Source organism: Pseudomonas sp. NPDC087814 (assembly GCF_044742865.1).
Taxonomy (GTDB): domain Bacteria; phylum Pseudomonadota; class Gammaproteobacteria; order Pseudomonadales; family Pseudomonadaceae; genus Aquipseudomonas.
Map to the genome: position 1 here is coordinate 1 of NZ_JBIUVK010000027.1, position 56,987 is coordinate 56,987.

Sequence of the window (56,987 nt, forward strand, 5' to 3'; positions counted from 1 at the left end):
GCAGTGAAACGATGCATCGCCGATGGTAGTGTGGGGTTTCCCCATGTGAGAGTAGGTCATCGTCAAGATTAAATTCCAGAACCCCTGATTGCTTACGCAGTCAGGGGTTTTGTTTTGGGCGGTCGGAAAACGGGGAGAGAGCTGTTGGCCGTAAAAAAGATCCAGCCTGGTTAAAAGCCTTGCTCCCTGATCAACTCAATCAGTGCCCTTAACCCGGCCGGCACATGGCGCCTACCTGGGTAATAGAGGCGCAAGCAGTCAAAAGACGGCGTCCATTCTTCCAGTACGCGCACTAACGTCCCGTTCGCTAAATCGGCAGCGGCATTCCATTCCGTAAGATAGGTCAAGCCTAGTCCCGCCCTGGCAGCCTCAAGCATCAGAGTCGGATTATCCAGGGTCAAAACCCCTTGCACCTCTACAGCAAGCGCTTCGCCATGTCGCTCAAACTCCCAGTGATAGATCGCACCGCTGGGCATCCGGCTGCGAATACACTGATGGGCCCGCAGATCTATGGGACTGACGGGAACTGGGTTGAGAGCAAAATAGTCCGGGCTGCCTAATACGGAAAAACGCTGGGCCGGACTGATATCGACTGCGATCATGTCTTGAGGAACCGTATCCCCGAGCCGAATCCCCGCATCAAACCCCTGCGCGACGATATCCACCAGCCGCCCCTCAGTGACGATATCCAATTTCATCCGTGGATAACGTCGCAGATACTCCAGCAGCAACGGCATCACCTGCTTTGCCGCCCCCGCCGAGGTATTCAGGCGCAAGGTACCGCTGGGTTCCGCGCTGCGATTTCCTGCCTGTTCCAAGGCCGTGCGAATGCTCAACAGTGCAGGGGTAATGGTTTCGACAAACTCCGCGCCCACTTCAGATAACGACACGCTGCGCGTGGTGCGATTGAACAGCCTCACCCCCATCCGCGCTTCAAGCCCCGCGATAGAGTGGCTCAACGCCGATGTCGACACATTCAACTCGGTCGCCGCTGCACGAAAACTGCGATGCCGAGCCACTGCCAGCACCGCTTCCAACTCATTCAGCCCGGATGTATTCATTGTCCTGAATCGCTCATCAACTCATGCCGATTTGTACGGATTATCAGCTTAATCATAGTGACTTACCGTAGGACGCACTAGCTCAGCGTCCCGGAGGACCTATGCAATACATCAACCAGATTTACATCAACGGCGACTTTGTGACGCCCCATGGCGAAGAGCTTTTTGACCTGTTCAACCCTGCAACAGGTCAGCGTATCGGCCAGGTTCGATTGGCAAATGAACAAGACGCCCTGGATGCCATCGCTGCCGCCAAGCGAGCTTTTACCGCGTTCTCCCACAGCTCTAAAGATGTGCGCATCGACTATCTCAAACGCCTTCACGCCGCAGTTGAATCCATTGAGGACGCACTTACCGACGCGATTATCGAGGAGTACGGCGCCCCAATATCCCGTGCGCGGTGGATGGCCAAGCATGCAGCCAGCGTCCTGCAAGATGCCGCTTCAGTACTGGAGAGCTACAACTTCTCCCGACGCATTGGCATCGCCGAGGTGGTCATGCAGCCGCTGGGTGTGGCCGGCTTGATCACACCCTGGAACAGCAACGCCGGTTTTATCTGCGGCAAGCTCGCTGCGGCGTTGGCCGCCGGCTGTACCGCCGTGATCAAACCCAGTGAAATGAGCGCAATCCAGACCTCGCTAATCACCCGCGCCCTGCATGACGCAGGCTTGCCTCCCGGTGTATTCAACATCGTCACTGGCCGTGGCGAAACCGTAGGCGCCGTGTTGAGCGCCCATCCCGACATCGCAAAAGTGTCCTTCACGGGTTCAACCGCTGTCGGCAAAACAATCCTGCGGACCGGCGCCGAGACCCTGAAGCGCGTGACCCTAGAGCTGGGCGGCAAATCACCGGTGCTGATTCTCGATGATGCGGACCTCAAGACGGCCGTGCCCATGGCCCTTCAGGCCGGTTTCATGAACAGCGGCCAGGCCTGTATCGCCGGCACTCGAATCCTGGTACCCGAAAGTCGTTTGGAAGAAATCGAAGCGCTGATGATCGACGAGGTGGGCAACGTGCAAGCCGGCGACCCTCGTGACCCAGCCACTGCGGTCGGCCCCATGGTTAGCCAAAAACAGTGGGAGCGCGTACAGCGCTACATTCAGATCGGGATCGAGGAGGGCGCCCACCTATTGGCAGGAGGTCGCGGTTTGCCTGAGGGCATCAAAGCCGGGTGGTTCGTAAAACCAACCGTATTCAGCCGGGTGACCAACCAAATGGCCATCGCCCGCGAGGAGATTTTCGGCCCAGTGCTCTCGATCATTACCTACGCAACCGAGGAAGAGGCCCTGACCATCGCCAACGACACACCCTACGGCCTCCAGGCATACATCCTGTCTTCAAATCCCGAACGCGCCCGCAGGCTGGCCAGCCGTATAGACGCTGGCCGAGTGCTGATCAATACCCTGGCCCATGAACCTCTTGCGCCGTTTGGTGGCTTCAAGCAATCGGGTATCGGCCGCGAGTACGGCACATTCGGCCTCGAAGCCTTCCTGGAGCCCAAGTCGATCCTGAGCTGATCGTCAGCATAAAAACGCATGAATAAGGTCAACGGCTCAAACCAAAGTGCATGAACAGGCTCCATTAGCACACCGTTCAGGGAAATCGATGCAAAGTGTTTCTGCATTTTTGGTATGGTGCAGCACATTTTCACAAGGACTGATTTTTCCTCCGCAGGAAGCGGCGTCGACCTTATTCAACGAGATGCTGTAGAAATGCCTGAACCAATACCGATCAAGGATCACGAAAAAGAAAACCGCCTGGTCAACAAGCGGCTGCTGGCCTGCGCGCTGCTGGTAATCGGCATTACCTGCGCCCTGGTAGGTCGGATGTACTTCCTGCAGGTGGTGCAGTACGACTACCACTCCACCATTTCCGAAAACAATCGCGTCCACGTCCTGCCGATCACACCGACCCGCGGCCTGATCTATGACCGCAACGGCGTAGTACTTGCCGACAACCGTCCCAGCTACAACCTGACCATCACCCGCGAGCGCACCACCGATCTCAAAGGAGAGCTGGACGCTATCGTCAGCCTCCTGCATTTGCCCGCCGAGGATCGCGGCGTATTTGATAAGGCGCTCAAGCAAGCCCGTCATCCCTTCGTGCCCGTCACCCTGTTCTACGAGCTGACCGAAGAGCAGATCGCCGTGCTGGCCGTCAACGAATTCCGCCTGCCAGGCGTGGATGTCGAGCCGCAATTCGTCCGCCATTATCCGCTGGGTGCGCACTTTGCCCACTCCATTGGCTACGTAGGCCGGATCAACGAAAAAGAATCCAAAGCCCTCGACTCAGTGGAGTACCGGGGCACGCAGTCCATTGGTAAAACCGGGATCGAGCGTTTCTACGAGTCCGAGTTGCATGGCCATGTCGGCTATGAAGAAGTTGAAACCAACGCCCAGGGCCGCGTCCTGCGGGTGCTCAAGCACACCGACCCGATCCCCGGCAAAAACATCGTGCTGAGCCTGGACGTCAAACTCCAGGAAGCCGCCGAAGAAGCCCTCGGCGACCGCCGTGGTTCGGTGGTTGCTCTCGACCCGGCAACCGGCGAAGTGCTGGCGATGGTCAGCAAGCCAAGCTTCGACCCGAACCTGTTTGTCACCGGCATCAGCTTCAAGGAATACGCCGCGCTGCACGACTCCCTCGACCGTCCGCTGTTCAACCGCGTGCTGCGCGGGCTCTACGCGCCGGGTTCGACGATCAAGCCGGAAGTCGCCATCGCTGGCCTCGACAGCGGCGTGGTTACCGCCCAGACCCGGGTGTTCGACCCGGGCTATTACCAACTCCCGGATTTCGACCACAAATACCGCAACTGGAACCACAGCGGCGATGGTTGGGTGGACATGGACGCAGCGATCATGCGCTCCAACGACACCTACTTCTACGACCTGGCCCACAAGCTGGGTATCGACCGCCTGCACGACTACCTGGCCGAGTTCGGCCTTGGCCAGAAAGTCTCCCTCGACATGTTCGAAGAGTCAGCCGGCCTGATGCCGTCCCAAGCCTGGAAGCGCGCTACCCGGCGCCAGCCGTGGTTCCCGGGTGAAACCGTGATCCTCGGCATCGGCCAGGGTTACATGCAGGTCACCCCGTTGCAGCTGGCCCAGGCCACTGCGCTGATCGCCAACAAGGGCGTGTGGAACCGACCGCACCTGGCCAAGACCATCAATGGCGTGCCGCCGGTGGATGAAAACCCGATGCCCAACGTGGTGCTCAAAGACCCGCGCGACTGGGAGCAGGTCAACCACGGCATGCAATTGGTAATGCACGATCCACGCGGTATCGCCCGGGCGGCTGCAGCCGGTGCGCAGTACCGGATTGCTGGCAAGTCTGGTACTGCGCAGGTAGTGGCGATCAAGCAGGGCGAGCGTTACAACCGTCTCAAGACCCTGGAGCGCAACCGCGACAACGCCTTGTTCGTCGGCTTTGCCCCGGCGGAGCACCCGCGGATCGTGATTTCGGTGATGATCGAAAACGGCGAGGCCGGTGGCCGAGTGGCGGGGCCGGTGGTGCGCCAGATCATGGACGCCTGGCTGCTCGATCAGGAAGGCCACTTGAAGCCGCAATACGCGACCCCTGCCAAGGCGCCGGGTGATCCCCACGTCTAAAGCCACAAATACACACAGGTGATTGCCCTTACTCCTACATTCGTCTAAATTGCGATTCGTTCTCATTAGCGCTAATCGCCATCATGCCCGAATCGATCCGCCACGCTCACCAGCCTGTTGCCACGCTTTACGGTGCCCATCACCGCTGGCTGGTGGGTTGGTTGCGTGCGCGGCTGGGGTGTTCGCATCAGGCGGCTGACCTGGCACAGGACACCTTCATTCGCCTGCTATTGGCCGACCGGGCCAAACCTCTGGCCGCCGACCTGAAGGAGCCGCGGCACTTCCTGGTGACCATCGCCAGGCGCGTGATGATTGACAGCTACCGTCGCAAGGCCCTTGAGCAGGCTTATCTCCAGGCTTTGGCCGAACAGCCCTTGGCCTACGCCCTGTCACCCGAAGAGCGCCTGCTGATCATCGAAACCCTGCAGCGCCTCGATGCGATGCTCGACGGTCTCGGGCGCAAGGTGAAACGCGCGTTCCTGCTCTCGCAGTTGCAGGGCATGCCTTACAAGGAAATCGCTGAGCAGCTACAGGTCTCGGTCAGCTCGGTGACCAAATACATCGCCAAGGCCACCGAGCATTGCCTGCTTGAAGCGCTGGACCAATGACCCTTGACTCGCAACGCCAGGCGCTGAGTGCCGCAGCCCAATGGGTTGCACGCCTGGCGGAGGTGCCCGGTGATCGCCAGCTTCAGCAGGACTGGAACACGTGGCGCGAAGAATCCCCGTTGAACCAGTGGGCCTGGCAGCGTGTGGAGATGCTCCAGGGCCAACTCCAGTGCCTGCCGGGATCCCTGGCCGTCAATGTGCTGGACAAGGCCGCCGATCATTCCCGGCACCTGGGGCGACGCGGCTTGCTCAAGGGCCTGGTGATCGGTGCCGGGGTGAGCGCCATGGGCTGGACCGGCTATCGCCAGGCACCGATATGGATGGCCGATCAGCGCACCACCACCGGCGAACGTCACACTGTCACCCTCGAGGATGGCACCCGGCTGTCGCTCAATACGGCCAGCGCCGTAGATGTGCGCTACGGCCCGGACCAGCGGCTGCTGATCCTGCGCGCCGGTGAGATCCTGATCGAGACCGCCAAGGATGCACGCCCTTTCATGGTACGCAGCGCCCACGGCGAGATGCGCGCGCTGGGCACACGTTTCACCGTGCGCCAGTTCGACGGCTACACCGCCATGAGCGTCCTGCAACACGCCGTGGCCGTGCGCCCGGGTGATGAGCTGGCAGAGACGGTGATCACCACCGGCAACGCCGTGACCTTCGATACCAGCCGCCTGCTGACGCTGCGCGCCATTGAGCCCGGCGAGGGCGAATGGGCGGCGGGGCGCCTGGTGGTGGACAACTGGCGGCTGGATCGCCTGCTCGAAGAGTTGCAGCGCTATCGGCCAGGTTACCTGGGGTGTGCTGCCGAGGTCGGCCACCTGCGGGTCTCCGGCGCCTATTCCCTGGATGATCTGGACCTGACCCTCACCGCACTGACCCGTGCGCTACCGGTACGGCGCATCTCCCGCACCGATTACTGGACCCAAATTGTCGCCCGCGGATAAAAACGCAAAATATTTATCCGCCGCCGTTGTCGATTTGCCGCGCCTCGCTCGACTCCTCCTGCAATACCTCTTCATTTCTTTCGGTCACCAGGAGTCAGTAATGCGCGCAGGGCAAACTTCAGTCGCCAATCCACCGCTTCGATCATTTCGCAAAAAGCCCCTGCAGGTGGCGTTGTTCGGCGTGTCGTTGATGGTGCAATACAGCCTTCTGGGCCCGTTGCTGTCCCCAGGCTCCAGCGCTGTGGCGGCCAGCCCGCAAAAGACCTTCAGCATCGCGCCCGGCCCGTTGGGGTCGGTACTGAGCCGCTTTGCCAGTGACGCCGGCGTCGTCTTGTCTTTTGACTCGGGCCTGACCGCGGGCAAGCAGAGCCAGGGCCTCACCGGCACCTACAGTGTCGAGCAGGGTTTCGCGCGTTTGTTGGCGGGCAGCGCCCTGAGCGTGGCGGCCAATGGTGATGGCAGCTACGGCCTGATCCCGCAATCCAGCGGCGCCTTGATCCTGGGCGCCACCAGCATCAATGCCGAAGGGCTGAGCCTGACCACCGAAAACACCGGCTCCTACACCACCGGCGCCACCAGTACCGCGACCAAGCTACCGTTGTCGCTGCGGGAAACGCCGCAATCGGTCAGCGTCGTCACCCGCCAGTTGATGGACGACCAACACCTGTCGACCCTCAACGAAGTGCTGGCCTTCACCCCCGGCATCAGCAGCAACCACCGCGACAGCGAGCGTTACTCGTTCTATTCCCGGGGCTTTGAAATCCAGAATTTCCAGTACGACGGTATTCCGTCGCAGGTGGCCAACGAGTCCCAGCAATACACCGGCGCGATCTCCGACATGGCGATCTACGACCGCGTCGAAGTGGTGCGCGGCGCCACCGGGCTGATGAGCGGCGCCGGCACTCCATCGGCCACCATCAACCTGGTGCGCAAGCGCCCGACCAAGGACTTCCAGGCCTACGTTTCCGGCGAAGCCGGGGCGTGGGACCGTTACCGTTCCGAAGTCGATGTGTCCGGCCCGTTGACCGAAACCGGCAACATGCGCGGACGTTTCGTCGCGGCTTATCAAAAACAGAATTCGTTCATCGACTGGTATAAGAAGGACAAGCGCGTGATGTATGGCGCCCTGGACATCGACCTGAACGAAAACACCACGCTGCGCACCAGCCTCGACTACCAGAACAACGACGCCAATGGCAGCACCTACGGCCATATCCCGCTGTTCTACAACAATGGCACCCAGACCCACTTCTCCCGCTCCTTCAACCCGGCCTCGCGCTCCAGCTACATGGACAACACCAGCTACACCTTCACGACGATGCTCGATCACAAGCTGGATGACGACTGGAGCCTCAAGACTGCCTACAGCCATCAGTATTCCTACCGCAAAGGACAGGGCGCGTCGGCCAGTGGCGGCTACCCGGACCCCGTGACAGGGCAGGGCGCGGGTGCCTTCATCTATCGCCTGGACAGCTATCAGACCCAGGACACCGTCGATGTGTATGCCACCGGCCCGTTCCAGCTGGGCGGGCGTGAGCATGAACTGGTGATGGGCGCCAGCAGTTCGCGCACGCACCTGAACTTCCCCGACTACAGCAGCGGTTCGGCCGATAACGACTACGGTCAGGTGGACAACATCTTCACCTGGGATGGCCGGCAGTACAGTCGCCGTTCGTACACCGAAGTCGGTGGCACCGTCACCACTTTGCAACAGACCGGCGTCTACGCCGCCCTGCGCTTGAAACCGATTGATCCGCTGACGATCATCCTGGGGACGCGGGTCAGTTGGTGGAACCAGGAGAACGCCGACCGGGACTACGCAGCAGGCACGAAAACCATCGATAAAACCAGGAAGACCGGCGTGGTCACGCCCTACGCCGGCGTCATCTATGACCTCAACGATACCTACTCGGTCTACGCCAGCTACACCAACATCTTCCTGCCGCAGACTTTCTACAAGACGTCTTCAAAGGGCTCCCTGGCGCCGCAGCAGGGCGACAACTACGAAATCGGTCTCAAGGGCGAATTCTTCAATGGCGCGCTGAACGCCAGCATTGCCCTGTTCGACATCGAGCAGAAGAATACTCCCGAGCAATCCGGCACCGACTCTTCAGGCGCAGCCGTCTACAAGGCCATCGCCGGCACCAGCACTCGTGGCGTCGAAACCGAAATCTCCGGTGAAGTGGCCGAAGGCTGGAACGTATTCGGCGGCTACACCTACCGCGAATCCCACGACAAGGACGGCGCACGCGTGCAGGCCAACCAGCCGATCAACCTGTTCAAACTCGGCACCTCATACCGCCTGCCCGGCAACCTCGACCGCCTGACCATCGGCGCCAACGTCACCTGGCAAAGCGAGATCTATGCGTCCTCCCAAATCAACTACGAAGGCCCGTACTACAAGGCCAAGCAGGACCCGTACGGTGTGGTCGGCCTGCTCGCCAGCTACCAGGTTGATGAACACCTGTCGGTGGGCCTGAACGTCAACAACCTGTTCGACCAGAAGTACTACGACGGCCTGGGCACGTTCAACTCCGGCTCCTACGGCGAACCGCGCAACGCGATGGTCAACGCCAAGTGGCAATTCTGACTCGCTGAAACCGGGAATGCGCAACCCCAGGGTTGCGCATTGGTCGATGTCGCCTACTGTCAATACAGGAGGTGTCTCATGCACGAATCAAATGAAATCAAACGTAAAGTCCTGCTCAACGCTCCACGCCAACGGGTCTGGGAAGCACTGACCGACGCCGAGCAATTCGGCAGCTGGTTTGGCATCGCCCTCAAGGGCAAACAGTTCGCCCAGGGGCGGGCCATTGAAGCCCCCATCACCTATCCCGGTTACGAGCACGTGGTGTGGAAGGCAAGGATCGAGCGGCTTGAACCACAGACGCGGTTCTCTTTCAGTTGGCATCCCTACGCGGTAGACGAGGGAGTTGATTACGACGCCGAAACCCCAACGCTGGTGGAGTTCACCCTCGAGGATCATGCCGAAGGCATCTTGTTGCGCGTGGTGGAGTCAGGTTTTGACGGGATCCCGGACGTTCGCCGCCAGAAGGCCTACAAGAAGAACTCCCGAGGCTGGGATGATCAGATGAACAACATCGAAGACTATCTGGCGAAATCCCATCAGCCGTGAGCTGATGGGGCGCCGCATTCATCAGCCTTCGTGGGCGGTGCTGATTTCCAGGGTATCGGTGTAGGTCACCAACACGCTTTGGCCGACCTTGAGGTCTTTGAGGCCGGCGCGAATTTCCGGTTTCTCCACGGTCAGCACTTTGCTCTGGCCCGCCGGGTTTTCCAGGGTTACCTGGTTTTTCGCCAGGTCAATGTGGGTGATCTTCAACTGCACCTGTACCTGGCGGAAGGCCGCACCGCCCGGGTTCGGGTTATCCGCGGTGGCGCGCAAGACGCCAGTCTTCTCGGTGGCGTCCGGTGCGCTCTTGTCGATGTCGGTGTCCAGCACGGCGGCGACCGAATGGGTCACCAGCACCTTGACCTGATCACCTGCCTTGAGATTGCCCAGGTCCTTGGCCTGGTCGCTGAGCTGCACATGCACCTTGCGGCCTTCGGCACCTTCGAGCACCACCTGATGGTTGGCGGCATCCACCTCCAGCACCTTGGTGGTCACCTCATCGGCTTCCAGCGACTTGGACAGCGGGATATCGGCAGCATGTGCCGTCAGGGCACCAGCAGACAGCAGGGTTGCCAGGGCAATTGCCTGGCGAAGAGGGCGCAATACATTCATTGAGTGGACTTCCATGTGAGAGGAGCCTTGAGTCTAGTGGCGCGCTCGCGATTCGCAAATTCGCCACTGAGACGGAACGGCTACTTGATCACCACCGGATTCACCGGTGCGCCACTGCCCCCGACAATCTTCAGCGGGGCGGCGGTGTAGAGGAATTTCCACTGGCCGTCGTCCGCACAATCGGCGGCCAGTTCCTCCAGCAACACGATTTCGGTGAAGGCGATCCCCAGGTTGCGCATCAGCGCGCAATGCAGCGGAATCTGCACCCCGGACACCGGGTCGGTGATCACTTCGTTGGCGATGGTGTCGGTCACCAGGTTGGGGATTTCCATCTCGTGGAACCACTCCACCAGCTCCCGGCTGTAGGTCAGCCCCGGCTCCATCAGGTCCTTGAAGAACTCGGTCTTGCCCAGCTCATAAAACGCCCCCATGGACCCGGTGCGGATGATCAGGATGTCACGTTTTTCAATGGTCACGCCCTGGGCTTTGGCGGCGTCGAGCAGGTCCAGGTGGTTGAAGGTTTCGCCCCGGCCCAGGCACTTCTTGCCGCGATGGCGGGCCATGTCGATCAGCACCGCACGGCCCACCACGCCGCGTTCGGCAATCGCCAGCACGCTGGCCTTGGCCATGCCGCCAACGGTGGTCTGGGCGTCGTAGCCGTTCCACAGTTGATTGTCGTACCAGGCGTGGCCGAGGGCGTCGTACTGGGTCGAGCCTTGCAGCTGCATGAAGATCACGTCGTCGGAATACGCCGCACCACCGGTCATGTGCGGCTGTTTGCCGAAGTGGTAATGGCTGTGGTCGAGGGTATTGAAGCGCATCGACGGGTTGCGCGCCGGCCACATCGGGTCGCCGTCGGGGTGGCCGATCTGCACTTGCAGGGTAAAGGTCTTGCCCTGGCGCACCGAGGCCACGCCCCGCAGTACTTCGGCTTCAGTCAGGTAATTGAGGGCGCCGACTTCGTCGTCCGGGCCCCATTTACCCCAGTTCTTTGGCAGGCCTTCAAGCAATTCGCGGGTGTTCGGCTCGTTCTTATTATGAAGATCACACATAGCAATTCCGGTCCCTGTGAAAGTGAGTTACACGCAGCGCCCGCCATCGACTTCAAGGCAAGTGCCGGTGATGAACGCCGCTTCGTCCGACGCCAGGTACAGGCAGGCGTTGGCCACATCTTGCGGGGTGGAAAAGCGCCCCAGGGGAATGGTCGCCATGAATTTCTGGCGGTTTTCCGGGGTGTCCGGCACGCCCATGAATTCGCTGAGCAACGCCGTGGCACCCACTACCGGGTTCACGCAGTTGACGCGGATATTGTCCGGCCCCAGCTCCGCCGCCATGGTCTTGCTCATGACCACCACTGCGCCCTTGCTGCCGTTATACCAGACCAGTCCCGGACGCGGGCGGATCGCCGCCGTCGAGGCAATATTGACGAACACGCCGCCGCCCTGGCCGCGAAAATGCGGCACAAAATGCTTGGCGCTCAAGAAGATGCTTTTGACGTTGACCGCAAACACCCGGTCGAATTCGGCTTCGTCGACTTCCAGCATCGGCCGGTTGCGGTGGGTGGTACCGGCGTTGTTGATGACGATATCGAGGCCGCCGAACTGCTCCAAAGTGCCACGCAGCAGGGCGCCCATGCTTTCATCGTTGGCCACGTTGACCTCGATGAAATGCGCATGGCCGCCGCTTTCGGCGATTTCATTGACCACCCGCTGACCGCCGACGGCGTTCATGTCGGCGACGATGACCTTGGCGCCCTGGCGCGCGAAAGTCTTGGCGATGCCCTCGCCAAACCCCGAACCGGCGCCGGTGACGACCGCGACTTTATTGGCTAAACGCATGGTGTGTTCTCCGTTCTTGTTGTTGTGAGGAATCAACCGTGTTTGATCGCAATGGTCTTCAAGGTGGTAAAGCCCAGCAGCGCCTCGAAGCCTTTTTCCCGTCCATACCCGCTGGCCTTCACGCCGCCGAATGGCAATTCAACGCCGCCACCGGCGCCATAGTTATTGATGAACACCTGGCCACAACGCAGGGTGCGCGCCAGGCGCATTTGCCGCGCGCCATCGCGGGTCCACACGCCGGCCACCAGGCCGAACTCGGTGCCGTTGGCCAGGCGAATCGCTTCGGCTTCATCGTCGAAGGGCATCACGGCCAGCACCGGGCCGAACACTTCCTGTTGCGCCAGGCGACTGTCAGGCGGCACATCGCGAAACAGCACCGCCTCCTGGAAATACCCGCCGCTGCCGGCCTCGGCCACCACCGTTCCGCGCGCGGCGACGGTGATCCCTTCCTGTTCGGCTTGACGAATAAACTCGCGCACCAGGCGCAGCTGCTTCTGATTGATCAGCGGGCCCATGTCCAGGTCCAGCGCCGAAGGCCCGGCGCGCAGTTCGCTGAAACGTTGGCTGAGGCGTGCGAGCAGGGTTTCGTAAATGCTGCGTTCCACCAGCAAACGGCTGCCGGCGGAGCAGGTTTGCCCGCAGTTCTGAATGATGGCGTTGACCAGCACCGGCAACGCTTCATCCAGGTCGGCATCGGCGAACACCAGTTGCGGCGACTTGCCGCCCAACTCCAGGGTGACCGGGCAGTGGCGTTCGGCAGCGGCTTTCGACACGGCAGTACCGGTGGCGGTGGAGCCGGTGAACGAAATGTGATCGATGCCCGGGTGTGCACACAACGCCGCGCCGGCTTCGTAGCCGTAACCGGTGACTACGTTGATCGCGCCGGCTGGAAAACCAACCTCGGCAGCGATTTCCGCCAGGCGCAGCAACGACAGGCTGGCATCTTCCGCCGGCTTGACCACGCACGCATTGCCCGCCGCCAACGAGGCGCCGACGCTGCGCCCGAAAATCTGCATCGGGTAATTCCACGGGATGATATGCCCGGTCACCCCGTGGGGTTCGCGCACCGTCAACACCGTGTAGCCGGCCTGGTACGGTAGGGTTTCGCCGTGCAGTTTGTCGGCGGCACCCGCGTAGTATTCGAAATAGCGGGCAAGGGCGGTGGCATCGGCGCGGGCGACTTTCAGCGCCTTGCCGGTGTCCCGCGCCTCGATCTGCGCCAGCTCTTCATGATGTTCCAGCACCGCCACGCCGAGCTTGGCCAGCAAACGGCTGCGCTCCACGGCAGACAACCGGCCCCACGGGCCGTCGAAGGTTTCGCCGAGTGCCAGGCGCGCCGCGCTGATCGCCGCCTCGATATCGGCGGCCGTGCCACGGGCGATGCTCGAATAGGTTTCGCCGGTGCTGGGGTCGATCACCGGAATGTCTTCCAGCGAGGTCGACGCCAGCCATTGGTTGGCGATGTAATGTGCGTTGGTCATGTTCAGCTCCTGTTCTCTGCGACGCATTCGGCGATGGCGCGACCCACTTCGACAGTGCTGGCGCTGCCGCCCATTTCCCGGGTGCGCGGGCCTTCGGCAAGCACCGTTTCGATGGCGGACACGATGGCTGCCGCCGCTTCCTGGTAAAGCGGATCACCGTCGCCCAGGTGCTCGATCATCAGCGCGGCCGACCAGATCTGACCGATGGGATTGGCGACACCGAGCCCGGCAATATCCGGCGCGGAACCGTGCACCGGCTCGAACAGCGACGGGTAGCGCCGTTCGGGATTGAGGTTGGCCGACGGCGCGATGCCGATGGTGCCGGTGCACGCCGGGCCGAGGTCGGAAAGGATGTCGCCGAACAGGTTGGAGGCCACCACCACATCGAACCAGTCGGGATGCTGCACGAAGTGCGCGCACAGAATGTCGATGTGGAAATTGGCGGTCTTCACGTCCGGGTAGCGCCGGGCAATTTCGTTGACCCGCTCGTCCCAGAACGGCATGGTGATCGAGATACCATTGGATTTGGTCGCCGCCACCAGGTTTTTCCGCGGCCGCTGTTGCGCCAGTTTGAAGGCGTAGTCCACCACGCGGTCCACGCCTTCGCGGGAGAAGATCGACTCCTGCACCGCGATTTCCCGCGCCGTGCCTTCCCACATGCGGCCGCCAACGCTGGAGTATTCGCCTTCGGTATTTTCCCGCACCACGATAAAGTCGATGTCCCCCGGCACGCGGCCGGCCAGCGGGCAGGGCACGCCGGGCATCAGGCGCACCGGGCGGATATTCACGTATTGATCGAACTGGCGGCGGATCTTCAGCAGCGACTCCCACACCGCAGTGTGGTCGGCAATGATGTCGGGCGCACCCACCGCGCCGAAGAAGATCGCGTCATGGCTGCCGATCTGTTCGGCCCAGTCGTCAGGCATCATCGTGCCGTGGGCCAGGTAGTGTTCGCTGCACCAGGCAAAGTGGTCGAAGTGAAAGTGAATACCGAAGCGCCGGCTGACAGCGTCCAGTACCCGCAGGCCTTCGGGCACCACTTCGCGGCCGATGCCGTCGCCGGGAATCACGGCGATGCGGTGGGTGGGGCGGGTGTGGGATTGGGACACGCCGTGTCTCCTGTCTTGTTTTTATAGGAAGGTCTGGCGGGGGCATTCTTGGCACAGCTGTGACAACAGGGGAATTGCTAATTGTGGAATCGGCCTTCGCAAAATTCGAAGGCCAAAGGTTTACGCAGGGTTGGCACTCAAGTAGTCGAACAGTGCCAGGCTCGTCAGCGACGGCTGTTCCTTGCGCATGCACAGGTACATCTGCCGGTCGGCCCAGCTGTCGTCGATTTCGATAAAGCGCAAGGCCATCTCCTTGCGGAAGATCTGCACTGCACCCTGTGGCAACACGCCCACACCCTGGCCGGCGGCGATCAAGCGGCACACTGCTTCGAAACTACGCACCTGCACCCGCAGCCGCAACGGCATGCCGATCGCCGCGGCGGCCTCGGTAATCAACGGGGTGATGGCGGCGTTGTCTTCCAGGCCGACGAAGTCGTAGCCGAGCAAATCCTCGAAGCGCGCATGGCGCATTTTCAGTGGGTGGTCATTGGGCACGAGCAGGCACAGGCGGTCCTGGCAGTAGGGCTCGAACCGCAGCTCTTCGCTGGGGCGGGTGGTGACGATGCCAACATCCGCCACGCCCTCGCGCACGGCCTGGAGGATCTCCCGGCTGCGCTCCTCGCGAATATCCAGGCGGATGCCCGGGTGCAAGGTGTTCCACTGGGTCAGTTGGCGCGGCAGTTCCTGGCTCATCGCCGAACTGTTGGCGTACAGGCAAACCCGGCCGGTGGCGCCCTTGGCGTAATCGGCGAGATCGGCGTGCATGCCGTCCACGGCTCGCAGGATCGATTGTGCATGCTGGGCCAATACTTCCCCGGCTGCCGTCGGTGAAACGCCGGTGGAGGTGCGGGTCAGCAGGGCGACCTTGAAGTGCTGCTCCAGCAGCGACAGGCGTCGGCTGGCGGCAGAGAGGGAGAGATGGGATTGCTCGGCCGCCCGGGACAGGTTGCCCAGCTTGACCGCCTTGAGGAACAGCTCGATGGAAGTGAGGTCGGGGGACATGCCGGGGTCCTTGTGCGCAGTGGTTGGGAAACTACGCAGTTGGCGTTCGGCTGTCCAATGTCCGGCAAACAACCCGGGTGCAGGCAGATCTGCTTTCTGTAGGAGCTGGCTTGCCTGCGATAGCATCACCGAGGTGCATCTGACACACCGAGGTGCCTGCATCGCAGGCAAGCCAGCTCCTACATTGACTAGGGTTAGAAGTCGATACTGGCCGACAGCTTGGCCACGCGCGGGTCACCTTGGGTCAGGTAGCCGCCGAGTGCCGATTCCCAGTACTTGGTATTGGCGACGTTCTCCACAGTGGCGCCGAGGGTGACGTCACGCTGTTCCACCTTGAAGGTGTAGCGGGCGCCCACGTCGAAGCGGTTCCAGGCGGGCAGGCTGAGGTTGTTGGCCGCGTCGGCATATTGGCCGCCGGTGCGCAGCATCCGGCCGTTGACTGTCACGCCTTGCAGGCCTGGTACATCCCAGTCCACGCCGGCATTCAGTTGGAAGGTCGGTACGCCGATGGCGCGGTTGCCGTCGTTGGCGCCGTTCTGGGTGCCGTGGACTTCGGTGTGGATGATGGTTGCGCCGCCCAGCAGGCGCAGGCCGGCGATCGGTTCACCGAACACGTTGAGCTCAACGCCTTTGTTGACTTGCTCGCCCTGGCGAACATAGGTGGCGCTCAAGCCGTCGGCGCTGAGTTGTGAGTAACCGTCGGTTGGTTGCTCGATGCGATACACACCCAGGGTTGCGCCATAGGTACCCATGTCGAGCTTGACCCCGGCTTCGGTCTGTTTCGAGCGCGCCGGGGCATAGGCCTGGCCGGCATTGGTGATGGGCGCGGTGCCGGCGTTCTGAGGTGCGGTCGGGCCCTGGGCCAAGCCTTCGATATGGTTGGCATAGAACGACACGTGGTCCCACGGCTTGAACACCAGGCCGTACACCGGTGTGGTGATCGACTTGTCGTAATCGGCGTTACGTGGGCCCGACCCGTAGGCATACCCTTGGACCACCAGTTCCTGGCGGCGCAACCCGGCGGTCACCAGCAAGCGATCATCCATAAAGCCCAGGGTGTCCGACACCGCTGCACTGCGGGCGAAGGTCTTGGCGGTGATGCCCGGATCGTTCAGGTCGCCGCCGACGAAACTGCCCTTGACCGGTTCGGCAACGTCCACCGGGTTATAGATATTGCTGGCGTGGCCGTTGAGGTCGAAGTCATAGGCGTTGCGCGTCTGGGCCCAGATTCCGGTCAACCCGAAGTTCAGTTTGTGGCTGACAGCGCCGGTCTGGAACTTGCCATTCAAGCCCGCCATCAGGCTGGTGTTGTCTTCCTGGTGGGCGATGCGCGAGCCGCTGACGGTGGCATTGCCCAGGGTGTCATTCAACGTGACCGAGGAGTAACGGCCAATCTCGTTGGTGTGCTTGGCGCCGCCTGCGATGTAGGCGGTCCAGTTGTCATTCAGGTCGTACTCGGCGCGCAACATGCCGAAAGTGTCTTCCAGGCTGCTGGTGCCCCAGCTCGGCGCGTAGTTGGTGTCGGCCGAAGGCGCGTTGGGGATATGGGTCAGGTTCTGGCCGAGCAACACGGTGTTGCGCCCGCCATTGATCTGCTGTTTCGAGTAGACAAAGTCTCCCGACAAACGCAGCGCATCACCGCGATAGTCCAGGCCAACTGCAAACAGCTTCGAACGCTGGCTCTCGTCATCGATCCCGGTGTCGCCTTCGCGCTGGGAAATATTCACCCGTGCGCCAAAACGATTGTCCTCGCCAAAACGTTGCCCGATATCCAGGTGCTCGCCGACCCGGCCATCGCTGCTGATGTCGGTGCTGAAACGCCGCAACGGCACATCATCGGCGCGCTTGGGTTGCAGGTTCACGCCGCCGCCAATCCCGGAACCGCCGGGCGTCACGCCGTTGATAAAGGCGTTGGGGCCCTTGAACACTTCAACCCGCTCCAGGGCGTCGGTGGACATGATCTGGCGCGGCAGGATGCCGTACAGACCGTTGAACGAAATGTCATCGCCGTTCAGCGGCAGGCCACGGATCACAAAGGCCTGGGCCTGGTTCGCGTACCCCGACGCCTGGCGCACGGACGAATCGTTGAGCAGCACATCGCCGACGTTCTCGGCCTGCTGGTCACGGATCAATTTTTCGGTGTAGGAAGACATGCTGAAGGGCACGTCCATGATGTCCTGGTTGCCCAGCACCCCCAGTTGCCCGCCGCGGGCGACCTGGCCGCCGGCGTACACCGGGGGCAGGGCGTTGGGCGTGGCCGCGTCGGCGCTGATGGTGGTAGCACCCAGTTCCAGAGCCTTGCCGTCCTGACTGTTGTTCGCATCCTGCGGGGTTTCTGGAGTGGCGGCGTGAGCGGCGAGGCTCAGGGAGCAGCAAAGGGCGAGCAGGGTAGGGCGAAACGGCACAGCCAAACGGGTGGAAGTGGGCATGGTCGATCCTGACGGCGAACCGTCAATGTGAGGAAAAGGGCAACAACGTTGCGCGTCCTCGCTGCGCGGATACGACTCCGGTGCGAATGATAGTAATTGTCATTAATGTTCTGCAACAAGTTTGTGAGATTACTCTCTCCGTATACGTAGGCCATTTCGGTTAAATCGCCGCGCCGTGGCACAGGCCGAGTAGAATCACGCCCTGAAAGTGATTCTTGAGGTGTGGCAAGGTGGATTTACAGCAGGGGTTTGTCCTGACCCGGCATTGGCGCGACACCCCGGCGGGCACGGAGGTCAGCTTTTGGCTGGCTACCGATCAAGGCCCCAGGTTCGTGCGCTTGCCGGTGCAGACCTCCGTGATGTTCATCCCGCAAGCCCATCGCAAGCCCGCCGAGCTGCAGCTCAAGGGCGAGCGCGGTATCGAGTTGCGTGACCTGGCGCTCTGCGACTTCCACCATCGCCCGGTGCTGGGCCTCTACACCCAACAGCATCGCCAATTGATGGACCTGGAAAAGCGCCTGCGTCGAGCCGGCATCGACGTCTACGAAGGCGATGTGCGCCCGCCCGATCGCTACATGATGGAGCGCTTCATCACCGCGCCGGTGTTGTTCGGCGGCAAAGCGGGCGAGGGCGGCATGCTGGTGGAGGCGCAGATGAAACCCGCGCCGGATTATCGCCCGCCCCTCAAGCTGGTGTCGCTGGACATCGAGACCACCGCCCAGGGCGACCTGTATTCCATCGCCCTGGAAGGTTGCGGCGAGCGCCAGGTGTACATGCTCGGCCCGCCCAACAACACCGATGCGGTGGACTTCAAGCTCGACTACTGCGACACCCGCGCCGAACTCCTCGAACGCCTGAACCTGTGGCTCGCCACCCATGATCCCGACGCGATCATCGGCTGGAACCTGGTGCAGTTCGACCTGCGCGTGCTGCACGAACATGCGCAACGCCTGAACGTGCCGCTGCTGCTGGGCCGTGGCGGCGATGCCATGGGCTGGCGCGAGCACGGCAGCCGCAATCACTACTTCGCGGCAGCGGCCGGGCGGTTGATCATCGATGGCATCGAAGCCTTGCGCTCGGCCACCTGGAGTTTCGAATCCTTCAGCCTGGAAAACGTCGCCCAGACCTTGCTCGGTGAAGGTAAATCGATCTCCACGCCGTACCAGCGCATGGACGAAATCAACCGCATGTTCGCCGAGGACAAGCCCGCGCTGGCACGCTACAACCTCAAGGACTGCGAGCTGGTCACGCGGATTTTCGAGAAGACCGAGCTGCTGAAATTCCTCCTCGAACGAGCCAGCGTCACCGGCTTGCCGGCAGACCGCAACGGCGGTTCGGTGGCAGCGTTCACGCACCTGTACATGCCGCTGATGCACCGCCAGGGTTTCGTCGCGCCGAACCTGGGAGACAAACCACCCCAGGCCAGCCCCGGCGGGTTTGTCATGGATTCGCGCCCGGGCCTCTACGAGTCGGTGCTGGTGCTTGACTACAAAAGCCTCTACCCGTCGATCATCCGCAGCTTTCTGATCGACCCGGTGGGCCTGATCGAAGGCCTGCGCCACCCCGAAGACAGCGAGTCGGTGGAAGGCTTTCGCGGTGCGCGGTTTTCCCGCACCCGGCATTGCCTGCCGTCGATTGTCGCGCGGGTTTCCGAGGGCCGCGAAGTGGCCAAGCGCGAACACAACGCGCCGCTGTCACAGGCGCTGAAGATCATCATGAACGCCTTCTACGGCGTACTCGGCTCCAGTGGTTGCCGCTTCTTCGACACGCGACTGGCATCGTCCATCACCCTGCGCGGCCACCAGATCATGCGCCAGACCCGCGAGCTGGTCGAAGCCCGGGGTTATGAGGTGATCTACGGCGATACCGACTCGACTTTTGTCTGGCTCGGCAGCCCCCATTCCCAGGAAGACGCGACGCGCATCGGCCTGGACCTGGTGCAGCACGTCAACACCTGGTGGCGCGAGCGCCTGCAGAGTGAGTTCGGCCTGCAAAGCGCCCTGGAACTGCAATACGAAACCCACTTCAGCCGCTTCCTGATGCCGACCATTCGTGGTGCGGAAGAAGGCAGCAAAAAGCGCTACGCCGGGCTGGTCACCCGTGCCGACGGCAGCGAAGAAATGGTCTACAAGGGCCTGGAAACCGTACGCAGCGACTGGTCGCCCCTGGCCCGGCAATTCCAGCAGGAACTCTACCAGCGCATCTTCCACCGCCAGCCCCACCAGGATTATGTGCGCGACTACGTACGTCGCACCTTGAGCGGCGAGCTCGACGACCTGCTGATCTACCGCAAGCGCCTGCGCCGGCAACTGGGTGACTACGAGCGCAACGTACCTCCCCACGTGCGCGCCGCGCGGCTGGCCGACGAATACAACGACCGCCAGGGCCGCCCGCGCCAGTACCAGAACGGTGGCTGGATCAGCTACGTGATCAGCGTCAACGGCCCCGAGCCGCTGGAAGTGCGCCAGGCACCGATCGACTACGACCACTACGTCACCCGGCAACTGCAACCGGTGGCGGACGCGATCCTGCCGTTTGTAAACGATGACTTCGGCACCCTGGTGGGCGGCCAGATGGGCTTGTTCTGAAACGGCTTGCCTTGAGGTGGCGAGAGCCTGCAATCTTGGCCACTGACGACCACCATACAGCGCAGCCCTCCCATGACTGAAATCACCCTGACCGGCACCACGGTCGAACTCCGGCCCCTGCAACGCGAACACGCCACCGCCCTGGTACAGGCTGCTGCCGACGGGCAGTTGTGGAACCTCAAGGTGACCAACGTGCCGGGGCCCGACACCGTCGAAAAGTACGTGGACATTGCCCTGGCCGGGCGTGAGGCGGGCACCGTGATGCCGTTTGTCATCGTGCGCCGCGACACCGGTGAAGTGGTGGGCAGCACCCGGTTCTGGAAAGTCGACCGGGTCAACCGCAAGCTGGAGATCGGCCACACGTTTATCAGCCAGTCGGTGCAGAAATCCGGGGTCAACACCGAGGCCAAGCTGTTGCTGCTGACCCACGCGTTTGAAGTGATGGAGTGCGTGCGGGTGCAGTTCACCACCGATGAACTCAACGAAAAATCCCGGGCCGCGATCCTGCGCCTCGGCGCGGTACAGGAAGGGATCGTGCGCCACGAGCGCATCATGCCCGATGGCCGCAAGCGCAACTCGGTGCGCTTCAGCATCATTGATCCGGAATGGCCACAGGTGAAGGCGGGGTTGCAAGCCAGGCTGGCTCGCTAGGGCTTATGGCTCAGCTCTTCCACCAACTCATCCATCCGGTCGGCAATTTTCGGCGTGGTCGACAGCACAAAGCCTTTTTGCGTGCCCACATAGGTCTCGACGATGTACAGCGTGTCGCCCACATCCAGCCCCAGTTCCTGCAAGGCTTCGTCTGGCAGGCGGATGGCGCCGTCGCCGTCCCAGTCTTCGATCGTGACGCGTTTGCTGTGCATGATGGCTTCCCGTTGAACGAATGAACGGCCTAGCCTAACACCTCAATCCACTGCCAGGAGGCTTGGCACTGTGTACACCCTTTACGGAACCCAAGGCACCGGCTCGTGCATCATCGAAATTGCCCTGCAGCGTTGCGGTGTCGAGTGGTGCCAGGTCGACGCCTGCTCCTGGGAAGACCGCGTGGGCAACGAGGCGTTGGCGCGGATCAACCCGCTCAAGCAAATCCCCACTCTGCAACTGCCCAATGGCGGCGTGTTGACGGAAAGCGCGGCGATCCTGATTCACCTGGGCCTGCAGTTTCCCGCCTCAGGGCTGCTGCCCGAGGAGCCCGCCCAAGTCATTCGCGGCCTGGTGTACATCGCCGCCAACTGTTACTCGGCGATTGGCATCATCGACTATCCGGAACGCTGGACCGACAGCCCCGATGCGCAGCAGCATGAACAGCTGATCAGCGGCACCCGTCGCCGCCTGCATGGGGCCTGGGAAGTGTTTGCCGATCAATTTGCCGAGCAACTGTTCACCCCGGCGCAGGTTCCGAATGCACTGGCGATCATGGCTGCGGCGGTGTCGCGTTGGGCAGGCGGGCGGGACGCGCTGCAACAGTCGCGGCCTGAGTTTGCCCGGGTGCTGGCGCAGGTGGATGCCCACCCAAACGTAGCGCCGGTATTTGCCCGGCATTGGCCGTCGTGAGCATCCGCAATCAAAAGAAACAATGAGGCGTAAGGTGGCTAAACGCCTTGCGTCGCGGGCGTCCTGACCTACGCTTTCTGAAGTTGTTGTAGGAATCATCCTTGAATTTGACTGTCGCAGACATGAAACTCAAGAACCCTGCATGGAATTCAAAGGAGGTGTGCATGCTCATCCGGTCGCTGACCCTGGCTACCTTGATGGCTTTTACGGGGCCGCTGCTGGCCGCGGATGATCTCAATCCGCTCAAGCAGGACCTGGGCAAGTCACGCCCGTTGGTGGTGGTGGAGCTCGACTCCGGCAACCCGACGTTGGCCACCCTCAAGAAACAGCTGGACGAGCCTGCCAACAAGCAGTCCTTTGAAGAGCGCAACATGGTGCTGTACACCGTGTCCTTTGGCAGCATCGGCGCTGAAGGCGAGAAGTTCGCCAAGGACGCGAAGGACAACAAGAAGCTCGCACCGCCTGAAACCAACGCGCTGATCCGCGCACTCAAGCTGGGTGCCGGCAGTGGCACCAAAGTGATCCTGGTGGGCAAGGACGGCGAGAAAAAACTCGAGAAGACCGTGCCACCCGACACCCTCAGCCTGGCGGATTTCTTCAGCGCGATTGATCAGATGCCCCAGGCTGAAAAGGACCTTGCCGCGCCGGCCGAACCTGAGCCCGCGGCCCCTGCAGCAGGCAAGCCTGGAGCCAAGGCGGGCAAAAACACCAAGCATCCAGCGCCACAACCGGCACTGGATGATTGAGCGTTTTTCTGTAGGAGCTGGCTTGCCTGCGATAGCATCACCTCGGTAATTCAGGCACACCGCGGTGATGCCATCGCAGCCTCGCTAAAGCTCGACAGCTCCCACATCACGCCTCAAGCTCCAGGCTTTTCACCGGCCACCGCCGGTGCCTTGCGCACCGGGAACGGGAAGTAGAAAAACCGCAGTAAGGCCACCCGCTTGATCACCTCGCCGATCATCAACGGCACCACCACCGCCACTACCAGCCCGATGCTCGCCGACAGCAGCGGATGCAGCCCGAACCGTTCCATCAAGTCCACCGTCTTGTGTTGAATTTCCCCGTGGAAGATCAACAGAATCAACGTTGACTGCCCGATGTACGTCATCGCCCGCGTCAGCAGCCCCGAGACCATCATCACCCCGGCCAGGGCCCAGCATACATATACGCCGATCACCGCCAGCAAACTGGTCCACAGCCAGTGGTCGTAACGCCGCTGTGCCAGGTCCATGGTGTCCCAGCTGTAGATGAACACCACCGCAAACAACGCCATGGCGCCCAGTAGCGTCAGCAACGAACTCTGGTGGCGACGCAGCACGTCCCGCAGCAAGTAACCAAAGATAAAATAGGTACTGCTGATCAACGTCACATCAATGCTGAACGGCAGCCCCGGCATCGTCCAGGTCTGCCCGCCGACGGTTACCGGTACCTGCCAGAACCACGGCAGGGTCCAGATCCCGAGCATCAATTGCAGGGTGATCACCACGCAGCTCATGGCCAGCGACAAGCCCAGGCGCTGCATCAGCCGCAACATCACCCAGCCGAACAGAATCGCCACCCAGAAGTGCGGCAGGAACCACAGCGCCTGCCATGGAATGGTGTCCACCGAGGCATACAGCACGCCGCCGATGTCCGGCAGCAGTGCCTGGCCGCGCAGCAGGTCGCGGATCAGGATGTACACCAGCATGGTGAAGAAGAACGGCTTGAGCAGTGCATCGGCCTTGCGCACCGCCATCTCGACAAAGGGTTGTTCAGGCTTGAAGAACACCCCGGAGAGAAAGAAGAACAACGGCAGGATAAATACCGCCAGCAGCGGGTACAGCAAGTCCAGGGAACTGGCGACAAACCAGCTGTGCCCGAACACGATGATCAGGATGCCAATGCCCTTGGCAATATCCATTTGAATCCAGCGTTTTTTCACCTGACTGCTCCCACTCTATAAATCTGCCTTGCGCCACGGCTTGAGCCACAGGCCCATGCCCAGCAACACCACGGCCCCCGCCAGGGTGCTCAACCCCAGCTGAAGCCAGATACCTTGGATCCTGAACAACACCAACGCCGCCAGGCCCATCATCAATGCACTCAACACCCAGTGCCGCTTCCAGGGCAGGGCGCCGAGCAAGTCCTGGCGCTGCATCAACAGCAACGCGGTGCACAACACCCCGGCGAGGGCGGCCAGCGGAATGCCCGCCAGGCCAAACACAAACGGCAGCACACCCAGCAGCAACACGTTCACCAGGCTCCCCAGCAACTCGCAACGCAGCGGCTGGCGGGTGTCGCCGGCGGCATAGGCATAACGCGCCAACAGGGCGTTCCAGGCGCCGAACACCAGCGGCACGGCAAACCAGGCCAGCAACAGCGGCAACGGCGAATCCACCGACTGCTTCGGCAGCAGCAACGCCACCAGGCTCGGCGCCGCCGCCACCAGGCCGACGCCTGCGGGCAGGGTCAGCAGGCTGGCGGTTTCCAGGCCGCGCTTGAGCAGGGCCAGGCGCTCGTCGCCCTGGCGCCGGCTCATCATGCCCAGCAGCACCTGGTTGAGGCTCATCAGGGCAATCAACGGCAAGTTCATCAGCTTGCGGGCCAGGTTGACCCAGGTCACCGCACCTTCACCCAGCAAGGACGCCACCAGCCGTTCAATCAGCGCCAAACCCTGGCTGGCACCGTTGCTTAAAAGCAGCGGGCCTATGCGTGCGCCCAGCTCGCGCAATTCCAATGTCGAAGCCCGCAGCCGCCACGGCCGCCAGCCCAGGCGCAGCATCGACGGCAACAGCGCCAGGGGCATCAGCAGGCTGCCGGTGAGGCAGGCCAACGCCAGCGAGTGCGGTTGCGTGGCGGTGCCGGCGAGGGCGAGGTAGGTCACCGGCGGCAGGTTGAACAGCAACGAGCCGAGCCCCGCGACCACAAAGCGCTCGCTGGCCTGCAGCGGAATACTGAACAGCGCATGCAGCATCAGCCCCGGCACACTCCAGGCGAGAATCTGCAAGTTGCTGCTGGCGAGGCTGGTGGCCGTCGCCGCCAGCCCCGGGCCGAGCAGCTGCACCAGCCATGGCGCCAGCAACGTCAGCAGCAGGCTGGTCACCAGGGCGATCAGCAACAGCGCCGGGAACAACACCGCCAGCCAGTCCAGGCGCTCGCCTTCCTTGCGTTGCAGGTACAGCGGCAGGGCGGCGGCACTCAGCACACCCCCGGCCAGGGACATGCGCAACGCTTCGGGCAAGAACAGCGCGATCAGGAACGCATCGCTGCGCTCGCCCGCACCCCACGCCGCCACCAGCAACCACTCACGGGCAAACCCGAGGCACAGACCCAGCAAGGTTGCCAGGGTCAACCAGAACGCCGATCCGAGCATGCCTAGGGCCCGACGCTATTGAACACAGGCTTGCGATGCGCCACGGTCTTGACCTTTGGCAGACGCGCCGGAAACAGCCGCCGCGCCTCCAGCACGTTGATCCCCACCATCAGCCAGAACAGCGCAATCATCACCAGGGCGAAGCTGAAGTAGTGGTCAAAAAAGCCGCTGACCAGCGCCGACAGAATCCCCGCCGTGCTGCCCAGCCAGATCGCATTGTCCTTGGTCAGGCGGATCGGGCCGATTTCCGGACGGGACTCGCGCCACCAGCGCCAGGTCACTGCGATAAACAGCAGCATGCTGATCACCCCGGTCTTGTAGACGAAATTCAGCCACAGGTTGGAAATCCCCAGCAGGTGCGTACCCGGCACCGGAGGGTCAACCTTGAAGCCAATGCCCAGCGGGTAACTGGCCACGGCCTGGGGGAACATGCGGTATTCGTCAAAGCGCACTTCGGTACTCGCGTTCTGCGCCGAAAAGATTGTCGCCAGACGTTCCTGCAACGGTGGGTACGACAGCACCAGCGCCACGGCCAACGCCACGCCGATCATCAGCAAACGCCCGGTGTACGGCACCCGCCGCGACGCCATCCAGATCAGCACCAGCGCCAGGCTGACCATCGCCCCCCGGCTGCTGGCCAACAGCAGGGCCGCCGCACCCAGGCAGGCAACGCCCAGGCCGAGACCGCGTTTCCAGCCGGTGTTGGTGATGCCGTAGCAGAACGCCAATGGCAGCAGCAGCGCCATGATCCCGCCGGTGGCATTCGGGTGCATCCATGGCGAACCCATCCGCGAGGCCATGGCACCCAGGCCCAGGGACAGGGTGTCGAGGCTGCCGTAGTTCATCAGGGTCAGGATCGGCAACATGCCCGAGGCCGAGCGCGAGCGGATAAATACGCCGATGGACATCACCAGCATCGCCAGTGTGCCCAGCAACAAGGCGATCACCAGGGCTTCGCGGTTCTTCTGTTCAACCAGCAGCTTGGCGGCGAGGAACAGCACCGACAGGTTCAGAAGCCAACGCAACCAGTTCGCCACGCCGCTGGCCTCGGCGGTGATGCTGACCTGGCCGACGATAAACGGCACCACTGTGAAGATCATCAGCCACATCAACATGCGGTCGGTAGGGCGCCGCGACAGCGGTGGGGCGGCCGGCAGGCGCGAGAGGAAACCGTGCCAGATCACCGCCGCCCAGGTCAGGGCGATCAGCGCCTCACTGACCGTACTGCGAATCCCCAGGTTGAGGGTGGAGTAGGGCATGAACGTCGCCACCAGGGCGAACAGCAGCAGTCCCCAGAACGGGAACCGCAGAATCGTCACGGCAGCGGCCAGGCCGATCACTGCCAGCACGGCCTTGACCGGGGAAAGAAACAGGATCAACCCACCAAACAGCAGGCCGAAGACGATGGCGACGAGGCTACCCAGTGAGATTCTCAATTCAATTCCTCGATCAGTTCGGCCAGGCGCCGACGGTAGGCCTGGTGGTTGAAGCGTTCGGCCCAGCTGCGTAACTGTTCAGGTGGTTGTTCGACGGGTTGGTCGGCCAGGTGCAGCATCAATTGCACCAGCGCCGCGCCGTCCGTGGGTGAAAACCGCGGTGCCAGCGGCGGGGTGATTTCGTCCAGCGAGGTACCGCTGGCCACCGCCACCGGAGTGCCGACGCTCAGGGCTTCGATTACCGGCAAGCCAAAGCCTTCCGCGTAGGAAGGCTGCCACAGGCGCAAGGCCTTGCGGTAGAGCCCGTGCAATTCAGCGTCGGATACGCCGCTCAAGGCGCGTATCCCCGGGTAGTTGCGTTGTGCTTCGGGCAAATGCTCCAGGCTGCCCACCAGCACCAGTTCCGGCACGCTCGGCGACTGGCTGCGCGCTTGCTGCCAGGCGTCCACCAGGAACGGCACGTTCTTGCGCAATTCCCGGGTACCCACCAGCAGCCAGTAGCGCTCGGGCAGTTGCCGGGCCGAGAGGTCCGCCGGCAGTCCGACAAAACCCACCACCTGGTTGGGCAACACGCGAATCTTGCCTGCCGCCTTGGGAAACAGCCGCGCGGTTTCGTCGGCACTGTACTGCGAAGGCGTCCACACCCGGTCTGCCGTGTGCACCGCATAGGTGATCGACAGCCGATCACTGGCCTTGTAGATCAGCGCCTTCAGGCGGTTGGCGTGATAGTTGTCCAGGGTGATCTGAAACAGGTCATGCAGCAGCACCACGGTGCGCAGGCCCTGGGGTTTGGGCGGCAGCGGCAGGCCCATATTGAAGGTGCTGATGTACACATCGATGTGCTCATTGCGCAGCGCCTTGGGCAGATAGCCCGCCTCGAAACGCAGGCGCTGGTGCGGCTGGTGCATGGCGGTCTTGGCGCAGCCCCAGTCCGGGCAATGCACGTTCAGGCGCAGCTCATCCCCCAGCGGCGCGACGCTGAAGCGTTCGAGCTCGATGCCGGGCAGGGTGCGCAGGGCATCTTCCAGGGCGTACACCTGGCGACTGATGCCTGATTGCGGCGAGGTGCCGACGGTGCGGTAATCGAGGCCTATGCGCATGCCGGCTCCTTTTGGCTCTGGGGCGACAGTTGCGCGTACACCTGCTCCAGCTGGCTGGCGGCGACGCTCCAGTCATGGGCACGGCGCACATAGGCGCGACCGGCTTCGCCCATGGGAGCAGCGACTTCAGGCTGTTGCAGCAGGCGCACCACGGCGTCGGCCAGGCTTTCAGCGGTCTGGCCGCCGAGGTAATCCAGGCCTTCCACCAGGTCCAGGCCGGACACGCCCTGGTCGGTACTCGCCAGCGGCAGGCCGGCGGCCAGGGCTTCAAGCACCTTGAGCTTGGAGCCGCCGCCATGGCGCAACGGCGCCAGAAACACCGAGCAACTCGATTGCAGGGCCAGCAGGTTGGGGACAAAGCCCTGCCATTCGATGCGTCCGTCCTTCCAGCGTTCGCGCCAGCTTTCCGGCATGCCGAAACCGCAGACGCTCATGCGTGCGTCGGGGCAGCGGGCCCACACTTTCGGCAGGATCTCATCCAGTGCCCACTCGATGGCATCGACGTTGGGCGCGTATTCGTAGTTGCCCAGAAACAGCACGCGGCGGGTCGTCGGGTCGGGTCGGGCAGCAGCGAAGTGCGCGCAATCCACCCCGTTGACCACCACCGGTACCGGCTTGCCGGCAATCTGCGCCAGGGTCTGGGCGTCGGCGTCGGTCACGGCGACCACTTGCGCGGCCTGGCGCATCACCCGGTGTTCCCAGCGGCCGTAGCGCCATTGATCGTAGCGTATGAACGGCAACGCCCAGCCGGGCAGGCGGTCGTAAGTCGCGGCGCCGAGGGACGATTCGACATTGTGCTCGGTCAGCACAAACGGCTGGGAGCGACGGGCCAATGCAGCTTCGTAAGGCTGGAAGGTGTAGGTATGTTCGATCTGCACCACGTCCCAATGCTCGGTCAGCAAGCGCTCGAAGGTGTCCTGCAGTTCACCCGACAGGCCATTCACACTGGCCAGCAACGGGTACGGCGCAAACAGCCCGGCCAGCAGGGTCTTCAGGCTGCGCAGCGGGCGCCGGGGGAGGATGATCACCTGTTCCAGAAAGGCTTCCAGCACGTGGCGATCCGTCAGCGATACCGCATGTTTGTCATGCAGCAGCAAGGTGATCCGATGCCCGCGCGCAGCCAGGCTGCGCAGCAAATGAAACTGGCGCGTCTTGCCGCCGCTGGTAGCGGGCCAAGGCGAGTAGGGCAGGATCCAGAGGATGCGCATGGGTGGCTTCAATCCCATAACAGAATTTGCAGGTTCGGCTTGACCGGTACGTCCAGTCCATTGGTGCCACTCAAGGGTGTTTCGGTGCCGCGCAACGGGTCATACAAGGTGGCGGTGGTCATGCCCGGCAAGTGCGCGCTGCCGCCACGGGCCGACCAGAAAAACCACACCTTGCGCCCGTCGGCACGGGACCAGCCGATGCTGAACAGGCCATCGGGCAACTGATCGGCGGTGGGTGGGTCGCCGGGGGTCAATTTGGGCCCGCTCACCTGCAGGAAATTCTGCAGCGCGGTGTACGACGGCTTGGGGTTGGCGTCGATGTCGAGCAAGCCATAACTCTGGTCGCGCACGCTGGCGCGCTGGTCCAGGTCGCTCAGGGTGAACAGGAAGATCTTGTCGAAATCCAGCGCGCTCATCAGCGCGACGCGGCGCACGATGTAGTCGGCCTGGCCCTGGGTGGTGATGAAGTCCTGCACCTCTTTCGGGCCTTTGTAGGTCGACCAGCCCCACTCGGTGCTCCACAGGGTATTCACCCCGGCCGCCCGCAGTTTCTGGTTGAGGGCGCTGGTTTTTTCGACAAAGTCGAGGTTCGACGGCGTGTTGCCTTCGGGCAATTGGGTGTAGGGGTGATAGGACATGACGGTATTCAGGCTCGGCACGCCCAGTTGCAGCAGCCCGTCGAGCATGTTCTGGCCGTTGGGCATTTCGCTGAAGAATGCCATGCCGGCGGCCACCACCGGTTTGTTCGGGTTCACCACCCGCAACGCGGCGGCGGTGACTTGCAACAGGTTCGCATAGCCGGCCGGGTCGGCGGCGGGGCGCCAGAACCCCAGCAGGTTCGGTTCGTTCCACACCTGCCACGCATCTACGCTGGGGTAACGCTGTTCCAGCAATGCCATGCGGTTGGCGAAGATATTCGGGTCCTTGGGCGGGAACTGGTCCTGGTACGGCGAGGAGGCGGGCGCGGTGGTGGCGAACTTCGCCGAGCCCACCAGGTAGAACACCGACTTGATCTGGTTCTGCTGCAGCTTGTTCACCAGTTCGTCGAGGGTCGCGACGTTGTACTGGTTCTCGGCGGTTTCCAGCTGGTCCCAGTGCAGGTCCAGGCGCACCCACTCCAGGCCCAGGGCCTTGAGGCGGTCGATCTGCTTCTGATAACGCTCGGGGCTGAACCACAGGAACTGCGCGTTCACCCCCAGGAAGTCCTTCCACACGACCTCTTTGCTGCCCTTGAGCACATGGCTCTCGGCATCGGCCGGGCGGCCCCAGAGAAAGGCGGTCAAACCCAGCGCAGCGACGACTGCGAGGGTAGCGAGGTAAGTCCGTTTACGCGCCATGGTTGCCTCCTGCAACGGTTTGCTCAAACAGGCTCGCGAACTTCTGCGCGGTCACTGGCCACAACCGTTCACGGCCTATGGCGGCGGCGCGTGCGGCCCAGTCCGTGGCCATGTGCGGGTTGCGTGCGAGCCGCAGCAGTTGTTCGCTCAAGGCGGCTACATCGCCTTGTGGATAGATGGCGCCATTGCCGCTGGCGACTTCCTCGGCAAACGCCCTGGCATCGGAGGTGATCGCGCCGCGCCCGCAGGCGGCAGCCCAGGACAATGCGCCGCTGGTGCCGCGCTGGCGGCCCAGCAGGCCGAGCTTTTTCGATTCGCGATACGGCAGCACCATCACATGGTGCGCCTGGATCGTCTGCGGGATCTCGCTGGCCGGCAAATTCAGCCGCCAGTCGATGGAGCCTGCCAGGCCGAGTTCGGCAATCTGGCTGTTCAACTGCTCCAGGTAATTGCCGCCTGTGCCAAACGCCATTTCGGCGGCAGTGCCACCGGCCAGGGTCAGGCGCACACGGTCACGCAATTCGGGGGCTTTTTCGAAGGCGGCGGCCAGGGCCTGCAACAGGTCTTCGATGCCTTTGCCACGGTAGATAAAACCGAAATACAACAGGTGCAGCGTGTCCAGCGGCGGCAAGGCCACCGGCGGGATATCCAGGTTGGCGTGGTTGATCACCGCCACCTTGCCGGCGGGCAATTGCATGCGCGCCGTCAGGCAGTCGGCGCCCAGGCGGGTGAGGGTCACCAGCCGGGTCAGGCCCTGGGCGACGTGACGTTCTTCGCGCAGGGTCAAGGGATCGGCCAGCACCACTGCCGCCTGGGGCAATGGGCTGGGCAAGGATTCCAGCAGGTTCAGCGGAAAGGGCAATTGCTCGCGCCGCCAGACCATGCGTTCCGGGTCATGCACCGTGGCGGTCAACGGCAGGGCGGGGTAGGCCTTGCGCAATTCGCGCAGGGCCAGGAACTCCCCCAGCCGCCCACCGCCCAGCTCGGCGTGGACCAGGTCAACACCCTGCCAGTCGAAACCGGCAATGGCTTGCTTGATCGCCGCCGTGCTGCCGACCACGCCCGTCAAGGGCGTAGCCACCTCGACGCCCAGTTGCTCCAGTGCCGTCTTGAAGTGGTTCGCGTAGTCGGCGATCCCGTTCTTTTCCGGCGGCAGGGGAGCGAGCAGGGCGATGCGCATCAGAACGAACCCCGGTATTTGGCGATGGTTTTCAGCACCTTGACCGGTACCTCGAACTTGCGGCGGTTGATGATAATGCCATCGACCTTGCCGAACGCCGTGGTGAGGATCGACAGTGCGTGTTCCACCACCGGTACCGTGCTTTTTTGCGCTTCCACTACCAGCGCAATCAGGTCGGCACGGCGCAGGTTGATGAACGCATCACGATTGTCCAGCAGCGCCGAAGCATCCAGCAGTACCACCTGGCCCGGAATCGCCGGCTCAACCCCGCCGATCCGCACCCGCACGCCGTTCTCTTCCAGCAACTGGCGCAACTGCTCGACGATAAAGCTCACGCCTTCACCGTGCCTTGCCGAGGTCAGCCCCAGGGTCAGGCCCTGTTCGGCAATACGCTCCAGCGGCAGCAACCCATACAGGCGATAGATGCTCGCGTTGAAGGCGTTGGTGCTTTGCGCGGTGCTGGTGTCCAACTCCGGCAGCGTGGTCCACAGCGGCAGGCCGAATTTGCCTTCCACCAGGCCGCCGTCGTGGATCCGTTGATCCAGCAGGTAGCACAGGTAGATCACCAGCAGGCCGACCACGATGGAGAACGGGATCGCCAGCAGCAGCATCAGCAGGGTTTTCGGGAAGACGCGCCCAGGGTTCAGGGTAGCTTCTTCGATCACCGCGATGTTACTGATCTGGCTCTTGTCCAGTTCACGGTCGATCCGCGATTTTTCCAGGCTGTCGACATACAGCGCGTAGTTTTTCTCGGTGCCGTTCAACTCACGGGCCAGGCGCGCCAGTTCCGGCTCGATGGCCAGGGCGTCCTTGCGCTGGGCTTCCAGTTCAGTCAGCTGCTTCTGCTGTTGCACCAACTGTGTACGCAGCGACTGGTTGCGGCTGGTCTCATCCAGCAGTACCCGTTGCAGGTGGATTTCCAGGGTGTTCGGCGCGCGGTTCTCGGAGCTTTGCACCGTGTCGCTTTCACCGGCGACCTGGGCCTGCATGGCACGGATCGAAGCGTCCAGGGCTTTGACCGGCGGCGCGTTATCCGTATAGGTACGCATCATGTCGGCTTTTTCCAGGAGCTTCTGGTTCAGCAGGCGACGCAAGTCTTGTTGCTGCGGGTTCAACGCGATCTGGCGAACCGTGGTCACCTCTTTGGGCTGGCCCTTGAGTTGGTCACGGGTGCTCTGCAACGCCACGTCGGAGGAAGCGATCAGCCGAGTGGAGTTGAACACCTCGCCACGCAGCACGTTGATCCGCTCGGACAAGTCTTCCAGGCGATCGGTGATGCTCGAGGCGCCGATGTCGTTCAAGTGCGCGAGGATCTGCTCCTTGTAGCTCTTGATCTGCGCAGCGCTGGAAGACACCTGGCCTTCATAGAACGCATACAGGCTCTTGCGGCCCAACGCCTGGGTGCGCTCGTCGATGTAGGTCTCGACCCAATCCTTGACCACCGCCTGGGCGATTTGCGGGTCATCCCAGCGGAAGCTGATGTCCATCACCGTAGAGCCGATGGCGTGGGTCACTTCGAAGTTTTTCTCCAGGCTTTTCGCCAGGCGCTCCACCGGGGTGGTTTCTTCGACGATGCCAACGGTTTCCAGCACCACTCGCACACCGTCAAACACGGCACTGATGCCTTTCTTGACGTACCACTTGGTGCGCTTCCACACGCCTTCCGGCGGCTGCATCTTGTCCATCACGTCGAGGTAATGCTCGGCCACTGCACGCACGATAGGGCGGCCGGTCAGCAGGCGCTCTTCGTCGACAATCGGGTCGCGCTGGGTGCTCGGCATGACGATTGGCTGACGGTTGTCGACCTCGATCGGCATCGTCGAGTCACGCCCTGGTTTTACCAGCAATCGCGCGGTGGATTCATACTTGGCCGGCAGCAGGAACGCCCCCAGCAAAATGATCACCAGCGCGGCAATCGCCGCCAGTTTGAACTCGTGCTTGAAGATGAAGAACAGACGCAGAAGATCACGAAAAGAACGGATCTCGATCATGGGATGTCGCTCCTTTAGTGGTTCGTGGTGTAGCTGTAGCCCACACCAATGGATTTGGTGAAGGGAATCAGCTGGTTCAGGTAAGTGTCCACGCCTTGGATCCGTTCGCCGACGTTGGACTTGGGTACAAACACCACGTCACCGCGTTGCAGCGCCACGGGCTTGCGGCCCAGTGCGCCGTTTTTCAGGTACTGGCTGAAATCGAGGAAGTAGGCGTGGTAGACGCCTTGGCCATCTTCACGCAGCAGGGCGACCATGCTCGCGTTGCCCACCGAGCTCACGCCGCCGGCACCGAGAATCGCCTGCTCCATGGTCGGGGCCGTGGCGATGGAGATAGCCGACGGGTTTAATACCGCGCCGCCGACGATCACCGTGTTGCCCGGCGCCTGGTTGATGTTCACCGTCACCCGAGGCTCGCGATACACCGGTGCGAGTTTCTGGCTCAGCTCGGCGGCGACTTCCGCCGGCGTGCGCCGCGCCACCTGGATCGGCCCCAGGAAGGGATAGTTGATCTTGCCGTCGTTCTGCACGGTGTACAGCGTCAGCTCGTAAATCGTGCTGACGTTGAACGCCGACAGGGTTGGCATTTCCCCGGCATCGCGGACAATCCGCAACTGGTCGCCGATGCGGATCCGCTCCACCGCCGGTGGCAGTTGGGCCATGCGATCGAGGGCCTGCTTGCCCTCGTCCACCGTCTTGCCATCGGGCGCGACGATCCGCGCGGGCGTATTGCAGGCGGCCAATGCCATCATGGCCAGGACGAGCAAGGTTCGTTTCATCAAAGGGGTCTTCCTGTAGGTCATGATGCTCACCTCCAATAACCGGGGAACATGCTGATGCGCCGCTTGAGGGCGAGGGGGAGCTGGCGCTCCAGATGGCCCAGCCGGTAGCCGAGCAATTTGAACGCGCTGCGCACCAGTACTTCGGGTACGCGGTGCAATGCACCGGCTTCGCGTAACGCTCGAAGCTCGGCCAGTACATAGCGTTTACCTTCACCGCCGGCATCGCCAAAAGCCTGGCGGATCCACGGCTCGCGGCCGTAGAAAACGCCAATGTCGAAGTAGCGGTGAAACTCATCCATGAGACGGTAATCGTGGGAGTGATAGACCAGGGCGGTGGCGGCGTAGCGCACCTTGTAGCCTTCCAGCAGCATGCGGGCGGCGACGTAGGCGTCCTCGCTGCCGATCACATCCGCGGGGAAGCCACCGACGGCTTGCAGGGCGCTGCGCCGGTACACCGAAAACGAATCCGAGCTGAAGCAGGTCTTGATCCCCAGCTCCGGCGCATCAGCCAGGCTTTTGCTGCGGCTTTGCGGCGGGTAATTGAAGTGGCGTGACTGGGCGCCCAGCACGCCGGCATCCGGGTGCGGCAACTGGCGGCCGTAAGCGACGCCGTTGAGCGGGTCCAGTTCCAGTTCGCCCACCAGGTTGGCGAACGTCTCGGGTTCGGCGGGGATCGCGTCCTGGGTCATGACGATCAGCGCGTCGCCGTCGACTTGCTCGCTGGCCCAGCGGCGGGTGCCGCCATGGTTGAAGTCCTTGGCATCGATCACTTCGACCCGTGCGCCGAACTCGCGAAAACGCGCCACGGTGTCATCGCTGGAAGCGCTGTCGACCACCAGGGTTTCGTCGGGTTGCAGGGTTTGCATGCGCAGCGCCGGCAGCAGCCGGTCGAGGTGGCTGGAAGCGTTGCGGGTCGGGATGATCAGGGCGGTACGCATCACTTCTTCACTTCGGCCGGAGCCCGGCCGTAGATGTCGTCAAAACGCACAATGTCGTCTTCGCCCAGGTACTCGCCGCTCTGCACCTCGATCATCACCAGGTCGATGATGCCGGGGTTGGTCAGGCGGTGCTTGTGCCCGGCCGGAATGTAGGTGGACTCGTTGGCGTTGATCAGGAATTCACGGTCGCCGTTGGTAATCATCGCCGCGCCGCTGACCACCACCCAGTGCTCGCTGCGGTGATGGTGCATTTGCAGGGACAGCGAGGCCTGGGGCTTGACCACGATGCGCTTGATCTTGAAGCGGCTGCTTTCTTCCAGCACGGTGTAGGTGCCCCACGGCCGGGTGACAGTGCGGTGCAGGCTGAATGCCGGATGGTCCTGGCGCTTGAGCTCGGCGACGATGTAGCGCACGTCCTGGCTGCGCTTGGCGTCGGCAATCAGGATCGCATCCGGGGTGTCGACGACGATCAGGTCGCGCACGCCCACTGCGCCCAACACGCGCTTGGGCGAGTCGATGTAGCAGTTGTGCACGTCATGCAGGATCGCCTGGCCATTGACCTGGTTGCCGTTGGCGTCGCTGGGGGTGAGTTGGCGCACCGCGTCCCAGGAACCGATATCACTCCAGCCGATGTCGCAGGGCACCACCGCCACTTGCGCGGATTTTTCCATCAGCGCCACGTCGATCGAGATGTCGGGCGCCGCGCCGAAACCTTCAGCGTTCAGCTCGCGCTGACGGCAACTGTTGTTGTTCAGGCTGTGGCCGTGCTCGAGGGCGGCCTTGGCGGCGTCCAGCACGGCGGGGGCGTGCAGCGCCAGTTCCTCCAGCAATGTACCGGCCTTGAAGCAGAACATCCCGGCATTCCACAGGTGCTTGCCGCCGTCCAGGTAGCCCTGGGCGGTGGCCAGGTCGGGCTTCTCGACGAAGCGCTTGACCCGGAACCCCTGGCCCAGCGCCTCGCCTTGTTCGATATAGCCGAAGCCGGTTTCCGGGTGGTCGGGCTGGATGCCGAACGTCACCAGGTAGCCGGCCTCCGCCAGTTCGCGGGCCTGGGTGACGGCATCGGCGAAGGCGCTTTCATCAAGAATCAGATGGTCGGCGGGCAGGATCAGCAACTGCGCCTCGCTGCCGAAGTTTTCCTGTACATGCAGGGCGGCCACGGCGATGGCGGCGGCGGTGTTGCGCCCGAACGGCTCCAGCAACAGGTCAAGGGCCAGATGGGCCTTGTTGACCACGCGGTAGTCATCGAGGGTGCGAAACAGCAGGTCGCGGTTGGTCACCGTCAGCACGCTTTCCACACCCGGCAGGTGACTGGCCCGCAGGAACGTCTTCTGCAGCAGGCTCTGGTCATCACGCATGCGCATGAAAGGCTTGGGCATGTTTTGCCGCGACACCGGCCACAGCCGGGTGCCCGAACCACCGGAAATGATGCAGGGAATCAAGCCGTTGAGGGTGTTCATCAATAGACTTCCTTGGTCGAAAGGACGGCCGGGACCGTCATGAAAACGATGTACAAGTCGAACCACACCGACCACTTCGAGATGTACTCCAGGTCGTACTCAACGCGTTTCTGGATCTTGAACAGGGTGTCGGTTTCACCACGATAGCCGTTGATTTGCGCCCAGCCAGTGATGCCCGGTTTTACCCGGTGGCGCGAGCTGTACTCGCTCACGGCAACTTCGTAGGGCACGCCGGCGGCCTTGGTCGCGGTGGCATGGGGCCGCGGGCCGACCATCGACATGTTGCCCAGCAGCACGTTGAACAGCTGCGGCAGCTCATCGATGCTGGTCTTGCGAATGATCCGGCCCACGCGGGTGATGCGCGGGTCGCCGCGGGTGGTCTGGCGGTCGGCGTTGAAGTCGCTCATCTCGGCGTACATCGAGCGGAACTTGAACACCCGGATCACGTTGTCGTTGTAGCCAAACCGGTTCTGGCGAAACAGCACCGGGCCCTTGGAGTCGAGCTTGATGGCAATCGCCGTGATCAGCATGATCGGCGAGAGTGCCACCAGGCCCAGGGTTGCCAGGATCAGGTCTTCACAGCGCTTGATAAACGGCGACCAGCCCCGCAGCGGCACGTGGGAGGTGTTGAACATCAGGATGCCGCCCACATCGGTGATACGGCTGTGGCCATAGCGCAGGGCCGCCATGTCAGGCACCAGCATGACGTTGACCGACATCTGCCGCAGGCGCTTTACCAGCCCGTTGATCCGCTGTTCGGCGGCCCAGGGCAGGGTAATCATCACCTGGTTGACCTGCTCGGAGCGGATCAGCTTTTCCAGGTCGCGTGTGTTGCCCAGCAGCGGCAGGTTGCTCAGTTCCTTGGGGATGCGCTCGGTGCGGTCGTCGATAAAACCGATCAGGCCGGAACGGATATCGCCGTTGCGCTGCAAGTGGTCGGCCACGTGCACGGCGGTGTCGGTGAAGCCGAGGATCACCGTGCGTTGCAGGTATTTGCCGCTGGCCATCAGGTTGCGGAACAGGCGCAGCATCACGATCCGCTCCAGCCCGAACAACGCAAGGCTGGTGATAAACCAGAACGCCAGGTTGCGCGGGCTCAACTGCGGGAACATCAGCAGAATCTGGTACATGAACAGCAGGATGCAAAAGGCCGCGGACCAGGCCACCAGCATGGTGCGAAACCGCAGGCGGTTGCTGAACAGCTCCTCGGAGTAAACCCCCATGGCCTGGAACAGAATGATCGTCAGGATCGCGAAAAACAGCAGCAAGCCGAGAAAGTGCGCGCGCAGTTCGGGGGCCATCGGGTCTGGATAAAACAGCAGGATCAGTGCTGGAAAAACGGCGGTGAGGCCGTGCATCAATTTTACGAAAACAACAAAGAACTCAATGAAACCGGCCCGGGTCAAAAACAGGCTGTCGACTGACGACTTCTCGCGCATAAAAACATCCCTCATTGCACACCAGGGCTTCCTTGTTCGGCTGCTCATCCATAAAGGCAGGGCTTGCTTTATAAGTGGCGCCAGACGAACGGTTACTTCGCTGGGTAATACGCAATTACCTATCTATCTGCAGGGAATTTGCGGGGTAATGGCTAAATGATGGTTCCCTTTTCGTCGCTCGTCAAGGTTTTGACTTTTTTATAAGACCTTCGGTCTAGACACGTCAGGTGCTCTTCCGCGTGACAGTTTGTTGACTGTCTTGGTCGGATTTCCGGGTTTTCCCGGAACAAAATGCTGGCGTTTTGGAGTGTAGGAACAAATTTGGGAAATTTCCTGCGGCTGAGGAAAACCTTTTTTTGACGGAGGTCGGATGCGGGGTTTTTCGGGGACAAGAGACGAGTGGTGAGGACGTGAGTCCGTCACCACATTGAGGCGGTACTAACCTTAAAAATTGCCTTTCAAACTGACGGTAAAGTTGCGCGGTTCGCCGTAGAAATTACCCCAGTCGGCCGTTCCCACCGTCTGATAGTAATTTTTGTCGAAGAGATTGTTACCGTTCAGCGCCACCGTCCATGTGTCATCAACCCGGTACGCCAACCGCGCATTCCATACCGCATAACCGGCTTGTTCCAGTTTGATGCCTTGAATTCGGTAGTTGCTGCTCTGGGCGTTGACGCCGGTGCCGACGCTCCATTTCGACAGTGTGCCGTCCAACTGATAATCGCCCCACAAGCGCAGCATGTGTCGCGGCACGTAGCTGTTTGCGACCGCGCCAATGGCGGCGCTGTTGATGTTGTTGAGATTCTTGGTCTGGGTGTAGGTGTAGCCGCCCGCCACTTGCAAGCGTTCCAGCAACTCGCCACTCAACTCGGCTTCGACACCTTGTGCGCGAACCTTGCCAGTGTCGGTGTAGCAATAGCCGTCTGCCGAGGTACCGCATTGGGTGGTGTAGTCGGTTTCGGCGGCGTTTTTCTCGATAGCGCGGAACAATGCCAGCGAGCTGTTGAGGCGCCCCTCAAACCATTCGCCCTTGATGCCCAGCTCGTAGTTTTCGCCGATTTTGGGCTTGAGGGCAGCGCCGGTCACCGTGGCGTTGGAGCTTTGTGGCTGGAAGATATCGGCGTAGCTGGCGTACACCGAAAGGTTGTCGTCGAGGTCATAGATCACCGCGGCGAACGGCGTGACTTCACCGGTTTCCTTGGTGCGTGCATCCTGCAGGGCCCATTCGCCCCAGGCGAGGTTATTCGACTGGCGGCGGTTTTCGAACCAACTGACGCGACTGCCGAGCACCACCATCAATGGCTCGGCCAGCCTCAGGCGCAAAGTGGCGTAGGTACCGTACTGGGTGGCGGTTTCCTTGACGGTGCCGCCCCGGTACATGTTGGGCCAGAAGGTATCGTTGGCGGGCTGCGGGAAGTGGTGGTTGGGCAGGAAGATACTTTGCCGGTCGGGCAGGCTCCGGATCGCGTAGACATCGTCCTGGGTGCCACGGCTGCCATTGGCGCCGATGATGAGTTCATGCTGCAAACCGAACGCTTCGAACTTACCGTCCAGGTAGGCATCCAGTCCGAAATCCCGGTGGTCGTAGTCAAACAGCGCGGCGTACATCTCGGCGGTTGGCGCCGGGTCACCGTACTTCACGGTGCCTTGGCTGGCGGCGTATTTGATGTCTTGCAGGTTGCGGCTGTTCACCGCCGTGACCTTGAGTTGCCAGTCGTCGTTGAAGTGGTGGGTGAGGTCGGCAAACAGCGTAGTGCGTTGGCTCTGCCAGTCGTTCCAGGCCTGGCCCAGGCAGGTGGAACGGCTCAGGCCGATGCTCTTGCCGTCGCTGTAGCGCGGCACGCCGCCCCAGCAGGGCGTTGCATCGACATCTTCGTAGCTGGCACCGATGCCCAGGGTGGTGTCGGGCGAGAGGTCAACATCCAGTGCGAGGTAAACAGCTTGGTCCTGGCGCTTGGAGACGTCCATGTACGAGCCACGGTTCTGTTGGCTGACCACGGCGCGGCCGCGTACGGTGCCGCTGTCATTGAGCGGGCCGCCGGTATCGACGTCGGCGCGGTAGTTGTCCCAGGTGCCGGCAGACAGCGACAGGCTGGTGGTGGGTTTGTCTTGTGGCCGCTTGCGCACGAAGTTCACCGCACCACTGGCGGTGCCGGCGCCCTTTAGCATGCCGGCCGCACCCTTGAGCACTTCCACCCGGTCATAGATCGCCATGTTGGCGGTGAAGCTGTCGGCCTGTACGTAGTCTTTGCCGATGTCCAACGGCACACCGTCGAACTGGTATTGGCCGAGCATCTTGAAACCACGGGAATAGAAATACTTGCCACCCATAGGTGAGTCGTAGGTGGTGATGCCCGGGGTGTGTTCCAGTAATTGATCGATGGTGGTGATGTTCTGGTCGTCGATCAGCTTGCGGGTCATGACGCTGACCGATTGCGGTGTTTCCCGCAGGCTGTGGGCGCCCTTGCCGATGGTCACCGCGCCGGTGGTGTAGGAACCGCTGCCGTCAGTGGTGACGCCGAGGTGTTCGCCGGTCACGGTGGTGGCGCCCAGGTTCAGCGCGCCGGTGTCCGCGACTTGCGGCAACAGCAGCCAGGTGTTGTTGCTCTGGCGTTGGGCTTGCAAACCCTGGCCCTGGATCAATTGGCTCAAGGCCTGTTGGCTGTCCAGTGCGCCGTTGAGGCCGGGGCTGGTCTTGCCGGCGACGCTGGTGGCGTCATAGGACAGGCTGATACTCGCCTGGCGCGCAAACTGGTCGAGCACCGTGGCCAATGGGCCGGGTGCAATGTTCCAGTCACGGGCCTGGGTGTCGCTGACAGGCGTTTGCGCCATGACCGCCAGGGGCAGGGCGCTGCCGTTCAGGCAGGCACCGAGCAGGGCGGCGTGCACCGCATGCTTGAGGGGAGAACGCTTGGAGGGGAACGCTTGCATGACCGCGGAATGCTCCTGAAGGAAGTGGACAGAATCGGCCTGTTGATCGGCCTTTCCTTACAGGTCGAGCGAAGATGAGAATTCACCTCATTTATTTTCGGAAGGTCATGCACGAGCGGCGACGGTCACCCAATAACGGCTGCGATAGGTGATGTTCACCGACAGTGTCTGTGCCACCAGGGTCAGGACCTGATCGGTATCGTCCAACTGGTAAGTCCCGGACACACGCAGGCTGGCGACCGCTTCGCTGCAGCGCACCAGCCCAGTGCGGTAACGGCTCAGCTCCGCGAGGAAATCGTCCAGACGCATGTTGTGAGCGCTGATCACACCGTCGCTCCAGGCCCAGGGATCCAGGCCCGTGGTGGCGGGTGGACGCAAGCCGTTTCGATCAAACAGCATCTGCTCGCCGGGCTGTATCACCCCACGTGCGCTGGCCTGATGGCTGTCGGCGAATACCGCGACGCTGCCTTTTTGCACGGCGAGCAAGGTGCCGTGGAGCTCCTCGCGCACCATGAACCGGGTGCCCAAAGCGCGCAGATAACCGTCGCGGGTTTGCACCCAGAAGGGCCGTGGCGCGCTACCGTCGGCGCCCATGTCGATCAGGATTTCACCTTGGCGCAACTGCACCAGACGTCTTTCGGTGTTGAAGACTGTGTCGATGGCGCTGGCACTGTTGAGCTGGATACGGCTGCCATCGTCGAGGGCGACCCAACGCCGCTCTCCGGTGGCGGTGCGGTAGTCGGCCAGCAGGCCGGGCAATGGCGTGTAGTCGCGGCCGAACCATGTCAGCCCTGCGGCACCGGCGAACAGCCCGAGCAACTTCAACCCTTCACGGCGGCTGATGCGTTGGCGGGCACCTTGCAAGGCATGGCGGCCGACCTGTGCCGGCAGCTGCGCAAACTCGTCACTCATCGACGAGACCCGTTGCCAGGCCTGCTGGTGATCGCCACTGGTTTCAAGCCAGCGTTCGAAGGCAGCGGTGGTGGCGTCATCGGCAATATTGAACCGCAGCTTGATCATCCACTGGATCGCCTGGTCCACCAATGGCGGATTAGCCTTCGGCATAACGCAACCGATAACAGGCATGCAGTGCCTTGGCCAGGTCGCGCTCCACGGTGGCCTTGGACACCCCCAGGCGCTGGGCGATCTGTTGGCAGGTCAAGCCGTCCAGTTGCGCCAGCAAAAACGCTTCGCGCACCCGTGGCTTGAGTTGGTCCAGCAGGCGGTCGATGCGCTCCAGGCTGTCGAGGATCAGCAGGCGGGTTTCTTCCGACGGCACCTCGACTTGCGGGAAATGCGCGAGACTCTCCAGATAGGCACGCTCCAGTTCGCGGCGGCGATACTGGTCGATCATCAGGCTGCGGGCGATGCTGCTCAGGTAGGCCCGGGGTTGCAGCAAGGCTTGCTGCTTGCGCGCATTGAGCAGGCGCACGAAGGTTTCCTGCGCCAGGTCGGCGGCGTGCTCACGGCAGCCCGTACGCCGGCTCAACCAGCCGCGCAGCCAGGAATGATGGGCATGGTAGAGCTGGCCGATGGCGGCATGATCCAGTGGGTGGTCGCTCGACATGGGCATCCTGGCGCGGGCGTCTTAATTGATAACGGTTCGCATTCTATGCGTTGGCCAGAGGATTGGGCAATCGTTGCCGTGTGGATTTGGCCGGATGCACAAACCCACACAGGCTTGACGGGGTTGTGGCTAAGCCTTGCGCAGGTGCAAACACTCAATCGAGCGGTCGACGGTGGTCTTGGCAATTTCCAGCAAATGCCACACCGCCAGCAACTTTGCCCGCTCGGGGCTTTGCAGCAGTTCGCCGCAGTCGAGGGCGGTGGCCGAGGCGCTGCTGAGCAGGCTGGCGGTGTAGAGCAGGGAGTCTTCGAAGCTCAGGTCTTCGTTGACGGTATGGAAGCCCTGGGAGGGCAGGTAATGTTCGAGGGCGCGATTGAAGGCAGCGCGGTTTTTGAGCAGGTCGATGGGTGGGTCGGGGACGGGTTTATTCATGGTGTAACTCCTTTTCGGTTAAGGAACCGACCCCTTCGCGACTAAACGTAGGGTGGCGGCTGTACGCAGGTTAGTCGACCGGCCGAAAAGGAAAAACCGGCGCACCCGAAGGTGCCCTGCGCACAGCCACCATAAAACCTCATGATGGGACATGCGCCTTTTCGGATCCGGGCGACTAAACCCGATCACTGATGAGCAGTGACGGGGCGAAGACTAGCCATCGGTTCCGGCAGGCACAAGGCCGAAAGATTGTCTCGGAAATGTCCCGCAAATCAAAGGGATTTACCCTGCTGGCCCTTTATTCATATCCGAATTGCCTCGCGAATTTTCCCCAAGGCTATTCTCAACGTCGCCAAGTCAATCGACCCCAGCGCCACCCGCAACGCATGCGGCACATGGGCCGTACAGGCAAACGGCTCGGCACTGGTGACCCGCACACCCTGGCCCTCAAGCGCAGCCACCACTGCATCCGCCCGCAGACCTTCCGGCAACACCAGCCACAGGTAATACGACGCCGGATGCGCAATCACCTCACACCCTCGCAAGACCTCCCGGGCCAGCGCCTGGCGTTGGCGCGCATCCTGGCGCTTGTGCTCTTCCAGTGCATCCACTGCGCCGGATTCTATCCAGCGGCACGCCAGGTTCACCGTGAGCGTCGGCGTGCTCCAGGTCGAGACACGGATCGCTTGCTCCAGCGCCGGCACCCACGCCTTGGGCGCGACGATAAACCCCACCCGCAACCCCGACGCCACACTCTTCGAAAGGCCAGACACATACACCGTGCGCAGCGGCGCATAAGTAAACAACGGCTTCGGTGCGGGCTCGGCGAGAAAGGCGTAGGCGCCGTCTTCGATCAGTAGAAAATCGTAGCGTTCAGCCAACGCTGCAAGGCGCTCCCGGTCGGCTTCACCCATCACTGTGCCCAGCGGATTGTGCAACGTGGGCATGCAATAAAAAGCCCGCACCGGGCGCCGTTTGCACAAAGCCTCCAGCGCATCCAGATCCGTATGCCCAGCCGGTTGCGGCAGCGGCTCCAGGTCGATGCGCTGGGACTGGGCCAGGGTTTTCAACCCGGGATACGTCAGCGCATCCACCGCCAATACATCCCCCGGTTGCAGCAGCGCCATCAGGCTGACGGCGAGGCCTTGTTGCGCACCGTTGACAATCAGCACTTGCTCGCCACTCACGCGAATCTGCCGATTGCGCAGGTGCCGCGCGGCGGTCTGTCGTTCATGGGCGCGGCCACCCTGCGGGGCGGAATGCAGCAGCGCATCGAGGTCGCCCGAGGCGGCAATGGCACGCAAACCGTCGCGCAGCATCTCGGCCTGGCCCGGCAACGAGGGGTAGTTGAGGCTCAGGTCCACGGTGCCCGGTTGCAGCGGTTGTTGCACCAGGCCCATGCCCCGCAGCAACGTGGTGTCGCGCACAAACGTCCCGCGTCCCGGTTCACCCACCACCAGGCCGCTGGCCTCCAGTTCGCTGTACACCCGCAAGGCAGTGGCGAGGGCGATGCGATGGCTGTTCATCAGGCTACGCAGGGTCGGCAACTGGGTGCCCGGCGGCAACTGGCCGGCGCGAATCCGCGTGGCCAGTTCATCGACGATCAGTTTGTAGCGAACCTGAGCCATGGTGCGTTCCTGTGCAAAGTGTATCTAGATCAATTTTTTGTTTGTATCAGGTGGGCTGATTAATCTACAGGCTTTCCCGGTGGATGGCTTGAGCATGATCGACCTCGCAACCCTGGCTGTGTTCTCTGGCGCAGTCCTGCTGCTGTTGTTATCCCCGGGCCCGAACATGACCTTCGTCATCAGCCACGGTGTGACCTATGGCTGGCGTGGCGGGGTGGCATCCGGGTTGGGCATCAGCGTGGCGGACCTGCTGCTCACGGCACTGACCGCAACCGGCGTGACCGCTCTGGTCGCCAGCTGGCCGCCGGCCTTCGACCTGATTCGCTACGCCGGGGTGTTGTACCTGCTGTGGCTGGTGTTCAAGACCCTGCAGAAAACGCCCGCCCTGGACACGGCCCACGTCAGCCGCGTGCCGCTGGGCCGGGTGTTTGCGCGGGCCATGCTCAACAGTTTGCTCAACCCCAAGGCGCTGCTGTTTTTCATGGTATTCCTGCCGCAATTCGTCAGCCCCGAGGCGGGCCCCATCGCGCTGCAACTGGTGCAACTGGGGATCATCCTGACGCTGATCAGCGGTGTGTTTCATGCCGTGCTGGGGATTTTTGGCGGGGCGGTTAGCCGGTTTTTTGCCGGCAAACCGGGGAGCGCAGGCTTACAGAAATGGGGCCTGGCAACCGTGCTGATGGTGCTGGCCGTGCGCTTGGCATTGATGTCTCGCCCGACGTGAAACATCACTCATAAAAGGACGTTACCCATGTACATCGCAGCCTTTATCTACAAGCCCGGCGAACGGGATGACGAGTTCCAGCGCCTCACGAATCTGATCGACGCACTGGCAGCAAGGCTGCCGGGATACGTGGGGGCCGAGTCGTGGCGTTCGGCGGATGGCGGGTTGATCAACGCCAGTTATTACTGGCGTGACGAGGCCTCCATTCGCGCCTTTGCCAGCCACCCGACCCACCTGGAAGCCAAGCGCCTATACCGCCGCTGGTACGGCGGTTATCACGTGGTGATTTCCAAAGTGGAACGGGCGTATGGGGACGGCACGATCGGGCATCTGGTGCCCGCCGACCGCCACGGGCGGGCGAACGCTTAACCCAACCTGGCCGCCGCCCGTGCCACGATTTCACCCCGGGTCTTGCGCGACTCGGCGGTGCGCTTGCGGGCTTCTTCCAGTACATGCGGCGGTGCGGTTTCCGGCCGGCCAGCATTGAACGGCGGCGCCGGGGCGTACTCAATCTGCAACTGCACCAGTTGCGCTGCCGCCTCGCTGTACAGCTCGGCGGCCAGGGTCAGGGCAAAGTCGATCCCGGCGGTAATCCCGCCACCGGTCAACAGGTTGCCGTCACGCACCACGCGCTCCTGCACCGGGATCGCACCGAGCGGTGCGAGCAGGTCGTGGTAGGCCCAGTGAGTGGTCGCGCGACGCCCGCGCAGCAAGCCCGCGGCACCCAGCACCAGGGAGCCGGTGCACACCGATGTCACATAGCGCGCGGTCTGGGCCTGTGTCTTGAGAAACGCCAGGGTCTGCTCATCCTCCATCAATGCCCCGACGCCAGAACCGCCGGGCACGCAAATCACATCCAGCGTCGGGCACTCGTCATAAGTGGTGCTGGGGGTAAATACCAAGCCGGTGCTGGAGGTGACCGGCGCGAGGTCCTTCCACACCAGATGCAGCTTCACATCCGGCAGCGATCCCAACACGTCGTAGGGCCCGGTGAGGTCCAGTTGCTGGATGCCGGGGAACAACAAAAAGCCGATCTGCAAGGTCATGGGGACTGCTCCTGATAAAGGGATGGACGGCTTCACTCTAGTCACCTAGGCTTTGGCGCATACGCCATTGAGCCCACGAATTACGCCAACATGCCCAGAATCATCAACGTGCTCGCCTTTCCCAATGTGCAGGTGCTCGACGTCACCGGGCCCTTGCAAGTATTTGCCTCGGCCAATGACCTGGCGCGCCAGCAGGACTTGCCGTTGCCCTATGCGGTCAGTGTGATCGCCGCGCAGGCCGAGCCGGTGATGACCTCGGCGGGCCTGGCCCTGGTGGCCGAGCCACTGCCGCCTGCCGATGCTCCGTGCGACACACTGGTGATTGCCGGCGGCTGGGGGGTGTACGGCGCCGCCGAAGACCCGGCGCTGGTGGACTGGGTTCGGCAAAAAGCCACCCAGGCCCGACGCATGACTTCGGTGTGTACCGGCGCCTTTCTGCTGGCCGCCAGCGGTTTGCTCGACGGCCGCCGCGTGGTGACCCACTGGACGCGCTGCGAAGAACTCGCGCGCAAGTACCCACAGCTGACGGTGGAGGCCAATCCGATTTTCATCCAGCAGGGCAACCTGTGGACCTCCGCCGGCGTGACCGCCGGTATCGACTTGTGCCTGGCACTGGTGGAAGAGGACCTGGGCCGCGCCGTGGCCCTGGAAGTGGCGCGGCACCTGGTGGTGTTTCTCAAGCGCCCCGGTGGGCAATCGCAGTTCAGCGTGACGTTGTCCCTGCAGAAAGGCGGTAACCGTTTTGCGGAGTTGCACGCCTGGATCGCCGAACACCTGACCCTGGAGTTGAATATCGCCACACTGGCCGCCCAGGCGGGCATGAGCGAGCGCAGTTTCGTGCGCCACTACCGCAGCGAGACCGGCCAGACCCCCGCGCGGGCGGTCGAGTTGATTCGCGTCGAGACCGCCCGCCGGCAATTGGCGGACAGCAGCGCGTCGATCAAGCGCATCGCCGTGCACTGCGGCTTTGGCTGCGAAGAAACCATGCGCCGCAGCTTCCTGCGGGCGGTATCGATCACACCCCAGGCCTACCGTGAACGGTTTTCCTCACCCGGTTGAGGTCGAGCCTGTTTGAACGAATAGGTACGTTTTTGTATCAAGGTGCTATGTTACTCACAGTCCATTGCGCAGTGTCTTGATCCCAGGCCTCTACGTCGCGGTTTTGAACCTTCCCGGCGTGCGCACAGCTCATGAATTCACTACCTCCTGTCCTTGTCGAACTACGCGCGGCGACCGCTGCGCTGCATCGACGCCTCGACACTCGGCTGCCTTTTTCCCGCATGGACCTGGCGTTGTACCGCGAGTTGATGAGCGCCTACTACGGCTTCTATCAGCCGCTGGAGCGCGCCCTGGCGCCGTGGGGCGAGATCATCCCGGACCTGGAGTGGGGGCGGCGCAGCAAAACTCCGTACTTGCAGGCGGATTTGCGGGCGCTGGGCCTGGAAAACCTGCAGATCGATGCCTTGCCGATATGCCCCGAACTGCCCGCCATCACCAACGTGGCCCAGGCCTTGGGCGCCCTCTATGTGCTGGAAGGCGCCACCCTCGGCGGCCAGGTGTTGCGCGACCTGATCGAGATCAAGATTGGCGTGGGCTCCACCAATGGCGGCGCGTTCATGAATGTGTACGGGGCCGAGACCAGCGCCCTGTGGCAGCGTTTTATGGCGTGCCTTTACCCGCTGCGAACCGCGTACGAGCGCGTGGAGGCGGTGAAGGTCGCCGAGTCGACCTTCCTGTGTTTCGAGCAGTGGCTGGACCGCTGCGGGGTGCTGCGATGACCACGGTCGATACGCTGATCGACGATTGCGCCAGCGAGCCCATCCATATCCCCGGCTCGATCCAGCCTCACGGGTTGTTGTTGACGCTGAGCGAACCGGCGCTTGAGGTGCTGCAAGCCAGCAGCAACCTGAGCGTCGCGCTGGGCCTGGACGCGCAACGCCTGTCGGGCCAGGCGCTGGCCAGTGTGCTGGGCAGCGAAGCGGCAGTACAGGTGAGTCGTGCCCTGGCAGACCTGGACGCCTTTGAGGAGGACGTGCATCAACTGACGCTGGATGGCTACGCCTACGACATCCTGCTGCATCGCCATCAAGGCCTGCTGTTTCTCGAACTGGAGCGGAGCCTCACGCTTGAGCACAGCGCTGTGAAGCAGCTGTCCCGAACGCTGCGCCGCTTGCAGTCGGCCAAGACGCTCGACAGCTTGTACCAGATCAGCGTGACCGAGATTCGTAGCCTCACCGGTTATGACCGGGTCACCTTGTACCGCTTCGAGCAGGAGGGCCACGGCAAAGTGATTGGCGAGGCCCTCAGCGACGGCATGCAGCCGTACCTGGGATTATGTTTTCCCGCGTCGGACATCCCGCCCCAGGCCCGCGAGCTGTACCGGCTGAACTGGATCCGCGCGATTCCCGACGCCGAGTATCAGCCGGTGCCGATCCTGCCGGCCCTGCGCCCCGACAACGGCCAGCCCCTGGACCTCAGCTTCGCCGTGTTGCGCAGCGTGTCCCCGGTGCACTGCCATTATTTGAAGAACATGGGCGTGCGTTCCTCCATGAGCATTTCGCTGCTCAAGGACGACCAGCTCTGGGGCCTGATCACCTGTGGTCACCGTGAGCCGTTGCGCGTGCCCCATGAACTGCGCACGGCGTGCACCAGCATCGGCCAGTTGTTGTCGATGCAGATCACGTTGCTCCAGGAGCAGCAGGAGCGCCGCCAACAACGTGACAAGGCCGCCATGGTCGAAGAGTTGGTCGCCGCCATGACCGCGGACCAGTGCGATGTGATGGAAAGCCTGTTGCCCTATGCGCAAACGCTGCTGAACCTGACCGCCGCCGGTGGCCTGGCGATACGGGTGGAAGAGCGCCTGCATGTGTTCGGCGTTTGCCCTGCACGTGCTGAAATCCACGCCTTGTACCAGTGGGTGCGCGGACAGGGCAAAGGCGTGGTGCACAGCCATCAATTGTCGGTGGACTTTCCCCCGGCGGCGGCCTACCAGGCCCATGCCAGCGGCCTGTTGGCGTTCTGCCTGCCCAAGCCGGTGGACAACGCGGTGATGTGGTTTCGCCCGGAGGTCCAGTCCTCGGTGGAGTGGAGCGGCCAGCCGGTCAAACATCAGGAACCGGGCAGCACGACCTTGAGCCCGCGCCTGTCGTTTGAGTTGTGGAAGCAGCAGGTCGACGGCAAGGCGCTGTATTGGTCGCTGTCGGAGCTACAGGCGGTGGAGAGCCTGCGGCGCAATGCCCTGGAGCATGACCTGGCGCGCCAGGTGCAACGCGAACATGCTGCGGTGCGGGCGCGTGACGAGCTGGTGGCGGTGGTATCCCATGACCTGCGCAGCCCGCTGACCATCCTGCTGATGCAATGCGGCATGATGCGCAGCATGGTGCCCGCCGAGGACAACAAGGCGAACCGGCGCCTCTCCACCGCGATTGAAACCATGCAAAACGCCACCGCCCGCATGAACACGCTGCTGGAAGACCTGATCGATATTTCGCGCATCGAGGCCGGGCGCTACAGCGTTTCGCTGCAACGGCTCGATGTGGCGGCAACCCTGGACCAGATCTGTTCGATGTGGCAACCGCTGGCGGCTGCCAAGGGTGTGGACCTGACTTGGCGCTCAGTGGACGGGCTGAGTGCCCAGGCCGACCCGGAGCGCTTGTTCCAGGTGTTTTCCAACCTGCTGGGCAACGCCCTGAAATTCACCCCGGTGGGCGGAGTGATCGAGGTGATTGCCGAGGCGGCGGGGGACGAAGTGCTGTTTCGGGTATGCGACAACGGCATCGGCATCGACCCGGCGCAACTGCCGTATATCTTCGACCGCTACTGGACCTCACGCGAGGGCAACCCCACCGGCAGCGGGCTGGGGTTGTACATCTCCCACGGCATCGTCGAAGCCCACGGCGGCACCCTGTGGGCTGAAAGCGTGGTGGGGCAGGGCAGCGTGTTCAGCTTCAGGATTTCGGCTGGGGGCTGAGGCTCAGCAGCTCGAAGATCGCCTCAAGGGTTGCCTGGGGCGCCTCCTGGGGAATGTTGTGGCCCACGCCGGCCAACACCTCGCGCCGATAAAACCCGCTGAAATTTTCCAGGTCGTCATCTTCGACCGGGGCCGGACCTACGCCGTCATCGGCGCCGCACAACGAGATGCTCGGTACTGAAATCGGCGGTGGCTGCACCAGGGCCTGCTCGATGCTTTCCAGCGCCGGGTCACCCGGTGCGTACATGAAGCGGTGCCGGTAGGAATGGACCACCACCTCGACAAAATCCGGGTTATCAAACGAAGGCGCTGTCTTGCCATACAGGCTCGGCCCTTCGGCCCAGGACGGCGACCAGAGCGCCCAGAGCAACTGGCAGAACTCGCGACGATTGGCGGTCAAGCCGTCGACGCCGCGTTGGGTATGAAGGTAAAACTGATACCACAGCCGATGCTCTGTTTCCGGCGCCCGAGGCTTGGTCGACGCAGCGATATCCTGAATGTTGTAGCCATCGCCCGTCACCAGGCCGCGCACCCGTTCAGGCCAAAGCGCCGCAACGATACACGCCGCGCGTCCGCCCCAGTCATAGCCCACCAGCGTGGCTTTTTCGATGGACAGGGCATCCATGAAATCCAGCAAATCCTTGGCCAGCGCTGCTTGTTGGCCGGAGCGCATCACCTGATCGTTGATAAAGCGCGTCGGGCCATAGCCGCGCAGGTATGGCACCAATACCCGGTAGCCACGTGCGGCGACCACCGGGGCGATCTCGTCATAGCCGCGAGGGTCGTAGGGGAAGCCATGCAGCAGGATCACCACCTCGCCGCCTTCCGGGCCATGGGTTTCGTAAGCGATATCGAGCATGGGCGTGCGGATTTGGAGGGTGGGCATGGAGGCTCCGAGGGTGGAGGGAAAGTGTTGGAACTGTAGACCAAGCGGGTTACCGAGTGTGGTTCGAAAGGCTGCAATTGCTTGACTTGTCTAGACCGGCCTGGCGCAAGCCGATGCAATTACCCCAAGGGTCGCGCACCTGGCACATCCACTCGCCGCCCTCGACTTCCATTGGCCCGCGATACAACGTGGCGCCTAACGTGACCAGTCGCTGTACCTCGTGAAGCAGGTCCGTCACCCGCCAATACACCACCGACCCGGCCGCGCCGCTTGCGACCTTGTTGTCTGCATTCACGATTTCGAGGGCAACGCCGTCCACGTCCAAGTGACCGAAATCGTCGGGCTCATGGTAGATGCGCGTGGCGGTAGGGAAGGCCGCGGCGTACCACTCCGTGGCGGCACGCCAGTCGGGGACGTGAATCAGGATGGAGATAATGGGCATCAACCGAACAACACCTGCTGCCAATGGGTTTCACTGATGATAGCGATCGGAATACCGCTATTTCTTAACTCGACGGCTTTTTTGATCTTCGTTCCATATGAGCTATGGAGCCATTGTTCATTACCAACGCTCCCGACCACGAGAAAATGAACCTTCTTGCTCACCGAGTTACCGATAAGGCCGCCGCGTTCTACGACAAGTAACTCACATTCTTTGCGAGGCCCGTACGCCATGACACCGGTAAACAAAAAAGTCCGGTCCTGCCACTCCAGTGTCGGAGCCGGATTGTTCAGCGGCAGGCTGCTGACAGCAGAGGGGCGTTGAGGTGACCCCACCGAGATACCGGAAAACTGATGCAGCATTTCCAACAGTTCTGCGGACTCTTCCGCGTCGAGAACACCGTCACTCAACATGCTGGCAAGGCGCTGATAAAGAATGTTTACCACCGGGTCTTCCAACTGGAGCAGATGGGTTTCTATCCAGGTCTTTAGAAACGCTGCTTCCATCTGATTGATGTTTCCGTCGGCGACCAGGCCGGCAGTGACGCCGAGTAATGCGTCGGCAGAGCGCCGATCAATACGCGCCTTGTGGAAGAGGTGACTGCGTTCGAATTCCTGATGAAGATCGGTCATGCGTCCATGCTCCTTAAGTCAGTGCTTTGCCAGGTCTCGGTCCAGCTCAGCATGGGCCGAAGGTTTCGCGTTGATGGTGAAACCGATATACACACATGTTGTGATGTTTGCCAAATAACCTGTGGCGAGGGAGCTTGCTCCCGTTGGGCTGCGCAGCAGCCCCAGGTTTTGTTGAATGTGTTCTTTGAGTTAGATGGCGTTGAGCTTTTGGGGCCGCTTCGCGCCCCAGCGGGAGCAAGCTCCCTCGCCACAGTGAGGGGCTGACTTAAATCTCTGCGTGGGTGATGACGTGTTTAAAGTGATGCCGCCACAAATCCGCGCCCAGTTTCCCCGAGCGATCCAGCGACGAACCCACGGTCAAATCGCTGATCAGCGTGGGCTGTAATCCGGCATCAAACAACGCAAACCCGGCCGCCAGCACACAGGTGTCAGTCTGGATGCCACACACCAACACCCGGTCTGGCGCGAGGCTTTTCAGGTGGCTGATGGTCTCGGGCGTGGGCGCGTAGCCGTGTTTGATGAAGATATGGTCAGCGGCGATCAGGCTATCGTCGTCGGGCGCCGGCTGCCAGCCGAGTTGGCGGGCGAACGGGGTGATGCTTTCGTCGTGGCGCTCTACGGTGGCCACTGACGGCATGCGACCCAGCAAGGCGTTGATACCGATTACCAGCCAGTCGGGCGGGGCGAAGGAGGGTTGTACATCGATGATCAGTAGGACTTGGCGCATTGGCATCCTGGTATAGATCGAAGGACCACGCATTGTGCACCGGGTACACCTCGTCTCCAAGTCTGGCGCGGTCATGTGGGAGCAGGCAAGCCAGCTCCCACAAGGTTACTCAATTGCCTTCAAATTGTGCTCGGGCTCAAGGCTGCCAAACCGTCTTCACCCCACTCAACTTCCGGTCCAGGAACGTTGCCGCGCTGATCAGCGCCAAATGGCTCAACGCCTGCGGCGTATTCCCCAAATGCCGTGCCTGGTTATCAAACTCTTCGGCATACAACCCCAGCGGGTTGGCATAGCGCAGCAACTGTTCAAACTCCAGATGCGCCTTCTCCACTTGCCCGGCCCGGGCCAGGCATTCCACGTACCAGAACGAGCACGCTGCAAACGCGCCCTCGGTGCCTTGTAGCCCATCAATCTGGCTGTCGTCGTTGCGATAGCGATAAACCATCCCATCGCGCACCAGGCTTTTCTGGATCGCCTCCAGTGTCGACAACCAGCGCGGGTCTGTCGCCGCAACGAAGCGCACCAGAGGCATCAACAGCATCGAGCCATCCAGCGCGGTGCTGCCGATATGCTGCACGAAGTGGCCGCGTTCTTCGTTCCAGAAGTTGCTCCAGATATCGGCGTAAATCGCCTGGCGGGTCTGGTCCCAACGGGCAAACGGCGCCGGTAGCGAGCGCTTGGACGCCAGGCGGATCGCCCGGTCCAGGGCCACCCAGCACATCAGCCTTGAGTGCAGGAAGTGATGCTGCTCACCGCGCATTTCCCAGATGCCGACGTCTTTGTGGTTCCAGGTTTCGCAGACCTGGTCGGCCACTTCCACCGTGTGTTTCCAGCCCTCGTGGGAGATGGCCTCACCGTATTTGTTGACCAGGTATACCGCGTCCATCAACTCGCCGTAGATATCCAGTTGCACCTGGTCGTACGCCTCGTTGCCGATGCGCACCGGTTGCGCGCCGCCGTGGCCGCTGAGGTGGCTCAGCTCGGTTTCCGGCAGTTCCTGGCGGCCGTCGATGCCGTACAGGATGTTGATTTTCATCGGCTGATCGCAGCAGTCACCCACCCGGCCTTTCAACCAGCGCATGTAGCCGTTGGCTTCCTCGATAAACCCCAGGCGCATGAACGCGTAGACGGTGAACGAGGCGTCGCGGATCCAGGTGTAGCGGTAGTCCCAGTTGCGCTCGCCGCCGGGTGTTTCCGGCAGGCCGAAGGTGGCGGCGGCGAGGATTGCACCGTGTTTGCGCGAGGTCAAAAGCTTCAAGGCCAGGGCCGAACGATTGACCATCTCGCGCCAGCGCCCACGGTAGTTGGATTGGGAAATCCAGCCGCGCCAGAACTTCAGGGTGCGCTCCAGGCACAGGTCGGTGCAGTCGTTTTTGACTCGGGCATCGTCCAGCCCGCCGAGGACAAACTCGGCGCCTTCTTCCTGGCCGAGTTCAAAGGATGCTACGGCAGCGTCGCCATCCAACTGCAGGGTGTGGCTGCTGGTCAGGCGCAGGCCGGGTTGGTCTGCGGCCTCAAACAACACGTCGCCGTCATCTTGAGTGGCCCGGGTCTGGGCGCGGGCGTAGTCATGACGCACTGCGCAGCGCATATGGATGCTCGCTTTGCCGCTGACCACCCGCACCCGCCGAATCAGGATCGGCAGGTCGTCAACTTCTTCACTGACGGTCAAGAAATCGGTAATTTCCACCACCGCGTCATTACTCAACCAGCGGGTTTGCAGCACGTTGGTGTCGGGCAGGTAGATCTGCTCGCGGCGGGCGTCGGGCAGGTCCGGCGTGAGCTGGAAGATGCCGGCGGCGGGGGAGTCCAGCAATGAGCAAAAGATGGAGGGGCTGTCGAACTCCGGCCAGCAGAAAAAATCGATGCTGCCTTTGTCGTTCACCAGCGCTGCACTGCGCATGTCGCCGATGATGCCGTGGGCATCAATGGCACTTTGTGGTTCGTTTTTCAGATCAACCATTGCCACGAAACTCCGGATAAAGGCTCATGCCGCCATCAATGAACAGGGTGCTGCCCACCACGTAGTCGGAGGCATCACTGGCCAGCCACACCACCGCGTTGGCCACGTCTTCGACGTCACCCACGCGGCCATAGGGAATCAACTTGAGCAGTTCCACTTCGGCCGCGCCTTCGGTGGCGGCGCGGTTGATGGCCGTGCGGATCGCTCCCGGCGCAACGCCGTTGATGCGGATGCGCTGCTGGCTGACTTCCTGGGCCAGGGTGCGCATCAGCATTTCCACGCCGCCCTTGGACGCGGCGTAGTTCACGTGCCCGGCCCAGGGAATCACCTGGTGCACCGAACTCATGTGGATAATCTTCCCGGCGGCCCGGGAAACACCTTCGCGGATGCCCTGGCGGTTGAAGATGCGCAACGCGGCGCGGGCGCAGAGGAACTGGCCGGTGAGGTTGACGCCGATCACGGTGTTCCAGTCGTCGAGGGTCATGTCCACGGCAGCCGCGTCTTTCTGCATGCCCGAGTTGGCCACCAGGATGTCCAGGTGCCCGAAGGCATCAAGGGTCTGGGCAAACAGGCGCTCCACATCGGCCTCTTTCGACACGTCGGCGCCAATCGCAATGGCCCGGCCGCCGTTGGCGTTGATCTGCGCCGCCAGTGCTTCAGCCGACGCCGCCTGGGCGTTGTAGTTCAGTACCACGGCGGCTCCGGCCTCGGCCAGGGCCTTGGCGGCCCCCGCGCCGATTCCGGAACTGGCGCCAGTCACCAGCGCCACTTGTTGCTCCAACGAAATGCGCATTGCCCACCCAACCTTTTTCAGAGTGCCCAACTAGCTGACTGACGGGGCGGCCCACAAGTTCACCGGCTGTCTGGAATGCGACGATGGCTGTCTATATCTATCGTTTTTGCCACAGGACTTTTCGCTAGAATCGACGCTTGATTGATGCGAGACCTCAGCCGATGAACTGCCCACCCCGCCCGTGGCTTGAAGCCTACGCCGACAACTACCGCAACGATGACGTGGTGCATCCCCATTGCCACGCCCAGGCGCAATTGATCCACGGTGTGTCCGGGGTGATGGTGGTCAGCACCGCCCAGGGCAGTTGGCTGGTGCCGTCCGGGCATGCGCTGTGGGTGCCGGCCGGAACCCCGCACGAGATCCGTATGGCCGGCGAAGTGCATATGCGCACGCTGTTCCTCATGCCCGAGGCCGAGCCGGGGCTGGGGCGCACCTGCCAGGTGATTGAAGTGTCGGCATTGCTGCGGGAGCTGATCGTCGCCGCCACGCAGATTGCCGGGCACCACAGCCCGCGTCTGCAGGCCATGATCGAGTTGATCCGCATGGAACTGCTCGCCGCGCCGGTTGTGGCGATGCACGTGCCGGTGCCCGGCGAAGCACGGCTGGCCAGGCTGTGCACGCATTTCATCCGCAACCCTTCTGACGACAGCAGCCTGGAATCCTGGGCCGACAGCCTGAACATGAGCGCCCGCACCCTGAGCCGGGTGTTCCAGCGGGAGTTGGGCATGAGTTTCGGTGAATGGCGCAAGCGTGCGCGGTTGGCCCTGAGCTTGAAGTTGCTGGCCCAGGGCGTGTCGATCCTGGAGGTGGCGCTGGAGCATGGTTACCAGAGCCCGAGTGCGTTCAGCGCGATGTTTCGCAAGTCGCTGGGTTATCCGCCAAGTCATTTTCGGCCCGGAGTTTAGTGTTGCGTCAGGTAACGCTATTGTCCGTTTAGCGACGATACATGGCCCTGACGCGGGCGAATCGGACAGGCCATCTGCCTAATCTGCAAGGCTCCTTCTTGAGCGAGCCTTGTGATGCACAGCCCTTCTTTTCACCCATGGATGCCCA

50 protein-coding genes (1 of these 50 running past the window's edge) are annotated in these 56,987 nt (G+C 62.3%); 17 read left to right on the forward strand and 33 right to left on the reverse strand.

Features of this window, described 5'->3' with window-relative positions; genetic code table 11:
• Positions 1–170: 170 nt before the first annotated feature.
• Positions 171–1,061, reverse strand: a complete 891-nt coding sequence (locus ACIOMR_RS19330; RefSeq protein WP_401195830.1) for a LysR substrate-binding domain-containing protein — start codon at positions 1,059–1,061, stop codon at positions 171–173.
• A 101-nt stretch (positions 1,062–1,162) separates the two neighbouring features.
• Between ACIOMR_RS19330 and ACIOMR_RS19335 the strand changes: the two genes are divergently transcribed.
• The 6 genes from ACIOMR_RS19335 to ACIOMR_RS19360 all read left to right on the forward strand — a co-directional run bounded on the left by ACIOMR_RS19335 (position 1,163) and on the right by ACIOMR_RS19360 (position 9,357).
• Positions 1,163–2,578 (forward strand): aldehyde dehydrogenase family protein, encoded by a 1,416-nt coding sequence (locus ACIOMR_RS19335; RefSeq protein WP_401195833.1) that lies wholly within the window; start codon positions 1,163–1,165, stop codon positions 2,576–2,578.
• 195 nt (positions 2,579–2,773) lie between these two features.
• Positions 2,774–4,666: a penicillin-binding protein 2 gene (gene mrdA / locus ACIOMR_RS19340; RefSeq protein WP_003208249.1), complete on the forward strand. Its 1,893-nt coding sequence runs from the start codon at positions 2,774–2,776 to the stop codon at positions 4,664–4,666.
• An 83-nt stretch (positions 4,667–4,749) separates the two neighbouring features.
• On the forward strand, positions 4,750–5,274 hold the full coding sequence (locus ACIOMR_RS19345; protein ID WP_008434587.1) for a sigma-70 family RNA polymerase sigma factor: 525 nt from the start codon (positions 4,750–4,752) through the stop codon (positions 5,272–5,274).
• On the forward strand, positions 5,271–6,221 hold the full coding sequence (locus ACIOMR_RS19350; protein ID WP_401195837.1) for a FecR domain-containing protein: 951 nt from the start codon (positions 5,271–5,273) through the stop codon (positions 6,219–6,221). Before ACIOMR_RS19345 ends, ACIOMR_RS19350 begins: the two co-directional genes overlap by 4 nt.
• A 100-nt stretch (positions 6,222–6,321) precedes the next feature.
• Complete coding sequence (locus tag ACIOMR_RS19355; RefSeq protein WP_401195840.1) at positions 6,322–8,811, forward strand: TonB-dependent siderophore receptor; 2,490 nt, start codon at positions 6,322–6,324, stop codon at positions 8,809–8,811.
• Positions 8,812–8,889: 78 nt separating this feature from the next.
• Positions 8,890–9,357: an SRPBCC family protein gene (locus ACIOMR_RS19360; protein WP_134327048.1), complete on the forward strand. Its 468-nt coding sequence runs from the start codon at positions 8,890–8,892 to the stop codon at positions 9,355–9,357.
• A 21-nt stretch (positions 9,358–9,378) separates the two neighbouring features.
• On the opposite strand, the gene ACIOMR_RS19365 is transcribed toward ACIOMR_RS19360, so the two are convergent.
• The 7 genes from ACIOMR_RS19365 to ACIOMR_RS19395 all read right to left on the reverse strand — a co-directional run bounded on the left by ACIOMR_RS19365 (position 9,379) and on the right by ACIOMR_RS19395 (position 17,825).
• The gene (locus ACIOMR_RS19365) at positions 9,379–9,966 is read right to left on the reverse strand and encodes a hypothetical protein (protein ID WP_102369595.1); all 588 of its coding nucleotides are present in this window, start codon (positions 9,964–9,966) and stop codon (positions 9,379–9,381) included.
• Positions 9,967–10,046: 80 nt separating this feature from the next.
• Positions 10,047–11,018 carry a cyclase family protein gene (locus tag ACIOMR_RS19370; RefSeq protein WP_087695324.1) on the reverse strand — a complete coding sequence of 324 codons (972 nt, stop codon included), beginning with the start codon at positions 11,016–11,018 and terminating at the stop codon, positions 10,047–10,049.
• Positions 11,019–11,045: 27 nt separating this feature from the next.
• Positions 11,046–11,804, reverse strand: a complete 759-nt coding sequence (locus ACIOMR_RS19375; protein WP_401195844.1) for an SDR family oxidoreductase — start codon at positions 11,802–11,804, stop codon at positions 11,046–11,048.
• A 32-nt stretch (positions 11,805–11,836) separates the two neighbouring features.
• Positions 11,837–13,285, reverse strand: coding sequence for an aldehyde dehydrogenase family protein (locus tag ACIOMR_RS19380; RefSeq protein ID WP_102605360.1), 1,449 nt, complete (start codon positions 13,283–13,285; stop codon positions 11,837–11,839).
• 2 nt (positions 13,286–13,287) lie between these two features.
• On the reverse strand, positions 13,288–14,394 hold the full coding sequence (locus ACIOMR_RS19385) for a tartrate dehydrogenase (protein WP_401195847.1): 1,107 nt from the start codon (positions 14,392–14,394) through the stop codon (positions 13,288–13,290).
• A 120-nt stretch (positions 14,395–14,514) separates the two neighbouring features.
• Entirely contained in the window at positions 14,515–15,396 is an 882-nt protein-coding gene (locus ACIOMR_RS19390) for a LysR family transcriptional regulator (RefSeq protein ID WP_003208237.1), read from the reverse strand.
• Between the two features lie 194 nt (positions 15,397–15,590).
• Positions 15,591–17,825, reverse strand: a complete 2,235-nt coding sequence (locus ACIOMR_RS19395; protein WP_177009201.1) for a TonB-dependent siderophore receptor — start codon at positions 17,823–17,825, stop codon at positions 15,591–15,593.
• 230 nt (positions 17,826–18,055) lie between these two features.
• On the opposite strand from ACIOMR_RS19395, the gene ACIOMR_RS19400 reads away from it, so the two are divergent.
• Together ACIOMR_RS19400 and ACIOMR_RS19405 are read left to right on the forward strand one after the other, a co-directional pair.
• Complete coding sequence (locus ACIOMR_RS19400) at positions 18,056–20,413, forward strand: DNA polymerase II (RefSeq protein ID WP_401195851.1); 2,358 nt, start codon at positions 18,056–18,058, stop codon at positions 20,411–20,413.
• 72 nt (positions 20,414–20,485) lie between these two features.
• The gene (locus ACIOMR_RS19405) at positions 20,486–21,064 is read left to right on the forward strand and encodes a GNAT family N-acetyltransferase (RefSeq protein WP_008434573.1); all 579 of its coding nucleotides are present in this window, start codon (positions 20,486–20,488) and stop codon (positions 21,062–21,064) included.
• On the opposite strand, the gene ACIOMR_RS19410 is transcribed toward ACIOMR_RS19405, so the two are convergent.
• Entirely contained in the window at positions 21,061–21,276 is a 216-nt protein-coding gene (locus tag ACIOMR_RS19410; RefSeq protein WP_003208231.1) for an AbrB/MazE/SpoVT family DNA-binding domain-containing protein, read from the reverse strand. The genes ACIOMR_RS19405 and ACIOMR_RS19410 overlap by 4 nt on opposite strands.
• Before the next feature lie 70 nt (positions 21,277–21,346).
• Here ACIOMR_RS19410 and ACIOMR_RS19415 point away from each other — a divergent pair, with 70 nt between their 5' ends.
• Both ACIOMR_RS19415 and ACIOMR_RS19420 read left to right on the forward strand, forming a co-directional pair.
• Complete coding sequence (locus tag ACIOMR_RS19415; RefSeq protein ID WP_177040831.1) at positions 21,347–21,967, forward strand: glutathione S-transferase; 621 nt, start codon at positions 21,347–21,349, stop codon at positions 21,965–21,967.
• A 164-nt stretch (positions 21,968–22,131) separates the two neighbouring features.
• Complete coding sequence (locus ACIOMR_RS19420) at positions 22,132–22,713, forward strand: DUF4174 domain-containing protein (protein WP_003208227.1); 582 nt, start codon at positions 22,132–22,134, stop codon at positions 22,711–22,713.
• A 113-nt stretch (positions 22,714–22,826) separates the two neighbouring features.
• Here the strand turns inward: ACIOMR_RS19420 and ACIOMR_RS19425 are convergent, their stop codons facing one another.
• From ACIOMR_RS19425 to ACIOMR_RS19505, 17 genes are all read right to left on the reverse strand, one after another.
• The gene (locus tag ACIOMR_RS19425; protein WP_401195856.1) at positions 22,827–23,870 is read right to left on the reverse strand and encodes an acyltransferase family protein; all 1,044 of its coding nucleotides are present in this window, start codon (positions 23,868–23,870) and stop codon (positions 22,827–22,829) included.
• Positions 23,871–23,906: 36 nt separating this feature from the next.
• Positions 23,907–25,322: a murein biosynthesis integral membrane protein MurJ gene (gene murJ, locus ACIOMR_RS19430; protein WP_401195859.1), complete on the reverse strand. Its 1,416-nt coding sequence runs from the start codon at positions 25,320–25,322 to the stop codon at positions 23,907–23,909.
• A gap of 2 nt (positions 25,323–25,324) precedes the next feature.
• Complete coding sequence (locus tag ACIOMR_RS19435) at positions 25,325–26,752, reverse strand: O-antigen ligase (protein WP_043225192.1); 1,428 nt, start codon at positions 26,750–26,752, stop codon at positions 25,325–25,327.
• A gap of 2 nt (positions 26,753–26,754) precedes the next feature.
• A complete protein-coding gene (locus ACIOMR_RS19440; RefSeq protein WP_008434566.1) occupies positions 26,755–27,858 on the reverse strand; it encodes a glycosyltransferase family 1 protein in 1,104 nt (367 codons plus the stop codon).
• Positions 27,849–29,066: a glycosyltransferase family 4 protein gene (locus ACIOMR_RS19445; protein ID WP_177009197.1), complete on the reverse strand. Its 1,218-nt coding sequence runs from the start codon at positions 29,064–29,066 to the stop codon at positions 27,849–27,851. The genes ACIOMR_RS19440 and ACIOMR_RS19445 overlap by 10 nt, the downstream gene beginning before the upstream one ends.
• Before the next feature lie 8 nt (positions 29,067–29,074).
• Positions 29,075–30,403, reverse strand: coding sequence for a GH39 family glycosyl hydrolase (locus ACIOMR_RS19450; protein WP_003208216.1), 1,329 nt, complete (start codon positions 30,401–30,403; stop codon positions 29,075–29,077).
• Entirely contained in the window at positions 30,393–31,583 is a 1,191-nt protein-coding gene (locus ACIOMR_RS19455; RefSeq protein ID WP_003208215.1) for a glycosyltransferase, read from the reverse strand. Before ACIOMR_RS19455 ends, ACIOMR_RS19450 begins: the two co-directional genes overlap by 11 nt.
• Entirely contained in the window at positions 31,583–33,574 is a 1,992-nt protein-coding gene (locus ACIOMR_RS19460; RefSeq protein ID WP_003208213.1) for an exopolysaccharide transport family protein, read from the reverse strand. The genes ACIOMR_RS19455 and ACIOMR_RS19460 overlap by 1 nt, the downstream gene beginning before the upstream one ends.
• Before the next feature lie 14 nt (positions 33,575–33,588).
• Positions 33,589–34,353 carry a polysaccharide biosynthesis/export family protein gene (locus ACIOMR_RS19465; RefSeq protein ID WP_003208211.1) on the reverse strand — a complete coding sequence of 255 codons (765 nt, stop codon included), beginning with the start codon at positions 34,351–34,353 and terminating at the stop codon, positions 33,589–33,591.
• Positions 34,354–34,382: 29 nt separating this feature from the next.
• Positions 34,383–35,294, reverse strand: coding sequence for a glycosyltransferase family 2 protein (locus ACIOMR_RS19470; protein WP_008434557.1), 912 nt, complete (start codon positions 35,292–35,294; stop codon positions 34,383–34,385).
• Complete coding sequence (locus tag ACIOMR_RS19475; RefSeq protein WP_003208208.1) at positions 35,294–36,754, reverse strand: mannose-1-phosphate guanylyltransferase/mannose-6-phosphate isomerase; 1,461 nt, start codon at positions 36,752–36,754, stop codon at positions 35,294–35,296. The genes ACIOMR_RS19470 and ACIOMR_RS19475 overlap by 1 nt, the downstream gene beginning before the upstream one ends.
• A complete protein-coding gene (locus ACIOMR_RS19480) occupies positions 36,754–38,193 on the reverse strand; it encodes an undecaprenyl-phosphate glucose phosphotransferase (RefSeq protein WP_003208206.1) in 1,440 nt (479 codons plus the stop codon). The genes ACIOMR_RS19475 and ACIOMR_RS19480 overlap by 1 nt, the downstream gene beginning before the upstream one ends.
• 444 nt (positions 38,194–38,637) lie before the next feature.
• Positions 38,638–41,124: a TonB-dependent receptor gene (locus tag ACIOMR_RS19485; RefSeq protein ID WP_008434551.1), complete on the reverse strand. Its 2,487-nt coding sequence runs from the start codon at positions 41,122–41,124 to the stop codon at positions 38,638–38,640.
• A gap of 105 nt (positions 41,125–41,229) precedes the next feature.
• Positions 41,230–42,189 carry a FecR domain-containing protein gene (locus ACIOMR_RS19490; RefSeq protein WP_401195868.1) on the reverse strand — a complete coding sequence of 320 codons (960 nt, stop codon included), beginning with the start codon at positions 42,187–42,189 and terminating at the stop codon, positions 41,230–41,232.
• Positions 42,176–42,691 (reverse strand): sigma-70 family RNA polymerase sigma factor, encoded by a 516-nt coding sequence (locus tag ACIOMR_RS19495; RefSeq protein ID WP_003208199.1) that lies wholly within the window; start codon positions 42,689–42,691, stop codon positions 42,176–42,178. The genes ACIOMR_RS19490 and ACIOMR_RS19495 overlap by 14 nt, the downstream gene beginning before the upstream one ends.
• 129 nt (positions 42,692–42,820) lie before the next feature.
• The gene (locus ACIOMR_RS19500) at positions 42,821–43,123 is read right to left on the reverse strand and encodes a DUF6124 family protein (protein ID WP_003208197.1); all 303 of its coding nucleotides are present in this window, start codon (positions 43,121–43,123) and stop codon (positions 42,821–42,823) included.
• Between the two features lie 302 nt (positions 43,124–43,425).
• Positions 43,426–44,751, reverse strand: coding sequence for a PLP-dependent aminotransferase family protein (locus ACIOMR_RS19505; protein WP_008434545.1), 1,326 nt, complete (start codon positions 44,749–44,751; stop codon positions 43,426–43,428).
• Between the two features lie 94 nt (positions 44,752–44,845).
• On the opposite strand from ACIOMR_RS19505, the gene ACIOMR_RS19510 reads away from it, so the two are divergent.
• Together ACIOMR_RS19510 and ACIOMR_RS19515 are read left to right on the forward strand one after the other, a co-directional pair.
• Positions 44,846–45,475 (forward strand): LysE family translocator, encoded by a 630-nt coding sequence (locus ACIOMR_RS19510; RefSeq protein WP_401195873.1) that lies wholly within the window; start codon positions 44,846–44,848, stop codon positions 45,473–45,475.
• Between the two features lie 27 nt (positions 45,476–45,502).
• On the forward strand, positions 45,503–45,844 hold the full coding sequence (locus ACIOMR_RS19515; RefSeq protein WP_003208192.1) for an antibiotic biosynthesis monooxygenase: 342 nt from the start codon (positions 45,503–45,505) through the stop codon (positions 45,842–45,844).
• On the opposite strand, the gene inhA is transcribed toward ACIOMR_RS19515, so the two are convergent.
• Entirely contained in the window at positions 45,841–46,521 is a 681-nt protein-coding gene (inhA, locus tag ACIOMR_RS19520) for an isonitrile hydratase (RefSeq protein ID WP_102369581.1), read from the reverse strand. The two genes, ACIOMR_RS19515 and inhA, sit on opposite strands and share 4 nt — an antisense overlap.
• 90 nt (positions 46,522–46,611) lie before the next feature.
• Between inhA and ACIOMR_RS19525 the strand changes: the two genes are divergently transcribed.
• The 3 genes from ACIOMR_RS19525 (at position 46,612) to ACIOMR_RS19535 (ending at position 50,491) form a co-directional block, all read left to right on the forward strand.
• Positions 46,612–47,580, forward strand: a complete 969-nt coding sequence (locus tag ACIOMR_RS19525; RefSeq protein WP_401195878.1) for a GlxA family transcriptional regulator — start codon at positions 46,612–46,614, stop codon at positions 47,578–47,580.
• Positions 47,581–47,711: 131 nt separating this feature from the next.
• A complete protein-coding gene (locus ACIOMR_RS19530) occupies positions 47,712–48,299 on the forward strand; it encodes a biliverdin-producing heme oxygenase (protein ID WP_043225183.1) in 588 nt (195 codons plus the stop codon).
• On the forward strand, positions 48,296–50,491 hold the full coding sequence (locus tag ACIOMR_RS19535) for an ATP-binding protein (RefSeq protein ID WP_177040812.1): 2,196 nt from the start codon (positions 48,296–48,298) through the stop codon (positions 50,489–50,491). Before ACIOMR_RS19530 ends, ACIOMR_RS19535 begins: the two co-directional genes overlap by 4 nt.
• Here the strand turns inward: ACIOMR_RS19535 and ACIOMR_RS19540 are convergent.
• The 6 genes from ACIOMR_RS19540 to ACIOMR_RS19565 all read right to left on the reverse strand — a co-directional run bounded on the left by ACIOMR_RS19540 (position 50,469) and on the right by ACIOMR_RS19565 (position 55,934).
• Entirely contained in the window at positions 50,469–51,377 is a 909-nt protein-coding gene (locus ACIOMR_RS19540) for an alpha/beta fold hydrolase (protein WP_087695345.1), read from the reverse strand. The two genes, ACIOMR_RS19535 and ACIOMR_RS19540, sit on opposite strands and share 23 nt — an antisense overlap.
• 49 nt (positions 51,378–51,426) lie before the next feature.
• The gene (locus tag ACIOMR_RS19545) at positions 51,427–51,819 is read right to left on the reverse strand and encodes a VOC family protein (RefSeq protein ID WP_003208182.1); all 393 of its coding nucleotides are present in this window, start codon (positions 51,817–51,819) and stop codon (positions 51,427–51,429) included.
• The gene (locus ACIOMR_RS19550) at positions 51,819–52,451 is read right to left on the reverse strand and encodes a BRCT domain-containing protein (RefSeq protein ID WP_087695346.1); all 633 of its coding nucleotides are present in this window, start codon (positions 52,449–52,451) and stop codon (positions 51,819–51,821) included. The genes ACIOMR_RS19545 and ACIOMR_RS19550 overlap by 1 nt, the downstream gene beginning before the upstream one ends.
• A 265-nt stretch (positions 52,452–52,716) precedes the next feature.
• Positions 52,717–53,178 (reverse strand): cysteine hydrolase family protein, encoded by a 462-nt coding sequence (locus ACIOMR_RS19555; protein ID WP_102605374.1) that lies wholly within the window; start codon positions 53,176–53,178, stop codon positions 52,717–52,719.
• 136 nt (positions 53,179–53,314) lie between these two features.
• Positions 53,315–55,141 carry a glycoside hydrolase family 15 protein gene (locus tag ACIOMR_RS19560; RefSeq protein WP_008434531.1) on the reverse strand — a complete coding sequence of 609 codons (1,827 nt, stop codon included), beginning with the start codon at positions 55,139–55,141 and terminating at the stop codon, positions 53,315–53,317.
• The gene (locus tag ACIOMR_RS19565) at positions 55,134–55,934 is read right to left on the reverse strand and encodes an SDR family oxidoreductase (RefSeq protein WP_401195884.1); all 801 of its coding nucleotides are present in this window, start codon (positions 55,932–55,934) and stop codon (positions 55,134–55,136) included. The genes ACIOMR_RS19560 and ACIOMR_RS19565 overlap by 8 nt, the downstream gene beginning before the upstream one ends.
• Before the next feature lie 161 nt (positions 55,935–56,095).
• Between ACIOMR_RS19565 and ACIOMR_RS19570 the strand changes: the two genes are divergently transcribed.
• Both ACIOMR_RS19570 and ACIOMR_RS19575 read left to right on the forward strand, forming a co-directional pair.
• Positions 56,096–56,839, forward strand: coding sequence for a helix-turn-helix domain-containing protein (locus ACIOMR_RS19570; RefSeq protein ID WP_102605376.1), 744 nt, complete (start codon positions 56,096–56,098; stop codon positions 56,837–56,839).
• A gap of 114 nt (positions 56,840–56,953) precedes the next feature.
• Positions 56,954–56,987, forward strand: partial view of an efflux transporter outer membrane subunit gene (locus tag ACIOMR_RS19575; RefSeq protein ID WP_401195887.1) — the 5' portion only. 1,415 nt of this gene lie beyond the right edge of the window; the window shows 34 of its 1,449 coding nt (coding positions 1–34); its start codon is at positions 56,954–56,956; its stop codon lies off the right edge, out of view.

Bases quoted from the DNA above. Each gene is read 5' to 3' on its own strand.
- ACIOMR_RS19495 (WP_003208199.1), bottom strand. From the start codon at position 42,691: ATGTCGAGCGACCACCCACTGGATCATGCCGCCATCGGCCAGCTCTAC.
- ACIOMR_RS19345 (WP_008434587.1), top strand. From the start codon at position 4,750: ATGCCCGAATCGATCCGCCACGCTCACCAGCCTGTTGCCACGCTTTAC.
- ACIOMR_RS19455 (WP_003208215.1), bottom strand. From the start codon at position 31,583: ATGCGCATCGCCCTGCTCGCTCCCCTGCCGCCGGAAAAGAACGGGATC.
- ACIOMR_RS19375 (WP_401195844.1), bottom strand. From the start codon at position 11,804: ATGCGTTTAGCCAATAAAGTCGCGGTCGTCACCGGCGCCGGTTCGGGG.
- ACIOMR_RS19390 (WP_003208237.1), bottom strand. From the start codon at position 15,396: ATGTCCCCCGACCTCACTTCCATCGAGCTGTTCCTCAAGGCGGTCAAG.
- ACIOMR_RS19560 (WP_008434531.1), bottom strand. From the start codon at position 55,141: ATGGTTGATCTGAAAAACGAACCACAAAGTGCCATTGATGCCCACGGC.
- ACIOMR_RS19510 (WP_401195873.1), top strand. From the start codon at position 44,846: ATGATCGACCTCGCAACCCTGGCTGTGTTCTCTGGCGCAGTCCTGCTG.
- ACIOMR_RS19395 (WP_177009201.1), bottom strand. From the start codon at position 17,825: ATGCCCACTTCCACCCGTTTGGCTGTGCCGTTTCGCCCTACCCTGCTC.
- ACIOMR_RS19565 (WP_401195884.1), bottom strand. From the start codon at position 55,934: ATGCGCATTTCGTTGGAGCAACAAGTGGCGCTGGTGACTGGCGCCAGT.
- ACIOMR_RS19335 (WP_401195833.1), top strand. From the start codon at position 1,163: ATGCAATACATCAACCAGATTTACATCAACGGCGACTTTGTGACGCCC.
- ACIOMR_RS19540 (WP_087695345.1), bottom strand. From the start codon at position 51,377: ATGCCCACCCTCCAAATCCGCACGCCCATGCTCGATATCGCTTACGAA.
- ACIOMR_RS19330 (WP_401195830.1), bottom strand. From the start codon at position 1,061: ATGAATACATCCGGGCTGAATGAGTTGGAAGCGGTGCTGGCAGTGGCT.
- ACIOMR_RS19440 (WP_008434566.1), bottom strand. From the start codon at position 27,858: ATGCGCATAGGCCTCGATTACCGCACCGTCGGCACCTCGCCGCAATCA.
- ACIOMR_RS19450 (WP_003208216.1), bottom strand. From the start codon at position 30,403: ATGGCGCGTAAACGGACTTACCTCGCTACCCTCGCAGTCGTCGCTGCG.
- ACIOMR_RS19535 (WP_177040812.1), top strand. From the start codon at position 48,296: ATGACCACGGTCGATACGCTGATCGACGATTGCGCCAGCGAGCCCATC.
- ACIOMR_RS19370 (WP_087695324.1), bottom strand. From the start codon at position 11,018: ATGTGTGATCTTCATAATAAGAACGAGCCGAACACCCGCGAATTGCTT.
- ACIOMR_RS19515 (WP_003208192.1), top strand. From the start codon at position 45,503: ATGTACATCGCAGCCTTTATCTACAAGCCCGGCGAACGGGATGACGAG.
- ACIOMR_RS19525 (WP_401195878.1), top strand. From the start codon at position 46,612: ATGCCCAGAATCATCAACGTGCTCGCCTTTCCCAATGTGCAGGTGCTC.
- ACIOMR_RS19475 (WP_003208208.1), bottom strand. From the start codon at position 36,754: ATGAACACCCTCAACGGCTTGATTCCCTGCATCATTTCCGGTGGTTCG.
- ACIOMR_RS19350 (WP_401195837.1), top strand. From the start codon at position 5,271: ATGACCCTTGACTCGCAACGCCAGGCGCTGAGTGCCGCAGCCCAATGG.
- ACIOMR_RS19555 (WP_102605374.1), bottom strand. From the start codon at position 53,178: ATGCGCCAAGTCCTACTGATCATCGATGTACAACCCTCCTTCGCCCCG.
- inhA (WP_102369581.1), bottom strand. From the start codon at position 46,521: ATGACCTTGCAGATCGGCTTTTTGTTGTTCCCCGGCATCCAGCAACTG.
- ACIOMR_RS19490 (WP_401195868.1), bottom strand. From the start codon at position 42,189: ATGCCGAAGGCTAATCCGCCATTGGTGGACCAGGCGATCCAGTGGATG.
- ACIOMR_RS19405 (WP_008434573.1), top strand. From the start codon at position 20,486: ATGACTGAAATCACCCTGACCGGCACCACGGTCGAACTCCGGCCCCTG.
- ACIOMR_RS19420 (WP_003208227.1), top strand. From the start codon at position 22,132: ATGCTCATCCGGTCGCTGACCCTGGCTACCTTGATGGCTTTTACGGGG.
- ACIOMR_RS19505 (WP_008434545.1), bottom strand. From the start codon at position 44,751: ATGGCTCAGGTTCGCTACAAACTGATCGTCGATGAACTGGCCACGCGG.
- ACIOMR_RS19485 (WP_008434551.1), bottom strand. From the start codon at position 41,124: ATGCAAGCGTTCCCCTCCAAGCGTTCTCCCCTCAAGCATGCGGTGCAC.
- ACIOMR_RS19355 (WP_401195840.1), top strand. From the start codon at position 6,322: ATGCGCGCAGGGCAAACTTCAGTCGCCAATCCACCGCTTCGATCATTT.
- ACIOMR_RS19380 (WP_102605360.1), bottom strand. From the start codon at position 13,285: ATGACCAACGCACATTACATCGCCAACCAATGGCTGGCGTCGACCTCG.
- ACIOMR_RS19470 (WP_008434557.1), bottom strand. From the start codon at position 35,294: ATGCGTACCGCCCTGATCATCCCGACCCGCAACGCTTCCAGCCACCTC.
- ACIOMR_RS19460 (WP_003208213.1), bottom strand. From the start codon at position 33,574: ATGATCGAGATCCGTTCTTTTCGTGATCTTCTGCGTCTGTTCTTCATC.
- ACIOMR_RS19480 (WP_003208206.1), bottom strand. From the start codon at position 38,193: ATGCGCGAGAAGTCGTCAGTCGACAGCCTGTTTTTGACCCGGGCCGGT.
- ACIOMR_RS19365 (WP_102369595.1), bottom strand. From the start codon at position 9,966: ATGAATGTATTGCGCCCTCTTCGCCAGGCAATTGCCCTGGCAACCCTG.
- ACIOMR_RS19410 (WP_003208231.1), bottom strand. From the start codon at position 21,276: ATGCACAGCAAACGCGTCACGATCGAAGACTGGGACGGCGACGGCGCC.
- ACIOMR_RS19530 (WP_043225183.1), top strand. From the start codon at position 47,712: ATGAATTCACTACCTCCTGTCCTTGTCGAACTACGCGCGGCGACCGCT.
- ACIOMR_RS19500 (WP_003208197.1), bottom strand. From the start codon at position 43,123: ATGAATAAACCCGTCCCCGACCCACCCATCGACCTGCTCAAAAACCGC.
- murJ (WP_401195859.1), bottom strand. From the start codon at position 25,322: ATGCTCGGATCGGCGTTCTGGTTGACCCTGGCAACCTTGCTGGGTCTG.
- mrdA (WP_003208249.1), top strand. From the start codon at position 2,774: ATGCCTGAACCAATACCGATCAAGGATCACGAAAAAGAAAACCGCCTG.
- ACIOMR_RS19360 (WP_134327048.1), top strand. From the start codon at position 8,890: ATGCACGAATCAAATGAAATCAAACGTAAAGTCCTGCTCAACGCTCCA.
- ACIOMR_RS19465 (WP_003208211.1), bottom strand. From the start codon at position 34,353: ATGAAACGAACCTTGCTCGTCCTGGCCATGATGGCATTGGCCGCCTGC.
- ACIOMR_RS19570 (WP_102605376.1), top strand. From the start codon at position 56,096: ATGAACTGCCCACCCCGCCCGTGGCTTGAAGCCTACGCCGACAACTAC.
- ACIOMR_RS19545 (WP_003208182.1), bottom strand. From the start codon at position 51,819: ATGCCCATTATCTCCATCCTGATTCACGTCCCCGACTGGCGTGCCGCC.
- ACIOMR_RS19425 (WP_401195856.1), bottom strand. From the start codon at position 23,870: ATGGATATTGCCAAGGGCATTGGCATCCTGATCATCGTGTTCGGGCAC.
- ACIOMR_RS19550 (WP_087695346.1), bottom strand. From the start codon at position 52,451: ATGACCGATCTTCATCAGGAATTCGAACGCAGTCACCTCTTCCACAAG.
- ACIOMR_RS19445 (WP_177009197.1), bottom strand. From the start codon at position 29,066: ATGCGCATCCTCTGGATCCTGCCCTACTCGCCTTGGCCCGCTACCAGC.